Raw genomic sequence first — 48,420 nt, 5'->3', positions numbered from 1 at the left:
GCCGGCACGGCGGAATCGCCGGGCACTGAAGGCACCGCGAGCGTCAGCGACCCCAGCGCTCCCCCGATCACCGGGACGGCATCGCCGCCGGCGACGAGCGTCGCCGACCACAGCCGGGCGCCCGGCGGCCACCCGCCGAAGGCGTCGGCCACGCCGGCCGGAACCGCCTCCGCGGGCCCCCGCACCTCGGGGACGACCCCGCCGCACGAACCGACCGCCCGCGTCGGCCCCCGCGCGCCTCGGACGGACCCGCCCCGCGCGGCGCCCGATCTCCCCACCCCCGCAAGCCCCCGGCTCCCCGGTGCCGGCCCCGCGGGTGGGGCGCGCTCTGTCGGGCTGCCGTCCGGCGGCTCACCGCCGCCGCTCTCGGCGGGTGCGGCCGCGCCGGTCACCGACAACCCCTTCCGGGGGCTGTGCCGGATCCACCACGTCGAGGTGCTCGATCTGCTCGGGGTGTGGGAGCTCGCCGAGGCCGAGGCCGCGCGCGTCTGTGAGGAGATCCTTCCTGACAGCCTGGAGGCCGCCGCCGAGGCGCACTACGCGGCCGGGGAGATCCGGCGCCGGCAGGGGCGGCTCGACGCCGCCGCCGTCTCGTACGGACACGCGCATGAACTCGGCAGGATCCCGCAGCCGGGCCTCGCGCTGCTACGGCTGGCCCAGGGCAAGGCCGACGCCGCCGTGGCCGGGCTGAAGCTGGCCCTCGCCTGTCAGAGCGACCCGCGCCACGACCTCCTGGGCAGGGCGCGGCTGCTCGCCGCGCAGACGGAGGTGGCGCTGGCGGTCCGGGACGTGGACGGTGCCGCGGCGGCGGTCGCGGAGCTGGAGGCGCTGTCCCCCGGGGTGGCGCTCCTGGGCGCCATGGCCGACACCGCCCGCGGCGCGCTCGCGCTGGCCCGGCACGAACCGCCGCACCGTCCGCTGCGCCGGGCGCTGGCGAGCTGGCTGGAGCTGCGTGTGCCGTACGAGGCCGCGCAGGTACGGATGCTGCTCGCCGCCGCCGACCGGGCCGCGGGCGACGACGAGGCGGCCCGGCTGGAACTCGCCGCCGCACGGTCCACGTTCGAGCGGCTCGGCGCGCTGCCCGACGCCCGGCGGGCGGCGGCCCTGTTGGCCGGCAGCCGCCGGACGCTGCCCGGCGGCCTGACCGAGCGGGAGGCCGAGGTGCTGCGGCTGGTCGCGGCGGGCGGCTCCAACCGGGACATCGCACGGGGGCTGACGATCAGCGAGCACACGGTCGCCCGCCACCTCAACAACATCTTCGCCAAGCTGGACGTGACCTCCCGTACCGCCGCCACGGCGTACGCCTACGCCCACGGCCTGGCGTAGATCCCGCCCGGCGGGTCAGGCCGGACAGGAGCGGTGTCCGCTCCCCTCCGCGCGCTCGCCGGCCCCACTGGTCGGTGAGACTCCCCTGGGCAGTTCCACCCACGAGCGGCCCACCCCCGATGTGGGTGGTTCGGGCGATGCCCGTGCCGAGCCGCCCGGCCTACAACGGGTCTATGAACACCATCACCCCTGATCTCTCGCTCGACCTGCTGCGCGGTGCCGTCCGCGGTGACGTCGTCGCCCCCGGCGACCCGTCGTACGACGACGCCCGCCGCGTCTACAACGCCCTGCACGACCGCCGTCCGGCCGTCGTCGTACGGGCCGTCGACGCCGGCGACGTGATCGCCGGCCTCCTCTTCGCCCGTGACAACGGACTGCCGCTCGCGGTCCGCGGCGGCAGCCACTCCGTCGCCGGTCACAGCACCGTCGACGACGGTCTCGTCGTCGACCTGTCCCGGATGCGCGGAGTACGGGTGGATCCCGTGACCCGCACCGCCCGCGTCGAGGGCGGTTGCACCTGGGGCGACTTCGACCACGCCACGCACGCCTTCGGGCTCGCCACCACCGGCGGTGTCATCTCCACCACCGGCGTCGGCGGTCTCACCCTCGGCGGCGGCATGGGCCACCTCGCCCGCCGCTACGGCCTGACCTGCGACAACCTCCTGTCGGCCGATGTCGTCACCGCCGAGGGCACCCTGGTCACCTGCGACGCCGAGCGGCACCCCGACCTGTTCTGGGCGCTGCGCGGCGGCGGCGGCAACTACGGCGTCGTCACCTCGTTCGAGTTCCGGCTGCACCGGGTCTCGGACATCCTCGGCGGCATCGTGATCTTCCCGCAGAACGCCGAGGTGGCCCGCCGCTGGCGGGAGATGAACGCCGAGGCGCCGGAGGAGCTGAACACGCTCCTCGTGACGATGCTCGGGCCGCAGCTCCCGTTCCTCCCGGAGCGCTGGCAGGGCCGTCCGGTGTGCGGCGTCGCGGTCTGCTTCAGCGGCCCCGCGGGGGAGGACGAGAAGGTCCGCGCCCGCCTCGCCGCGCTCGGTCCGGTCCTCGGCCAGGCCGTCGACCGGATGCCGTACCCGGTGATCAACACGCTCTTCGACGAGGACCTGCCGCCGGGCCTCTACCACTACTGGAAGGGCAACTTCAGCCGTGAGCTGACCGACGGCGCCATCGACGTGCACATGACGTTCGGGGAGACGATGCCGTCGATGCAGTCCGACACCGCGATCTTCCCGATCGACGGGGCGTGCCACCGGGTCGGGGCCGAGGACACCGCGTTCGCCTACCGCGACGCGGCCTTCTCCGCCTCGTTCGGCGCCAGCTACACCGATCCCGCCGACACGGAGCGGAACATCGCCTGGACCCGGGCGTACGACACCGCGCTGCGTCCGCACACGCAGGAGGCCGGCTACGTCAACTTCATGGACTCCGACGACCAGAGCCGGGTGCGCGTCAACTACCGGCAGAACTACGACCGCTTGCGGGCGGTCAAGCGCCGCTACGACCCCGACAACGTCTTCCGCCTCAACCACAACATCGCGCCGTAGGGGGCGCGGCTCAGAGCAGCGTCCTCGCGGTGGTGAGCAGCCGGGCGGTGTCGTCGGCGCAGAGCGCCAGGGCGTTGCCGACGGTGTTCAGCACGTCCCGCTCGGCCGTGCTGTACGGACCGTCGGCGAGGGCGATCCTGGCTCCCTGGAGCAGGATCGACTCGCGCCCGGAGGCCGCCAGGTGCGGGGTGAGCGGCTCCAGGGCCTCGTGCAGCTCGATGGCGAGGGCGGCGCCACCGCCGCCCACGTCGGGGAGGAAGCGGCCGGTGTCGGCCGCCAGCGCCTCGACGAGGTCGGTCAGCTGGGTGGCGGTGCACTCGGCGAAGCCGGCCGCCCGGACCGCCGTGACCGCGGTGTCCACCGCCGTACGGGAGGAGGCGCCGCCCGCCGCGAGGACGGCGAGGGCGACGGTGTGCACGGCGTCCCGCAGCATCGCGGAGAAACGGCTCGTCGTCGGGTGGTCGAGCACGTCCGTACCGAAGTGGGTGTGGCACGCGGCGCATTCGATGACCGGCCCGGCGTACCCACGGGGCAGGACCGGCACTCCCAGGACGGCGAACCGCCGCCGGCCGGTCCGGCGCCGGTAGTTGCGGTCGCCGCCGCACTCCTCGCAGAAGAACTCACCGTCTCCGACGGTGTTCCAGGAAGTACGAATGCCGCAGACGCCCACTTTTCGACAACGTGACTCTCGGGCAGACCGCACGTCGCACCTCCCTTAACGACACGGCAACACTGCCGACGTGGGCGTGATGTTAGCCACATCTGTGATGTGGCGTCAGCACCTCGTCGACAGATCGCCACCGACATGGCCGAGACCCGCCACGAGCCCCGCCCGCCTCAGCGAGGCGGGCGGGGCCCGAAAGACGCGGTCAGCACGTCAGGAGGGGCGGGTGCGACGACGGTGCACCGAATGGGTGACCGGTTCGCCACCGACCGGAACCGATGCCCGTACGGAGCGTCAGCGTGCGGCCCGGTTGACGGCCGAGATGACGGCCTTCAGCGAGGCGCGCGTGGTGTTGGCGTCGATGCCGATGCCCCACAGGACCTTGCCGTCGATGGCGCACTCGATGTACGAGGCGGCCTGCGCGGAGGCGCCCTCGCTCATCGTGTGCTCCTGGTAGTCCAGCAGCCGGGCGTCGACGCCGATCGACTGCAGGGCGTCGAAGAAGGCCGAGATCGGGCCGTTGCCGGAACCGCGCAGCACGGTCTCGACGCCGTCCACGACCGCCTCGACGGTCAGGGTGTCGGTGCCGTCCGTGTCGGAGGTGGTCTGGCCGGAACGCAGCTGGATGCGTCCCCAGGCGTTGTCCGGGTTCGGCAGGTACTCGTCCTGGAAGACCGACCAGATCGCGGCCGGGGTGACCTCGCCGCCCTCGGTGTCCGTCATCTGCTGGATGATCTTCGAGAACTCGATCTGCATCCGGCGCGGCAGGTCCAGCTTGTGGTCGTTCTTCAGGACGTACGCGATACCGCCCTTGCCGGACTGGGAGTTGACCCGGATCACGGCCTCGTAGGAGCGGCCGACGTCCTTCGGGTCGATCGGCAGGTACGGCACGGCCCACTCGATCTCGTCGACGGTCTTGCCCGCGGCGGCCGCGTCGGCCTCCATGGCGTCGAAGCCCTTCTTGATGGCGTCCTGGTGGGAGCCGGAGAAGGCGGTGTAGACCAGGTCGCCCGCGTAGGGGTGGCGCGGGTGGACCTCCATCTGGTTGCAGTACTCGGAAGTGCGGCGGATCTCGTCGATCTGCGAGAAGTCGATCTGCGGGTCCACGCCCTGCGAGAACAGGTTCATGCCCAGGGTCACCAGGTCGACGTTGCCGGTGCGCTCGCCCTGGCCGAACAGGCAGCCCTCGATGCGGTCGGCGCCGGCCATGATCGCCAGCTCGGCCGCCGCCACCGCCGTACCGCGGTCGTTGTGCGGGTGCACGGACAGGCAGATGTACTCGCGGCGGGTCAGGTTCCGGGACATCCACTCGAACCGGTCCGCGTGCGTGGACGGCGTCGAACGCTCCACGGTGGCGGGCAGGTTGAGGATGATCTCGCGGCCCTCCTCGGGCTGCCAGACGTCACAGACCGCCTCGCAGACCTCCAGGGCGAAGTCCAGCTCGGTGTCGGTGAAGATCTCCGGGCTGTACTGGTAGCCGAAGATCGTCTCGTCGCCCAGCAGCTTGTCGGCGTACTCCATCACCAGCCGCGTGCCGTCGACGGCGATCTGCTTGATCTGCTCCTTCGAGCCGCGGAAGACGACCCGGCGGAAGGTGGGCGCGGTGGCGTTGTACAGGTGGACGGTGGCGCGCTTGGCGCCGACCAGGGACTCCACGGTCCGCTCGATCAGATCCTCACGGGCCTGGGTCAGTACGGAGATCGTGACGTCGTCCGGGATCGCGCCCTCTTCGATGATGGAGCGCACGAAGGCGAAGTCGGTCTCGCCGGAGGACGGGAAGCCGACCTCGATCTCCTTGTAGCCCATCCGCACCAGCAGGTCGAACATCTCGCGCTTGCGGGCCGGGGACATCGGGTCGATCAGGGCCTGGTTGCCGTCGCGCAGGTCCGTGGACAGCCAGCGCGGAGCCTTGGTGATGCGCTGCTCGGGCCAGGTCCGGTCGGGGATGTGCACGGCCTCGTACCGGCCGTACTTGTGGATCGGCATCCCGGACGGCTTCTGCATCTGGGTGGCGTTGGTGATGGGCGTGGGGCGGCCAACGGGCTGGGACATTGCGCAGGGCTCCTCGGGTCCAGCGGGAGGGACGGCCGACTGTCGAACGCAACACCAGGTCCCGCGGGGAGGGGGTCGGCCTACGACTACAGGCCCTCGCCGCGGCAGCTAAGGAGAAGCAGCCCGAAACGCATGATGTGCCGCAGCCTAGCTCAGGGACGACGGAGGCGGACGTCCCGTTTCAGTATGCGGGACGGTCGGGACGTCAAGCCCAAAGAGTGACCATCATCCCATTTCGCCAATCACTGCCTCATCCCGTGACAGCACGGTCACGGAGTGCCACATTCTCAGTCATGACCTCCCCCACGCACCACCGTGCCTCCCGCCCCGTCTTCTGCCCGATCGTGCCGCCGCATCTGCTGGAGCACCTGGCCCGGTCCGGGAACCCGGCGATCGCGGCCGTGGCCCGCCGGACCCTGGTCGCGGACGCCGCGGCCCGGACGGCCCGCGCGCTCCCGTCCACCGCCTCCACCTCCGCCACGGCACCCGCCGATCCCGCCCGCCCGCGGCGCACCGTGTACGACGCGCGGCGCCGGACCGAGCTGCCGGGCGTCAAGGTCCGCGACGAGGGCGACGAGGCGACCGGCGACGCCACCGTCAACCGCGCCTACGCCGGGCTCGGCGCCACCTTCGACCTCTTCCTGAACGCCTACGGCCGCGACTCGATCGACGGCGCCGGCCTGCCGCTCCTGGCGACGGTCCACTACGACGAGAACTACGGAAACGCCTTCTGGAACGGCGATCAGATGGTGTTCGGTGACGGCGACGACGAGATCTTCCTCGACTTCACCCTCCCCGTGGACGTCATCGGCCACGAGCTGACCCACGGCTTCACGCAGCACACCGCCGGCCTGGAGTACTTCAGCCAGTCCGGCGCCCTGAACGAGTCCGTCTCGGACGTCTTCGGCTCGCTGGTGAAGCAGTACGCGCTAGGCCAGAGCGCCGCGGACGCCGACTGGCTGATCGGCGAGGGCCTGTTCCACCCGAACGTCCAGGGGACCGCGCTGCGCTCGATGAAGGCTCCGGGCACGGCGTACGACGACGACGTCCTGGGCAAGGACCCGCAGCCGGGCCACATGGACGACTACGTCCGCACCAGCCGGGACAACGGCGGCGTGCACATCAACTCCGGCATCCCCAACCACGCCTTCTATCTGGCGGCGACCGAGCTGGGCGGCAATGCCTGGGAGCGGCCGGGGCAGATCTGGTACGACGTGATGACCGGCGGGACGCTCACCCCCGAGACCCGGTTCGACGAGTTCGCGAAGGCCACGGTGGCGGCGGCGAAGGCGCGGTACGGCGACGGGGCGGAGATCCAGGCCGTGATGAAGGCCTGGTCGACCGTGGGCGTGCCGACGGACTGATAGACAGAACCCATGCGTATTCGAGTGCGCCGCACCGGCGGCTTCGCGGGCATCGAACGGTCGGCCGAGGTGGACACCTCGGACCAGGAGGACGCCGTGGAATGGCACACCCTGGCCGACGCGATCCTCAGAGACGGCGAGGACGACGGGCCGGAGGTGCCGGACGGCTTCTCGTACGAGATCACGATCGACGGCGAGACGGTCCACTGCGCGGACCCCCGGCTGACGCGGGTACAGCGGGCCCTGATCAGGAAGGTCCTCAAGGAGGGCGCCTAGGCCGTGTCCGTACGGGACCACCCCCGGCGCCCTCCCGAAAGGCTAGAAGCCCAGCTTGCGCAGCTGCTTGGGGTCCCGCTGCCAGTCCTTCGCGACCTTCACGTGCAGGTCGAGGAAGACCGGGGTCCCGAGCAGCGCCTCGATGTGCTTGCGGGACTTCATCCCGACCTCCTTCAGGCGGCTGCCCTTCGGGCCGATGATGATCCCCTTCTGGCTGGGGCGCTCGATGTAGACGTTCGCGTGGATGTCGAGCAGCGGCCGGTCCGCCGGGCGGCCCTCGCGCGGGATCATCTCCTCGACCACCACGGCGATCGAGTGCGGCAGCTCGTCGCGTACGCCTTCGAGGGCGGCCTCGCGGATCAGCTCCGCGACCATGACCTGCTCCGGCTCGTCCGTGAGGTCGCCCTCCGGGTAGAGCGGCGGGGACTCCGGCAGGAGCGGGATCAGCAGGTCGGCGACGAGCTGAACCTGCCGGCCGCCGACGGCCGAGACGGGGACGATCTCCTGCCACTCGAAGCCCAGCTCCTTGCCGAGCTGGTCGATGGCGATGAGCTGCTCGGCGAGGGTCTTGGAGTCGACCAGGTCCGTCTTGGTGACGATCGCGACCTTCGGGGTCTTCTTGATCCCGGCGAGCTCCTTGGCGATGAAGCGGTCGCCGGGGCCGAGCTTCTGGTCGGCGGGCAGACAGAAGCCGATCACATCGACCTCGGCCCACGTCGTGCGCACCACGTCGTTGAGCCGCTCGCCGAGGAGCGTGCGCGGCTTGTGGAGGCCCGGCGTGTCCACCAGGATCAGCTGCGCGTCCGGGCGGTGCACGATGCCTCGGACGGTGTGCCGGGTGGTCTGGGGCCGGTTGGAGGTGATCGCCACCTTCTGGCCGACCAGAGCGTTCGTGAGAGTGGACTTGCCCGCGTTGGGGCGGCCGACGAAGCAGGCGAAGCCGGCCCGGTGGACGGCTTCGGAATCTTGATTACGAGCGCTCATGAGGGCCATTCTCCCCGATGCGGGACCTCGTCACGTACTCAGTGCCCGGCGGCGCCGTACCGCCGCCCGATCAGCGCCGCCACTCCCCCGGTGATCAGGGCTCGCGGCGGCGCGGCGGGGACAGCGCGCGAAGGGGGCCCGGCACATGGCCGGGCCCCCTTTCGCGTTCCCGGGACGGGTTCAGCCCGCCGTGACCGCCGCGCGGAGCTGCCCGTCGGGGCCGGCGAGCAGGACCGGGGTCTCGGGCCCGCCGAGGTCCCGTACCGCGGCGCGGTCCGCGTCCGAGGCGGCCTCGGCGGTGGAGACGACGGCCGCCGCCTCCAGCGACCGGGCGCCGCTGGCGACGGCCATGGCGACCGCGGTCTGCAACGCGCTCAGCCGGAGCGACTCCAGGGCCACGGTCCCGGCGACGTACGTCCGCCCGGTCTCGTCCCGTACCGCCGCGCCCTCGGGCACACCGTTGCGGGCGCGGGCGCTGCGCGCCAGCGTGATGATCTTGAGGTCCTCGGCGCCGAGGTCGCCGTGCTCGCGGTTGAGTGTCATGCCCCGAGCATAGGTCGGGGCACGGGATCAGCTCTGCGCGCCCTTGACGAACCTGTCGGCGGCGAGCTTGGCGAGGGCGTCGAAGTCCTTGTGGCCGGAGGCGTTCGCCGGCACGTGAACGATCTTGGCGACGCCGGTGCCCTGCCGCACGACCATCATGTTCGACTCGACGGTCATGGCCATCTGCGCCAGCTTCATCTTCAGCCGGAAGGCGTGCGACTCCTCGCCTGCCTTCGGTCCGGCGAGCTTCTCCAGCGTGACGTCCATCTTCATGCCCTGGAGTTCGGCGGCGAACCCCTTGCAGGTGTCCAGCGAGGTGCCCAGCGACTTGACGAAGTCCGTGGCGCCGGCGGCCGGGTAGGTGAAGACGTACGTGCTGAGCACGCTCTCGGCGTTGCCGCGCTCGAAGTGGGCGGACGGGCCCATCGTCGCTCCGCTGATCTCCTTGGCGACGAAGCCGGCGAGCGGCTGACACTCGGGCTTGTCGGCCTTCGGCTCCGGAGTGTCCGGCCCGGTGGAGTTCTTCCAGCCGGAGGGCAGGTCCTTCAACTCCAGCGTCGCGGCCTTCATCTGGGCCGCCGTCAGGGGCGCGGCCGCCGCCGTGGTCGGCTCGGCGGCGGGCTTGTCGGCGGCCGGCTTGTCGGCGGCCTTCTTGTCGCCGCCGTCCGTGGAGCCGCCGCACGCGGCGGTCAGGGAGAGGGCGGAGACGGTGAGTACGGCGGCCAGGCCGTGACGTATGCGGGTGCGCATGGCGAAGTGCCCCTTGCGAAGTGAGGGTTGAGGTGTGCCGGGCCGCTGCTGCGGGTCCGGACGGCGAGGAGGATATACGGCGCCGGTGACAACCCCGGGCCGACACTGTCCGAAAAGATCAGCCTCCCGTCTGTCCGCCGCCCGAACCGGACTCGGGACGACGCCGTCCGACGGCCGCCCACGGCCGACCGGCCCGGCGTGCCGGGCGCCGGTCGCCGTCGCGGCCCGGACCGCCGCCGCCGGCTCAGCCGGCCACCGGGAACATCGCTCCGCGGCGCCCCTCGGGGGAGACCAGCCACTCAAGCTTCGCCGCCGTGTCCGCCTCCGCCAGCGGCGTGTGCAGCACGATCACCAGGTCCGGCCGGGCCGGGACCCTGAGCTGGGTCGACTCGAGCGCCAGCGGGCCGGCCACCGGGTGCTCCACGATCTTGCGGAGCTGGCCGCCGGGCCGGATGTCCCGCCGCTCCCACAGCGCGGCGAACTCCGCGCTGACCGTCTTCGCCTCCTCGACCACCGCGCGGAAGCCCTCGTCGTCCGGGCACTCCGAGCAGGCGGCCCGGAACTGGGCGACGACCTGGGGCGCGAGCTCCTCCCAGTCCCCGGCCCGGGAGCGGTAGAGCGGGTCGGTGAAGAAGGAGACGAGGCAGTTCTGGGGGGCTTCGGGCCGCATGCCCAGCACGAGCGACGCCGACTCGTTGTACATGATCGTGTTCCAGTACGCGTCCATGATGTGCGCGGGGAACGGCATCCAGGCGTCGATCAGCCGGCGCAGCCCGGCGCACATGTCCCGCGCCTCGGGGTCGACTTCGGGCGCCGGCGGGTTGAGGCCGGCGAGCACATACAGGTGGCGCCGCTCGGCCGGGCTCAGCCGCAGCACCCGCGCCACCGAGTCGAGCACCTGCGGGGAGACCGTGATGTCCCGGCCCTGCTCCAGCCACTGGTACCAGGAGACCCCCACGCCGGCCAGGACCGCGACCTCCTCGCGGCGCAGTCCCGGGGTGCGGCGGCGCGCCCCGCCGTCGGGGAGGCCCGCCTCGGCGGGGGTGACCCGGGCCCGACGGCTCATCAGGAACTCGCGCAGTTCGGCCAGTCGATGCGCCTTGGCATCGGTGTTCTCGACCGCAGTGGCCACGTGCGCCCCTCCCCCGGGGATTGTCTGGTGGTACGACCAACAGGATAAGTACCCGCTCCCCAGCCTTGTTCCCGCGCGCCGAGGGTGGGGCCATGGCAACCCTGACCTCTCCTCCGACCACCCCCGCCGCTCCCCCGGCGCTCACCGGCCGCTCCCGGCTGGTCCTCTTCGTGCTGTGCGCGGCCCAGTTCATGGTGGCGCTCGACTTCTCCGTCCTGAACGTGGCGCTGCCGGTGCTCGGCGCGGATCTCGGCCTCGGGCACTCGGCGCTCCAGTGGGCGGTCACCGCCTTCGCCCTGCCCTCGGGCGGCTTCCTGCTCCTGTTCGGGCGGATCGGCGACCTCTACGGGCGCAAGAAGCTCTTCCTCGCCGGTCTGGCGCTCTTCGGCGCTGCCTCCGTGCTCGCGACCTTCGCCTGGGACCCGGCGTCCTTCCTCGCTGCGCGGGCCCTGCAGGGCGTCGGCGCGGCGGCGATCGTGCCGACCGGGATGTCCCTGCTGACCACCACCTTCCCCGAGGGGCCGCAGCGCGACCGGGCGCTCGGCATCTCCGGAACCCTGCTCTCCCTGGGCTTCACCATCGGAATGGTGCTCGGCGGTGTCATGACGGACACGCTCGGCTGGCGCTCCACCATGGGCCTGCTGGCGCTGTTCAGCCTGATCGTCCTGCCGCTGGCGCCGGGCCTGCTGCCGGAGTCCAGGACCCCGGACCGGCCCCGGCTGGACGTGCCGGGCGCGGTGACCGTCACCGGCGGGCTGCTCGCGGTGATCTACGCCCTGTCGACGGCGGCCGAGCGCGGCTTCGGCGGCGCGGACGTGCTGGTGTCCCTGGTGGCGGGCGTGGTGCTGCTCGTGGTCTTCGCGATCGTGGAGTCGCGGCACCGGGCCCCGCTGGTCTCGCTGCCGATGCTGCGGCGGCGTACGGTCGCCCTCGGCAACCTGGGCGGGCTCGTGACGTTCTCGATGATGTCCACGGTCGTCTTCGTGCTGACCCTGTACCTCCAGGAGACCCTCGGCCTGTCGGCGTTCGGCACCGGTCTCGTCTTCGGTGTGCAGGGCGTCGTGTCCGTCTTCGCGGGGTCGCTCGCCCCCCGGCTGATCGGCCGGTTCGGCGCCCGCCGCACGCTGGTGTACGCGCTCGCGGGGCAGGGCCTGTTCGTCGCCGCGCTGCTCGGCATCGGCGAGGACTCGGGCGCGCTCCTCGCGGGGGTCGCCGTCTCACTGGCGTCCATGTGCCACCTGGGCGCGATCATCTCGTACGGCCTGACCGTCACCTCCGGCGTCCCGGACACGGAACAGGGCCTGGCCACCGGTCTGGTGACGACGACCCAGCAGGTCGGCCTGACGGTCGGCATCCCGCTGCTCGGGGTTCTCGCGACCACCGGTGGGGATCTGTACGGCGGCGTGCGCACCGTCCTCGCCGTCGACGCGGCGATCGTGCTGGCGACGGCCCTGCTCCTCGCCGTCGGCCTGCGCGAACGCGGTAGGAGCACCCCCTAGGGGCGGTCGAGCCGCAGGCGCACGGCGCGGGGGAGGCCGGCGACCACCAGGTCGTACGAGTCCTCGATGAGCTCCCGGACCATCCGGTCCGGGAGCCCGGCGACCGTCACCGTGTTCCAGTGGCGCTTGTTCATGTGGTAGCCGGGGGCGACGGCCGGGTGCTCCTCCCGGAGCCGTTCCGCCTCCTCCGGTTCGCATTTGAGATTGATCCGCAGCGGCTCCGCGTCCAGCGCCGAGAGCGCGAACATCTTCCCGGCGACCTTGAAGACGGAGGTCTCCGGGGTGAACGGGAACTCCTCCGTCGCGTCGTTGAAGTCCAGGCAGAAGGCGCGCAGCTCGTCGGGGGTCATTCCGGCTTCTCCTCCGGTCGCGCGATCGGTTCCACGAGGACGGTGACGATCTTGTTCCGGCGGCCCGCCGTGGACTCGGCCGTCAGCCGCAGCTCGCGCCCGTCCGGCAGCTCCACGACCGCCTTGGCACCCGCGATCGGCACCCGGCCCAGCGCCTTGGCGAGCAGTCCGCCGACGGTCTCCACGTCCTCGTCGTCGTACTCGTCCGCGCCGAGGCCGTACAGCTCTCCGAGGTCGCCGATGTCCAGGCGGGCCGTGACGCGGTAGCGGTCCTCGCCCAGCTCCTGGACCGGCGGCAGCTCGCGGTCGTACTCGTCGGTGATCTCGCCGACGATCTCCTCCAGGATGTCCTCGATGGTGACGATCCCGGCCGTGCCGCCGTACTCGTCGATGACGACGGCGACGTGGTTGCGCTCCTGCTGCATCTCCCGCAGCAGGTCGCCGGCGTTCTTGGTGTCCGGTACGAACGCGGCCGCCCGCATCGCCGTCGAGACCAGGTCGGCCTCGGCGTCCCGGTTGATGTGCGTCTTGCGGACCAGGTCCTTCAGATACACGATGCCGACGATGTCGTCCTCGTTCTCACCCGTGACCGGGATGCGCGAGAAGCCGGAGCGCAGCGCCAGGGTGAGGGCCTGGCGGACGGTCTTGAACCGCTCGATGCAGACCAGGTCGGTCCGGGGCACCATCACCTCCCGTACGAGCGTGTCGCCGAGCTCGAAGACGGAGTGCACCATCCGGCGCTCGTCGTCCTCGATCAGCGATTCCTGCTCGGCGAGGTCGACCATCGCGCGCAGCTCGGCCTCGGAGGCGAAGGGGCCCTTGCGGAAGCCCTTGCCGGGGGTGAGCGCGTTGCCGATGAGGATCAGCAGCTGCGGGATCGGGCCCATGACCCGGGCCAGCGGCAGCAGGACGTACGCGGCGGCGGTCGCCGTGTTCAGCGGGTGCTGCCGGCCGATGGTGCGCGGCGAGACGCCGACGGCGACGTAACTGACGAGCACCATCACCGCGATGGCGATGAGGAGCGCCTCCCAGGTCTCCGGGAACTCCTCCAGACAGGCGTAGGTGACGAGGACCCCGGCCGCCATCTCGCAGGAGACGCGCACGAGCAGCGCCACATTGAGGTAGCGGGTCGGGTCGGAGGCGACCTGGACCAGCCTCTCGGCGCCGCGCCGCCCCGACCGCAGGGCCTCGGCGGCGCGGAAGCTGGAGACGCGGGCGATGCCGGCCTCGGCGCAGGCTGCGAGCCAGGCGACGACGACCAGCGCGACCGCGCCGAAGATCAGCGATGCGTTCATCGGCTGCTTCGGGGGTTCAGGAGACGGTCGGCGCCGGGGAGGGGCCGGTCAGGCCCTTCTCCGCGCGCCAGCCGTCGACGATGGCCGCCTGGAGGCCGAACATCTCGGCCTTCTCGTCCGGCTCCTCGTGGTCGTAGCCGAGGAGGTGCAGCACGCCGTGGACGGTCAGCAGCTGGAGTTCCTCGTCCATGGAGTGCTGCGTGGGCGCGTCCTCACCCTGCTTCTTGGCGACCTCGGGGCAGAGCACGATGTCGCCGAGGAGCCCCTGCGGGGGCTCCTCGGTGTCCTTCGCCGGCGGGCGCAGCTCGTCCATCGGGAAGGACATGACGTCCGTCGGGCCGGGCAGGTCCATCCACTGGATGTGCAGCTGCTCCATGGCCTCTTCGTCCACGACGATCACCGAGAGCTCGGAGAGCGGGTGGATGCGCATCCGCGCGAGGGCGTAGCGGGCGATGTCGAGGATCGCCTGCTCGTCGACCTCGGTTCCGGACTCGTTGTTGACGTCGATCGACATGGTGCGGCTGGTCTACTTCCCGTTGCGGCTGTCGTACTTCTCGTACGCGTCGACGATACGGCCGACGAGCTTGTGCCGTACGACATCGTGGGAGGTGAGCCGGGAGAAGTGGACGTCGTCCAGGCCCTCCAGGATCTCCTGGACCTGGCGCAGACCGCTCTTCGTGCCGCCGGGGAGGTCGACCTGGGTGATGTCGCCGGTGATGACGATCTTCGAGTCGAAGCCGAGCCTCGTCAGGAACATCTTCATCTGCTCGGGGCTGGTGTTCTGCGCCTCGTCGAGGATGATGAACGCGTCGTTGAGCGTCCGTCCTCGCATGTACGCCAGCGGCGCGACCTCGATCGTGCCCGAGGCCATCAGCTTCGGGATCGAGTCGGGGTCGAGCATGTCGTGCAGCGCGTCGTACAGCGGCCGCAGATACGGGTCGATCTTCTCGTACAGGGTGCCCGGCAGGAAGCCGAGCCGCTCACCCGCCTCGACGGCCGGCCGGGTCAGGATGATCCGGGTGACCTGCTTGGACTGCAGGGCCTGGACCGCCTTGGCCATGGCCAGATACGTCTTGCCGGTACCGGCGGGGCCGATGCCGAAGACGACCGTGTGCTTGTCGATCGCGTCGACATAGCGCTTCTGGTTGAGGGTCTTGGGGCGGATCGTGCGCCCCCGGCTGGAGAGGATGTTCTGGGTGAGCACCTCGGCCGGGGTCTCCTGGCCTGCCTCCGCCTTGCCGTTCTCGCTCGCCCTGAGCATGGCGATCGAGCGTTCCACTGCGTCCTCCGTCATCGGCTGCCCGGTGCGGAGCACCAGCATCATCTCGTCGAACAGGCGCTGGATCAGTGCGACTTCCGTCGCCTCGCCCACCGCGCTGACCTGGTTGCCCCGGACATGGATGTCGGTCGTGGGGAACGCCTTCTCGATCACGCGCAGCAACGCGTCACCGGAGCCGAGGACGGTCACCATCGGGTGCTTGGCGGGGACGGTGAAGTGGGCGCGGGTCTCGCCCGGTGCGCCATTGGGGGCTGTGGGTGTCTGAGTCATGGGCCGGCACTGTGGCCTGCACATACCTCCCGTTGCAGGGTTCTCGCCGCTCGACAACCTCTGGGATACAAGCCTACGACCTGGCGGTGACAAGGCCGAAGCCTTTTACGAGCGAGGTGCTCCGAAGCCGATCGTGGGGACGGCCCGGCGCAGCGGCCAGGGGCGGGCCTCGGCCGGGAGCAGCCGCTCCAGGAAGGCGTAGCGGCCGCGCAGGGCCTCCGGGTCCTGGCAGACGTGGCCCTGGACATGCTGCCACCAGGCGGCGACCTCGCCCCAGCCGGGGGCGGAGAGCGAGCCGCCGAACTCCTGCACCGACAGCGCGGCCGTCAGCCCGGCGAAGGCCAGCCGGTCGGCGAGCGGCCAGTCGGCGAGCGTTCCGGTGACGAAGCCGGCCACGAAGACGTCGCCCGCGCCGGTGGGGTCGAGGGCCGAGACCTGGATGGCCGGGACCTCGGCGGTCTCGCCGGTGGCCCCGTCGACGGCGTACGCCCCCTCGGCACCCAGCGTGACCACGGCGTAACGGACCTTGTCGGCCAGGGCGCGGGCGGCGGCGCGCGGGCAGTCGGTCCGGGTGTACCGCATCGCCTCCTGGGCGTTGGGCAGGAACGCCTCGCAGTGCTCGAGGTCGGCCAGCCCGGCCAGGTCCCAGCGGCCGGTCTCGTCCCAGCCGACGTCGGCGAAGACCTTCGCCCCGCCCCGGGCGGCCTGCGCGACCCACTCCTCGCGGCGCCCCGGTACGAGGGAGGCGACGGCGGCGCGCGCGTGCGGCGGGTAGGCGGGCAGGGCGCCGTCCAGGGGCGGGGCCTCGTGGCCGTGGGAGACCATCGTGCGCTCGCCCTCGTAGGCCATGGAGACGGTGACCGGGGAGTGCCAGCCGGGCACGGTCCGGGAGAGCGAGAGATCGATGCCCTCGCCCTGTTCGAGGGCGTCCCAGCAGTACTCGCCGTAGTGGTCGTCGCCGAAGGCGGCGGCGAGCGAGGTGCGCAGCCCGAGGCGGGCGAGCGCGGTGGCCATGTTGGCGACACCGCCGGGACTGGAACCCATGCCCCGGGCCCAGGACTCGGTGCCGCGCACCGGGGCGCTGTCGAGCCCGGTGAAGATGATGTCGAGGAAGACCGTGCCGGTGAGGAAGACGTCGCACTGGGGGTCGGTCGGCTCCCGGAGGCGCACCAACGGGTCGACCCCGGCGTCGCGTTGCTGGTCTCCCCTTGCTGTGGTCACGGCAGGCTCCCCGGTCGTGGTGCGGATCAGCTCAGTGTGCCTGATGGGGGTGGCGTGACGGGGGTGGCACAGCCGGAAGGCGAGCGCCGGTACCCGACGGATCCGACCCCAAACCAAAAGTGTCCTAGATCACATGCGCGGGGAGGGGTAACGGCTTCTCCGAGGGCTTGATGGCTTGATTACATGTAACCGCGATCCCGAGCAACACCGGGCGCTCCACCCCCTCTTCTCTTCCTTTTCCTGGAACGCCCATGTCGTCGCGCCCGCGCGCCCTGGGGCCTCTCGTCGCCCTGTTCACGGCCGGTTATGTCGCCCCGTACCTGCTGCCGACCGTCGTCGGCCGGCTCTCCGCCGGACTCGGTCTCACCCCCGCCCAGGCGGGCCTGGTGGGCTCGGTCCTGCTCCTCGCCTCCGCTTCCGCCGGTTTCACGCTCGCCGCGCGCGTGGAGCGGCTCGGCCCGCGCCGGGTCGCGCGGATCGGCCTGCTGGCCATGTGCGTCGGCTACGGCACGGCGGCGCTCACCGCGGCCGTCCCGCTGGTCGTCGGCGGCGCGGTCGTCGGCGGATTCGGCTCCGGTACCGCGACGGCGGTGGCCGCGACCGGCATCGCCGCGCAGCGGGATCCGCACCGGGCCTCGACGCTCGGTCTCCTGTCGGTCTCGGCGGCCGCGGGCGCGTTGTATCTGACGCTGCCGCACCTCGGTGGTGGTCACGCGCTGCCGTTCGCCGCCATCGCCCTGACGGCGGCGCTGGTGTGGCCGCTGACGGCCGGCCTGCCGGACGGGCGGGGCGTTCCCCGGGCCGACTCGACGATCCGCCCGGGCCGGCTCGGCCGGGTCCGCCGGGTCGCCGCCGCCTCGGCGGCGCGGACGCCTGCCACCGGCTCCTCCTCGCTGCCGGACGGCCCGGCTCCCGGGTCGTCCCCGCTGCTGCCCCACCGGCGCTCGGGCATCGTGCTCGCCGCGGCGATCCTCCTCTGGTCGATGGCCCAGAACGCACTGTGGGGCGTGAGCGGCCGGATCGGCCTGACCCAGGCCGGGCTGACCGAGGTCACCGTCGGCGCCGTCTTCGCCGCGGCGCTCGGCGCCGGTCTCCTCGGGGTCACCGCGGCGGGCGCGCTCGGCGCACGCCTCGGCCGGGCTGTGCCGATCGGGGCCGGAACCGCGATCATCGCCTGCTGTGTGCTGCTGAGTTCGGCGGCCGGGAGCCTGCCCGCCTTCGCGACCGGCGAGATCCTCTGGAACCTCTTCTACCCGGTGGTCCTGTCGTACCTGCTGGGCCTGGCCGCCTCCCTGGACCCGCGCGGCCGCTGGGCGGTCCTGGTCGGCTCGGCGTCCTCCCTCGGGGTGGCCTGCGGTCCGGTCGTCGGCAGCGTCCTGTCGGAGGCCGCCGGGTACCCGGGCATGGGCCTCGTCCTGTGCGCCGTGCTCCTGGTGCTCGCGGTCCCGATGACCGCGGTCGCCCTGCACACCTCCGGCCGCCCCCTGGTTCCGGGCTCCGTCCGCCGCCGCGGCGGCGCCCCGGCGGCGGTGGTCGCGGGCACGACGACCGCCTCCACGGGTCTGCTCCCCCAGATGGGCGCCCCGGAACAGGAGGTCACCGAGCTGCCGGTGTCCGCCAACCCCCGCGTCGTACAGCGCTCCTTCCGCCTCGCCCGCCCGAACGACCGCGGTTAGGGCCTGTCCCCTGGATCTGACCCGGCACTTTGTCTGACGAAATGGGATAGGGGACATTCGGGTGGTGAGCGGGACGTACCGCAACCGCCGTCGGGTGGCGCGCACTCTTCCTGTGCAGTCGCACGACAACTGAGGAGGCACCCATGACCGCGCTCCAGACGTTCACCACGGTCCCGACCGCGCTGTCGGACCTCGACCCCTACCGCTTCCCCGCCGTGTTCGACCACGACCTTCCCGAGGAGCCCCGAACGGCCCAGGGAGTCATGGACATGGACGCCGGCGACTACATGCTGCCCGCGCCCGCGCCGGCCAGCCGCCTGCCGCTGCCGCTGGCGCCGGAGGACCGCCGCCGCCTGGATCTGCACGCCGCGCTCACCACGGCGGGCATCGCGCCCCTGCCGGGCGACCTCGACGCCATCGAGGCGCTGTGCAGGCTGGACGACACCACCCACACCGCGCTCCAGCGGTGGATCACCCACACCGTCTGAGCCGGTTCCGGGCGATCCACCGTGGCCGCGGGCCGACCGCTCAGAAGTCGTCGGCGCCGTTGCGCGGCTCCGGACGGACCGGCGGCCCGGAACCCCGCTCTCCGCGCCCCCGGCCTGGTGATCATCGGCCCGGACCGCGTCCGACCCGCGGCGCCCCTACTCCGCGTCGAAGTCGTACGCCTCGACCTCGGCGAGGTACCGCGCCCTGCGGGCCTCGTCGTCGTCGAGGAACGACGCCTCGAAGGAGTTGCGCGCCAGGGTCCGCAGCCGGTCGCGGCTCAGCCCGAGCGCGCCGCGCACCGCCGCGAACGTGTCGCCGACGTAGCCGCCGAAGTAGGCGGGGTCGTCGGAGTTGACCGTCACCATCAGGCCCGCGTCCATCATCGAGGCCAGCGGGTGGTCCTCCAGGACGTCGATCGCCCTCAGCCGTACGTTCGACAGCGGGCACAGCGTGAGCGGTACCCGCTCGCGGGCGAGCCGCTCCACCAGCTCCGAGTCCTCCATCGCGCGCAGGCCGTGGTCGATCCGCTCCACGCCGAGGACGTCCAGGGCCTCGCGGATGTAGGCCGGCGGGCCCTCCTCGCCCGCGTGGGCGACCTTGCGCAGGCCGAGCGCCTCGGCCGCCGCGTACACCTCGCGGAACTTCGACGGCGGGTGCCCCACCTCCGCCGAGTCCAGGCCGACGCCCGTGATCCGGTGCAGATGCGGCTTCGCCGCCTCCAGGGTCGCCATCGCCGACTCGGCGGACTCGTCGCGCAGGAAGCACATGATCAGCCGGGTCGAGACGCCGTACCGCTCCTCGGCCCCGTCCAGCGCGCGGGCCAGGCCTTCGATCACGGTGCCGATGGCCACGCCGCGTGCCGTGTGCGCCTGCGGGTCGAAGAAGATCTCCGCGTGCCGGACGCCCTGCTCGGCGGCCCGCGCCAGATACGCGTCGGTGAGCTCGGTGAAGTCCTCCGCCGTCCGCAGGACGGACATCAGGCCGTAGTACAGGTCGAGGAACGACTGCAGGTCGCTGAAGAGGTACGCCTTGCGCAGCTCCTCGGTGTCCGCGAACGGCAGGGTGACGCCGTTGCGCGCCGCGAGCGCGAAGGCCAGCTCGGGCTCGAGGGTGCCCTCGATGTGGAGGTGCAGTTCGGCCTTGGGAAGAGGCTGGGGCATGGCTCTATCTTTTCGGTAGGGGGACCCGCATGAGGTCCTGGGCAATGCTCAGCTCGCCCTCGAACCCTGCCGCCCGTGCCTGGCGCTCGAACTCCGCCGGGTCGCTGTAGCGCTGCGAGAAGTGGGTCAGCACGAGATGCCGCACGCCCGCCTCGCGCGCGACCGAGGCCGCCTGTCCGGCCGTCAGGTGGCCGTGGTCCGTGGCGAGCCGTACGTCCTCGTCGAGGAAGGTCGACTCGATGACGAGCATGTCGGCGCCGTCGGCGAGCGCGTACACGCCGTCGCAGAGCCGGGTGTCCATGACGAACGCGAAACGCTGCCCTCGCCGGATCTCGCTGACGTCGTCGAGCGTGACCCCGTCGAGGACGCCCTCGCGCTGGAGCCGGCCGACGTCCGGGCCCTTGATCCCGTGCGCGGCGAGCTTCGCCGGGAGTATGCGGCGCCCGTCGGGCTCGGTCAGCCGGTAGCCGTACGACTCGACGGGGTGCGAGAGCCGGTACGCGTCGAGGGTGTACGCGTCGGTGACGGCGAGGGGGCCGTCGGCGGCGACCGGGTTCTCGGTCAGCCGTACGGTCTCGCGGTAGGCCGTCGCGTACCGCAGCCGCTCGAAGAAGCGCTGCCCGCTCGCCGGGTAGTGCGCGGTGACCGCGTGCGGGACCTGGTCGAGGTTGATCCGCTGGATCACCCCGGCCAGGCCGAGCGAGTGGTCGCCGTGGAAGTGCGTGACACAGATCCGGTCGAGGTCGTGGGCCGCGACGCCGGCCCGCAGCATCTGGCGCTGGGTGCCCTCGCCGGGGTCGAAGAGGATGCCCTGGCCGTCCCAGCGCAGCAGATAGCCGTTGTGGTTGCGGTGCCGGGTGGGCACCTGGCTGGCGGTGCCGAGGACGACCAGTTCACGTACGGACACGACCGGTTGGTTCCTCTTATCCGGGGGGCCAGTTGAGGCCGCGGCCGCCCAGCACGTGCGCGTGGGCGTGGAAAACGGTCTGGCCCGCGCCGGCGCCGGTGTTGAAGATGATCCGGAAGCCGCTGCCGTCGACCTTCTCCTGCGCGGCGATCTCGCCGGCCTCGCGCAGCATGTCGGCGGCCACGGTCGGCGCGGCGGCGGCGAGGGAGGCGGCGTCCGGGTAATGGAGGCGCGGGATGACGAGGACGTGCGTGGGCGCCTGCGGGTTGATGTCCCGGAAGGCGAGGGTCGTCTCCGTCTCCCGGACGATCGTCGCCGGGACCTCCCCCTCCGCGATCTTGCAGAACAGGCAATCGCTCTGCGGCTCTCCGGCCATGGCCCGGGCCTCCTCGCCTTCGATGATCAGTACACGGGCATCGTATCGGCCGCGCCGGAGCCGGGGGCCGCGGTGTCGGGGCGCGGCGGCCGCGCTCCGGCGGCGGGCCGCCGCGCCGGGCTCCTGCGGGCGGGCGGAGTCAGGACCAGCGGCCCGTACGGCCGAGCAGCAGCGCGGTCGCCGCCGTGCCGGCCGTGGAGGTGCGCAGGACGCTGTGGCCCAGCCGGTACGGCTTCGCGCCCGCCTCCTCGAAGAGCGCCAACTCCTCCCGGGACACGCCCCCTTCCGGCCCGACGACCAGCACGATCTCGCCGTCGGCGGGGAGTCGCGCGTCGGCGAGCGCGCCGCTGGGGTGGGCCCGGTCCTCGTGCAGGACGGCCGCGAAGTCGGCGCCCGCGAGGAGCGCCGCCACCTGCTTGGTGGTCATCGCGTCGGCGACCTCGGGAAAGCGCGTACGGCGCGACTGCTTGCCTGCCTCGCGCGCGGTGGCCCGCCATTTGGCGAGGGCCTTCAGGCCCCGGTCGCCCTTCCACTGGGTGATGCAGCGGGACGCGGCCCACGGCACGATCGCGTCGACACCGGTCTCGGTCATGATCTCGACGGCGAGTTCGCCCCGGTCACCCTTGGGCAGCGCCTGGACGACGGTGATGCGGGGCGTGGGCTCCGGCTCCTCGTACGTCCCCGAGACCTCGACGGTCAGCTGGTCCTTGCCCTCGGCGGCGAGGACGACGCAGTCGGCCCAGGCGCCGCGCCCGTCCGTGAGGACGAGCTCCTCCCCCGCGCGCAGGCGCTTCACGGAGACGGCGTGGCGGCCCTCGGAGCCGTCCAGGAGGAAGCTCCCGGTGCCGGGGACGGCGTCGACGACGAAGACGGGTGCGGTCATGTCACGTTCCTCTGGGCGAGCGCGGAGAGCGCGGTGTCGAGTTCGGCGGCCAGCACCTCGACGAGCTGTCCCGCCGGGAGTTCGCGGGCGAGCCGGTGGCCCTGGCCGGCCCACAGGGCCATGCCCTGCGCGTCGCCCGCGGTGGCGGCGGCCTTGCGCAGCGGGGCCGTGAGGTGGTGGACCTCGGGGTATGCGGCGGGGGCGTACGGGCCGTGCTCGCGCATGAAGCGGTTTACCAGGCCGCGCGCCGGGCGGCCGGAGAATGCCCGGGTGAGTTCGGTGCGGGCGAAGAGCGGCTGGGTCATGGCCCGCTTGTGCAGCGGATGCGCGCCCGATTCCGGGGTCACGAGGAAGGCGGTGCCGAGCTGGGCGGCGTCCGCCCCGGCGGCGAGCACGGCGGCGATCTGCGCCCCGCGCATGAGCCCGCCGGTCGCGACGATCGGCAGCTGTACCGCTTCCCGGACCTGGGTGACCAGCGTCAGCAGCCCGGTCCCGTCGCCAGCCTCCGGGTCGTCGCGGTGGGTCCCCTGGTGCCCGCCCGCCTCCACGCCCTGGGCGCAGACCGCGTCGGCCCCGGCCCGCTGGGCGGCCTGGGCCTCCTCGGCGGAGGTGACGGTGACGACGGTGAACGTACCGGCGCGGGCGAAGGCTTGGAGGGTGTCGCGGCCGGGGCAGCCGAAGGTGAAGGAGACGACGGGGACCGGGTCCTCCAGCAGGATGGCCACCTTGGCGTCGAACGCGTCGTCGCGTCCGCTGTCGGCGTCGCCGAGGGCGGTGTCGTACCAGGTGGCCTCGCCGGCGAGCTGGTGACCGTACATCTCGACGGCGGCGGGGTCGGCGGGCTGCCCGCTCTGCGGCATGAAGAGGTTGACGCCGAAGGGCTGCCCGGTCAGCCCGCGGACCTGTTTGATCTCCTGGTACATGCCGCCGGCCGTCTTGTAGCCGCCGGCCAGGAAACCGAGACCTCCGGCCTCGCACACGGCTCCGACCAGCTGCGGACAGGAGGCGCCACCCGCCATGGGGGCCTGCACGATCGGGTACCGGGAGAGATCGTTCAGTGCGGTGGACATGCAGGCATCGTGTCATGAGCGGGTACCGCACCCGAAACCCCGGAGGGCGCCCTCCGCGGTCGGCGGAGGGCGCCCTCGTACGGGCTCGGCGGGGCGCCGACTACCGCCCGTTGAACGCGTCCTTGAGACGGGAGAACAGGCCCTGCTGTCCCGGCTGGAACTGGCCGGTCGGCCGTTCCTCGCCGCGCAGCTTCGCCAGCTCCCGCAGCAGGCGCTCCTGCTCCGGGTCCAGCTTCGACGGCGTCGTGACCTCGACGTGCACGATCAGGTCGCCGCGCCCGCCACCGCGCAGATGCGTGATGCCGCGCCCGTGCAGCGGGATCGACTGGCCCGACTGCGTGCCCGGGCGGATGTCGACCTCCTCGACGCCGTCGAGCGTCTGCAACGGCACCTTGGTGCCGAGCGCGCCCGCCGTCATCGGGATCGTGACCGTGCAGTGCAGGTCGTCGCCGCGCCGCTGGAAGGTCTCGTGCGGGACCTCGTGGATCTCGACGTACAGGTCACCGGCGGGGCCGCCGCCGGGGCCGACCTCGCCCTCGCCGGCGAGCTGGATGCGCGTGCCGTTGTCGACGCCGGCCGGGATCTTCACGGTCAGCGTGCGACGCGAGCGGACCCGGCCGTCGCCCGCGCACTCCGGGCACGGGGTCGGGACGACGGTGCCGAAGCCCTGGCACTGGGGGCAGGGGCGGGAGGTCATGACCTGGCCCAGGAAGGACCGGGTGACCTGCGAGACCTCACCGCGGCCGCGGCACATGTCACAGGTCTGCGCGGAGGTACCGGGCGCGGCGCCCTCGCCCGAGCAGGTCGTGCAGACGACCGCGGTGTCGACCTGGATGTCCTTCGTCGTACCGAAGGCGGCCTCGTTGAGGTCGATCTCCAGCCGGATCATCGCGTCCTGGCCGCGTCGCGTCCGCGAGCGCGGCCCGCGCTGCGACGCCGTACCGAAGAACGCGTCCATGATGTCCGAGAAGTTCCCGAAGCCGCCCTGGCCGAAGCCGCCGGCGCCGCCGGCACCGCCGGAGGCCGAGAGCGGGTCGCCGCCGAGGTCGTAGACCTGCTTCTTCTGCGGGTCCGACAACACCTCATAGGCGGCGTTGATCTCCTTGAACCGCTCCTGCGTCTTCGGATCGGGATTCACATCCGGGTGCAGCTCGCGGGCGAGCCGCCGGAATGCCTTCTTGATCTCGTCCTGGGACGCGTCGCGGCGCACGCCGAGTACGGCGTAGTAGTCCGTGGCCACTTACGACTCCGCCAGGATCTGTCCGACGTAACGTGCCACTGCGCGTACCGCTCCCATCGTTCCGGGGTAGTCCATGCGGGTCGGTCCGACCACGCCGAGTTTGGCGACTGCCTCGTCGCCCGAACCGTAGCCGACCGCGACGACGGACGTGGAGGTGAGTCCCTCGTGGGCGTTCTCGTGCCCGATCCGTACGGTCATGCCCGAGTCCTTGGCCTCGCCGAGCAGCTTGAGGAGCACGACCTGCTCCTCGAGCGCTTCCAGCACCGGCCTGATCGTGAGGGGGAAGTCGTGCCCGAAGCGGGTGAGATTGGCGGTGCCGCCGATCATCAGCCGTTCCTCGTGCTCTTCCACCAGGGTTTCCAGCAGGGTCGCGAGAACCGTCGAGACCGTGCCGCGGTCCTCCGTCTCCTCGAAGGACTCCGGGAGATCCTGCACCAGCTGGGGCACGTCCGCGAAACGGCGGCCGACGACCCGGCTGTTGAGCCGGGCCCGCAGATCCGCCAGCGAGGTCTCGCCGAACGGCGCCGGGCAGTCGATCATCCGCTGCTCGACCCGGCCGGTGTCCGTGATCAGGACGAGCATCAGCCGGGCGGGGGCCAGCGAGAGCAGTTCCACGTGCCGGACCGTCGAGCGGGTCAGCGACGGGTACTGCACGACGGCGACCTGGCGGGTCAGCTGCGCGAGCAGCCGGACCGTACGCCCGACGACGTCGTCGAGGTCCACGGCGCCGTCGAGGAAGTTGTGGATGGCGCGCCGCTCGGGCGTCGACAGCGGCTTGACACCGGCCAGCCGGTCGACGAAGAGGCGGTAGCCCTTGTCGGTCGGGATGCGTCCGGCGCTGGTGTGCGGCTGGGCGATGTAGCCCTCGTCCTCCAGGACGGCCATGTCGTTGCGCACCGTGGCGGGCGAGACGCCGAGCTTGTGGCGCTCCGTGAGCGCCTTGGAGCCGACGGGCTCCTCCGTCCCGACGTAGTCCTGGACGATGGCGCGCAGCACCTCGAGTCTGCGTTCGCTGAGCATGGGCGCACACCTCCAGCTGGCGTTCCGGTTGCTCCGTGTTTGGCACTCGCCCTGTTCGAGTGCCAGGAATCCCCCGGCCAGTGTACGGCGGTGGTCGTCGTTCCTGGCAAGGAGGCGGCGACGGAGTCGCTTCTCACCTCCGCCGTAGCGGATAGCGTCGCCGCATGGATGTCGGTTGGGAAGAGTTCGGCTGGGAGCGGCTCGCGGACGGGGTCGGGCGGCGGCGACTGCCCGTCTGGGACGCCACGGTGGGCCTGGTGCTCGGCGAGAGGGCGGTGCTGCTGTACGACACGGGCTCCACGCTCCGCGAGGGCGCCGAGCTGCGGACGCAGGTGGAGGCGATGACCGGCCGCAAGGTGACGCACATCGCACTGAGCCACCCGCACTTCGACCATGTGCTGGGCACCGCGGCGTTCTCAGGGGCGGAGGTGTACGGGGCGGTGGGCGTCGACGAGCTGCTGCGCCGGGAGCGGCACGCGCTGCGGACGGACGCGGTACGGCACGGGGTCGACGAGGCGGCCGCCACGGAGGCGACCGACGTGCTGGTGGCGCCGCGCCACACGGTGTCCGGCGAGTGGACGCTGGAGCTGGGCGGCCGGCAGGTGCTCCTTGCCAATGTGGGCCCCGGCCACACGGGCCACGACCTGGTGCTTCTCGTGACCGGCGCCCGGGAGATCGTGTTCTGCGGCGACCTGGTCGAGGAGTCCGGGGAGCCGCAGGCCGGGCCGGACGCGATCGGCTCGCGCTGGCCGGCGGCGCTCGACCGGCTGGTGGAGCTGGGCGGGGAGGACGCGGTGTACGTGCCGGGGCACGGGGCGGTCGTCGACGCCGCGTTCGTACGGACACAACGGGAAGAGCTGGCACGGCGCTTCGGAGTGTCATAACGTCGCGCGAATGCGCAGCTACAACCCGGACCTGACGCCCCCTTGGAAGAAGCCGGCCCCGGTGCCCGAGGTTCCGGCGGACGTCGACCTCGTGGTGGAGGAGGTGTCGACGGGCTTCTGCGGGGCGGTGATCCGCTGTGAGGCGGGCACCGTGACCCTGGAGGACCGCTTCGGCAAGCACCGGGTCTTCCCGATGGAGCCGCGCGGCTTCCTCCTGGAGGGCCGTGTGGTGACCCTGGTGCGTCCCGCGGCGGCGTCGCCCTCCCGCCCCGCCCGTACGGCCTCGGGCTCGATCGCGGTCCCGGGCGCGCGGGCCCGGGTCGCCCGCGCGGGCCGCATCTACGTGGAAGGCCGCCACGACGCCGAGCTGGTGGAGCGGGTGTGGGGCGACGACCTGCGCATCGAGGGCGTCGTGGTGGAGTACCTGGAGGGCATCGACGACCTGCCGTCCATCGTCGCCGACTTCGGCCCGGCGCCGGACGCGCGGCTCGGGGTGCTGGTCGACCACCTCGTGGAGGGGTCGAAGGAGTCCCGTATCGCGTCCCGGGTCTCCTCCCCGGACGTCCTGATCGTCGGCCACCCCTACATCGACGTCTGGGAGGCGGTGAAGCCGTCCTCCGTCGGCATCCCGGCCTGGCCGGCCGTCCCGCGGGGCCAGGACTGGAAGACGGGCGTCTGCCGCGCGCTCGGCTGGCCGGAGAACACGGGCGCGGCCTGGCAGCACATCCTGTCGAAGGTGCGCTCCTACAAGGACCTCGAGCCGTCGCTCCTGGGCCGCGTGGAAGAACTGATCGACTTCGTCACGGCGCCGTAGTCCCACAAGGGTCCGAGACAGGCCGCAGGGCCTGTCTCGGACCTGATCCGCCGGACAGGCCTGGGGAGAGTCCGCACAGTATCGCCGTCCGCCCGAAGGGCGGGCCAGGCGAGACTCTGCGGGCAACGAACTAGTCGACCAGGTCCCTCACCACGGCGTCCGCCAGCAAGCGACCCCGGAGCGTCAGGACCGCGCGCCCCGACGCGTACGCGGTCGGGTCGAGGAGGCCCTCGTCGCGGGCGCGCAGCGACGCTGCCAGGCCGTCCGGCCGCAGGAGGTCCAGCGGGCACCCCTCACGGAGCCGGAGCTCGAGGAGCACCCGCTCCACGCGCCGGTCCTCCGCCGACAGGATCTCCCGCCCGGCGCCCGGCGACCTTCCCGACGCCAGCGCCGCCGCGTACGCCCCCGGATGCTTCACGTTCCACCAGCGCACACCGCCCACGTGGCTGTGCGCCCCCGGCCCCGCGCCCCACCAGTCGGCGCCGCGCCAGTACAGCTCGTTGTGCAGGCAGCGCCCGGCCTCAGTGGCGGCCCAGTTCGACACCTCGTACCACTCGAAACCGGCCTCCGCGAACACCGAGTCCGCGATCAGATACCGGTCCGCGTGCACGTCGTCGTCGGTCATCGGCACCTCGCCCCGCCGGATCCGCCGCGCCAGCTGCGTCCCCTCCTCCACGATCAGCGCGTACGCGCTGACATGGTCGGGGCCGGCGCCGATCGCCGCGTCGAGCGAGGCCCGCCAGTCGTCGTCGGACTCCCCCGGCGTGCCGTAGATCAGGTCCAGGTTGACGTGTTCGAAGCCCGCCGCCCGCGCCTCCGCCACGCACGCCTCGGGGCGCCCCGGCGTGTGCGTACGGTCCAGGACCTTCAGGACGTGCTGCCGCGCACTCTGCATCCCGAACGAGATCCGGTTGAACCCGCCCGCCCGCAGCTCCGCCAGGTACGCCGGGTCCACCGACTCCGGGTTCGCCTCGGTCGTCACCTCGGCGTCGTCCGCGAGCCCGAACTCGTCCCGGATCGCTCCCAGCATCCGTACGAGATCCCCGGCGGCGAGCAGGGTCGGCGTCCCGCCGCCCACGAACACGGTCCGCACCGGCCGCGGGTCGTCGCCCAGCACCTTCCGGGCGAGCCGGATCTCCTCGACGACCTGCTCGGCGTAGTTGTCGCGGGAGGCGAGCACGCCCCCGCTGCCGCGCAGCTCGCTCGCGGTGTACGTGTTGAAGTCGCAGTAGCCGCAGCGCGTCGCGCAGTACGGCACGTGCAGATAGAACCCGAGGGGCCGCTCGGCCGCCCCTTCCAGGGCGTGCGCGGGCAGCGCCCCGGTCTCGGGCATGGGCTCACCATCGGGCAGTACGGAAGGCATGAGCCCATTGTCCCGTACCGCCCGAGGTGAGCCGCCTGCGGCGACCAGAGGCCAGGATCAGGCCGCGGTCACGCCTCGCGCGCGCCCGCGTACATCTCGTCGATCAGGTGCTTGTACGTCCGCTCGACCACCGGCCGCTTGAGCTTCAAGGACGGGGTCAGCTCGCCGTGCTCGATGTCGAGGTCGCGCGGCAGGAGACGGAACTTCTTGATCGTCTGCCAGCGCTGGAGGCCCTCGTTGAGGCGGTCGACGTATCCCTGGATCAGCTTCTCGGCCTGCGGGGACGCGACGACCTCGGCGTAGGTCCTGCCTTCGAGGCCGTTGTCGGCCGCCCAGCCGAGGATGGTGGGCTCGTCGAGCGCGATCAGGGCCGTGCAGTAGTTCCGGTCGGCGCCGTGGACGAGGATGTTGGAGACGAACGGACAGACGGCCTTGAACTGCCCCTCGACCTCGGCGGGGGCGATGTACTTGCCGCCCGAGGTCTTGATCAGGTCCTTCTTGCGGTCGGTGATGCGGAGGTAGCCGTCGGCGGAGAGCTCGCCGATGTCGCCCGTGTGGAACCAGCCGTCGGACTCCAGGACCTCGGCCGTCTTCTCGGGCAGGCCGTGGTAGCCCTCCATGACGCCGGGGCCGCGCAGCAGGATCTCGCCGTCGTCGGCGATGCGGACCTCGCAGCCGGGGAGCGGCTTGCCGACGGTGCCGGTGCGGTAGGCCTCGCCCGGGTTGACGAAGGAGGCCGCGCTGGTCTCCGTCAGGCCGTACCCCTCCAGGATGTGGATGCCGGCGCCGGCGAAGAAGTAGCCGATCTCGGGCGAGAGGGCGGCGGAGCCGGAGACGGCGGCGCGCAGCCGGCCGCCGAAGGCCTCGCGGAGCTTGGAGTAGACGAGCGCGTCGGCGACCTTGTGCTTGGCGTTGAGGCCGAAGGGGGCCGAGGCGGTGCCGGTGCGCCGGAAGTTGTCCTGGGTGACCTTGGCGTACTCACGGGCGACGCCCGCCGCCCACTGGAAGATCTTGTACTTGGCGCCGCCGCCGGCCCGGGCCTTGGCGGCGACTCCGTTGTAGACCTTCTCGAAGATGCGGGGCACGGCGGCCATGTAGGTCGGCTGGACCACCGGCAGATTCTCGATGATCTTGTCGACGCGGCCGTCGACGGCGGTGACGTGGCCGACCTCGATCTGGCCGGAGGTCAGCACCTTGCCGAAGACGTGGGCCAGCGGCAGCCACAGGTACTGGACGTCGTCCTTGGTGACCAGGCCGGTCGCGGCGATGGCCTTGGCCATGTACGACCAGTTGTCGTGCGGGAGGCGGACGCCCTTGGGGCGGCCGGTGGTACCCGAGGTGTAGATGAGGGTGGCGAGCTGGCGGGAGCTGATGGCCGCGACGCGCTCCTTGACCGCCTCGGGCTTCTTCTCCAGGTACGCCTTGCCGCGCGCCTCCAGGTCGGCGAGGGTCAGCACCCACTCGTCGGTCTCCACGCCCGTGGGGTCGATGACGACGACGTGGTGGAGGCCGGGCAGGTCGGCGCGGCGCTCGCGGGCCTTGGCCAGCTGGGCCGCGTCCTCCGCGATGAGGACCTTCGACTCGGAGTCGGAGAGGATGAACGCCGACTCCTCGGCGTTGGTCGACGGGTAGACGGTGGTGGTCGCGGCGCCCGCGCACATCACGCCGAGGTCGGCGAGGATCCATTCCACCCGGGTGGAGGAGGCCAGGGCGACCCGCTCCTCGGGCTGGACTCCGAGGTCGATCAGGCCGGCGGCGATGGCGTAGACCCGTTCGGCCGCCTGCCCCCAGCTGAGCGACTTCCAGTCGTCGGGCCCCTGGCCGGAGGCGGCCGGGACCGGGTAGCGATAGGCCTCCGCGTCGGGAGTCCGCGCCACGCGCTCAAGGAAGAGGGCTGCCACGGAGGGCGGCCGGTTCTCGATCAGGGTCTGTGTGTCGCTCACGACGTCCTCCGGGCGGCGGCGGTGCCTGCTGGTGGTGCGATCTGGCGTGCGTTTCTAACTGGCGAGTAACCTTCGAGCCGGGATCAGAGTAGATGGCCGAAGTCCGCCGCGTAAGGCCCTGTGGGCCGCCGCTTGATACCCGGTTGATAACAGAACGAACGCCGAACGGGCCCGCGCACAGTCCGTGCGTGGGCCCGTTCGGTGTATCTGTCAGCTATGCGTCCGCCGAGTGGCCGATCACTTCTTGCTCTTGCCGCCGGCGGAGTCGTCGCTCGACAGGACGGCGATGAAGGCCTCCTGCGGGACCTCCACGGAGCCGACCATCTTCATCCGCTTCTTGCCTTCCTTCTGCTTCTCCAGCAGCTTCCGCTTACGGGAGATGTCACCGCCGTAGCACTTGGCGAGGACGTCCTTGCGGATGGCGCGGATGGTCTCACGGGCGATGACACGCGAGCCGATGGCGGCCTGGATCGGGACCTCGAACGCCTGCCGCGGGATCAGCTCACGCAGCTTGGCGACGAGCCGTACGCCGTACGCGTACGCCGCGTCCTTGTGGGTGACGGCGGAGAACGCGTCGACCTTGTCGCCGTGCAGCAGGATGTCGACCTTGACCAGGCTGGAGGCCTGCTCGCCGGTGGGCTCGTAGTCGAGGGAGGCGTAACCGCGCGTCTTGGACTTCAGCTGGTCGAAGAAGTCGAAGACGATCTCGGCGAGGGGGAGGGTGTAGCGGATCTCCACCCGGTCCTCGGAGAGGTAGTCCATACCGAGGAGGGTGCCGCGGCGGGTCTGGCACAGCTCCATGATCGCGCCGATGAACTCGCTGGGGGCGAGGATCGTGGCGCGTACGACGGGCTCGTACACGTCGCTGATCTTGCCCTCGGGGAACTCGCTCGGGTTGGTGACCGTGTGCTCGCTGCCGTCCTCCATGACCACGCGGTAGACCACGTTGGGGGCGGTGGCGATCAGGTCGAGGCCGAACTCGCGCTCCAGGCGCTCCCGGATCACGTCCAGGTGGAGCAGGCCGAGGAAGCCGACGCGGAAACCGAAGCCGAGGGCGGCGGAGGTCTCCGGCTCGTAGACCAGCGCGGCGTCGTTGAGCTGCAGCTTGTCGAGGGCCTCGCGGAGGTCCGGGTACTCCGATCCGTCCAGCGGGTAGAGGCCCGAGAACACCATCGGCTTGGGGTCCTTGTACCCGCCGAGCGCCTCGGTGGCGCCCTTGCTCAGCGAGGTGATCGTGTCACCGACCTTGGACTGACGGACGTCCTTCACGCCGGTGATGATGTAGCCGACCTCGCCGACGCCGATGCCGTCGGCGGGAGTCATCTCCGGGGACGAGACGCCGATCTCGAGCAGTTCGTGGGTGGCGCCGGTCGACATCATCTTGATGCGCTCGCGCTTGTTGAGCTGGCCGTCGACGACTCGTACGTACGTCACGACACCGCGGTAGGAGTCGTAGACCGAGTCGAAGATCATCGCGCGGGCGGGCGCGTCGGCCACACCGACGGGAGCCGGCACGTTCTCCACGACCCGGTCGAGCAGCGCCTCGACGCCGAGGCCCGTCTTGGCGGAGACCTTGAGCACGTCCTCGGGCTGGCAGCCGATGAGGTTGGCGAGCTCCTCGGAGAACTTCTCCGGCTGGGCGGCCGGCAGGTCGATCTTGTTCAGTACGGGAACGATGGTGAGGTCGTTCTCCATCGCCAGATAGAGGTTCGCCAGGGTCTGCGCCTCGATGCCCTGGGCCGCGTCCACGAGCAGGATCGTGCCCTCACAGGCGGCGAGGGAGCGCGACACCTCGTACGTGAAGTCGACGTGCCCGGGGGTGTCGATCATGTTCAGGATGTGGGTCTTGCCCTGGCCCGTGCCCTCGGTGGGCGCCCAGGGCAGCCGGACCGCCTGGGACTTGATCGTGATGCCGCGCTCGCGCTCGATGTCCATCCGGTCGAGGTACTGGGCGCGCATCTGCCGTTGGTCGACGACACCGGTCAGCTGGAGCATCCGGTCGGCAAGGGTCGACTTGCCGTGGTCGATGTGCGCGATGATGCAGAAATTGCGGATCAGCGCCGGGTCGGTACGGCTCGGCTCGGGCACGTGGGTAGGAGTCGCGGGCACGCAGGGTCTCGTCTCGGGGCGATGTCGGATCGATACGTAGGCTCCATGGTCCCACGACCGCGGCGCTGTGCTCGGTTTGGGCGGCACTGAGAGCGCCTGATACCGTGGACAGCTGTGTCTCGTGTGCCCTCTCAGCTACGGGACACGCCCTCAGAAACATCATCGAACCTGAAAAGGCTCTTTTCGTGGCGAACATCAAGTCCCAGATCAAGCGGAACAAGACGAACGAGAAGGCGCGCCTGCGCAACAAGGCCGTCAAGTCCTCGCTCAAGACCGCGATCCGCAAGGCCCGCGAGGCCGTCGCCGCGGGTGACGTCGAGAAGGCCGTCGTGGCTTCTCGCGCCGCCTCCCGCGCGCTCGACAAGGCTGTCTCGAAGGGTGTCATCCACAAGAACGCCGCCGCCAACAAGAAGTCGGCGCTGGCCACCAAGGTTGCCGCTCTGCAGGGCTGAGCTCTGATGTGACGCCGGACGGGACCAAGCGGGCCCTCTCTTCCGCTCCCACCCGGCACCCCGGACTCGCGCGCGACACGCGTTCGCCACGCGTGCGCGAGCCCACCAGTCTCACGCCGAAGGCCCCGCCACTCTCCTTCCCCAGGAGAACGGCGGGGCCTTCGCCGTACGACGCACCTGGCGGCACCACGGCGCGAAGGCGCCGCGAGGGCACCGCGGAGGCCGTGGGGCATCGCCCCACCCGCCCGTAGAGGCGCTTGGGAAGCAACCACCCCCAGCGCCGGGGCGGCGCGAAGGTGCCGCGAGGGCACCGCGAAAGCCATGGGGCATCGCCCCACCCGCCCGTAGAGGCGCTTGGGAAGCAACAGCCCCCAGCGCCGCGCGCGCCCCCGCCCTACCGCCGCAGCCGCGCCGCCCTCGCCACGGCGACCACCGCCTTCTCCAAGGCGTACTCCGGGTCGTCCCCGCCGCCCTTCACGCCCGCGTCCGCCTCCGCCACCGCCCGCAGCGCCAGCGACACCCCGTCCGGTGTCCAGCCCCGCATCTGCTGCCGGACCCGGTCGATCTTCCACGGCGGCATCCCCAGCTCCCGCGCCAGGTCCGCCGGCCGGCCGCCCCGCGCCGCCGACAGCTTGCCGATCGCCCGGACGCCCTGGGCCAGCGCGCTGGTGATCAGGACCGCCGGGACGCCGGTCGAGAGCGACCAGCGCAGGGCCTCCAGCGCCTCCGCGGCCCGTCCCTCCACCGCGCGGTCCGCGACGTTGAACGAGGACGCCTCCGCGCGGCCGGTGTAGTACCGCCCGACGATCGCCTCGTCGATCGTGCCCTCCACGTCCGCGGTCAGCTGGGACACCGCCGAGGCGAGCTCCCGCAGATCACTGCCGACCGAGTCGACCAGCGCCTGGCACGCCTCGGGCGTGGCCGACCGCCCCAGCGAACGGAACTCCTGGCGTACGAACGTCAGACGCTCCGCCGGCTTCGTCGTCTTCGGGCACGCCACCTCCCGCGCGCCCGCCTTGCGCGCCGCGTCGAGCAGACCCTTGCCCTTGGCGCCGCCCGCGTGGAGCAGGACGAGCGAGATCTCCTCGATGGGCGCGTCGACGTACGCCTTGATGTCCTTGATCGTGTCCGCGGACAGGTCCTGGGCATTGCGCACGACGAGGACCTTGCGCTCGGCGAAGAGCGACGGACTGGTCAGCTCCGCCAGCGTGCCGGGCTGGAGCTGCTCGGGGGTGAGGTCGCGCACGTCCGTGTCGGCGTCGGCGGCGCGGGCGGCCGCCACCACCTCCTGGACCACGCGGTCGAGAAGCAGGTCCTCCTGGCCCACGGCGAGCGTGACGGGGGCGAGCAGGTCGTCGGTCGAAGTCTTTCTGGTGGCCATCGCGTCCCAGCATCCCACGGGCCACCGACACTCCCTCCCGTACCGGAGAATGACCTGGTGAGCGAACGACACGTACTCGTACTGCCGGACCGCGACGCCGCCGAGGAGGTCGCCGAGGAGCTGCCCGCCCGCTTCGGTGTCGCCGAGGAGCCGCAGCTCGTCAGGGACGCCCTGGCGGGCGAGGACGACGCGGAGGACGCCCAGTGGCTGGTCGTCGTGGAGGACCCGGAAGGCCGGCTGGACTCCGCGGCGCTCGACGCGCTCGCCGCCGAGTACGAGGGCTGGCTGGAGGCCACGTAGGAGCGGCCGATCGCGGGTGGCCTACGCCTCGGCGGTGGCAGGGGATCTACGGGGCCGGTACGGGTTCCTCGGCGGTGGCAGGGGATCTACGGGGCCGGTACGGGTTCCTCGGCGGGCGCGGGTGACCTACGGGGCCGGTACGGGTTCCCTGGCGGGCGCGGGTGACCTACGGGGCCGGTACCGGTTCCTCGGCGGGCGCGGGCAGTTCGCGGGTGCGGGGCAGCGGCGAGGGCAGCAGCCACAGGACGGCGAACACCGCTCCGGCGGTCGCGATCCACAGGGTCGGGCGCAGCCCGATCGCGGTGCCGAGGGCGCCTCCGGCCAGTGCGCCGAGAGGGCGGAAGCCGTGGTTGAGGGTGCGGAACGCGCCCATCACACGGGCCCGGACGGCATCGGGTATCAGCGCCATCTGGAAGGAGCCCGCGGCGATGTCCACGACCATCACGCCGACGCAGGAGAGGAACTCGGCGCCGAACAGCAGGACGACGACCAGGGCGGTCGGGCCTTCGGCGAGTGGGATCAGCAGCAGGGGCAGGGTGAAGCCGAGGAATCCGGCGACGATGGAGGGACCGATTCCGAACCGGCGCACGACCCGACCCGCGCACACGGCGCCGATCAGCCCCCCGACGGCTCCGGCGCCGAGGACCGCGCCGAGAACACCCGCGCTCAGGCCGAGTTCAGTCGTGGCGTACAGCACGAACAGGGTGTGGAACATGTAGTTGAAGAACTGGATCGTCCCGGAGGCCGTGAACAGCGCCCGCATGGACGGGTTCCGCACGACCCAGCGGAGCCCCTCGGTGAAGTGACCCTTGCCGACCGGGGAGGGCGGGGGTTCGACGGGGCTGATCCGGGCCAGGAAACCTGCCGAGAGCAGATAGGTGAGGGCGTCGGCGAGCAGCGCGAAGGGCGCGGTGAGGACCTGCACCAGCACGCCGCCGATGCCGGGACCTGCCAGCCACGACATCGAACGGCTGCCGTTGGCCAGTGAGTTGGCCTGGACGTAGCGCTCGGTCGGGACCATCGCCACGAACAGCGTGGCGTTGCACGCCTCGAAGAGCACGGTCAGCGCGCCGACGCCGAAGGCGACCGCGTAGAGCTGCCCGAGGGTGAGGGCGTCGAGCAGATACGCGACCGGGAGGGTCACCAGCAGCGCCGCCCGGCCGAGGTCGGCGGCGATCATGGCTCGGCGCCGTCGGGCCTGCCGGTCGGCCCAGGCGCCGAGGGGCAGGTTGAGCAGCAACGCGGGCAGCAGTTCGGCGGTCTTGAGCCACCCCATCTCGGCGGCGTCGGCCCCGAGGACGAGGACGGCGGCGAGCGGGATCGCGATGAGGGAGATCTGGTCCCCGACGAGGGAGACGGTCTGTCCGGTCCAGTAGCGCCGGAAGGGCCGCTCGCGCAGGAGCGCGGGTATGCGTTCCGCGGCGCTCATCTCTCATTCCTCTCGTCGTCGAAGCTCTCCTCGGGGATCTCGCGGTCCAGGTACGCGATCCGCAGCACGCTGACGGGCCTGGCCCCCTCCGGCCGCAGGGAGGGGTCGGACTGACGGTCCTCGTAGGGCCGCAGGAGTTCTTCGACCCGCTCACCGAAGGCGGTCAGCTCGGCGGGGGTGAGGTAGAGCAGCGAGTCGCCGAACTGCTCGGCCTCCCGCCATTCCCGCGGCAACCGCTGCCGGTCCTTCATGGCCCGCAGGACCCGCTCGAAGTACCGCTCGGCGACAGCGGCGCTCAGCGCGTCCGCCGCCTCCGCGACCGACGCGTCCTCGCTGTCCCCGGGCCAGTCCGTGTACCGGGCCGTCGCCCGCCAGGGCTTCTCCCGCCCCCGTCCGCCCGGCGCCTCCTCCACCAGTCCGTACTTGGCGAGTATCCGCAGGTGGTAGGAGCAGCTGGCCACCGATTCGCCGGTGAGCTCGGCGGCCCGGGTGGCGGTGAACGGTCCGCTGCTCCGTAGCAGCCCGACCAGGGCCATCCGTGTCGGATGGGCATAGGCCCGCAGGGCGCGGGGGTCCGTGAGGTGGATGCTGCGGGGCTGGGGGTTCTCCTCCATGATGTAAAGCTATCTTTAGAAAGCTTCCTTTACAAGGATGCCACCAGGCGCGCCTCACAGGCCGTCTCCTCTCGGCAGGGCCCGAAGGCTCGGACCCGCCCCCGTCACCGCGATCGCCCCGTCCCGGTCCGTCCTGAGCACCTCCGCTCCCCCGGCCCGCAGTGCTTCGACGGTCCGGGCCGACGGGTGCCCGTACGGGTTGTCACGACCGGTCGACACCAGCGCCAGCCTCGGCCGCACGGCCCGTATCAGCCCGGGATCCTGGTGGGCGGAGCCGTGGTGGGCGACCTTGAGCACGTCCACCGGCCGCAGGGACGGGTAGGCCCGCGCCAGGCCCTGCTGGGCGGGAGGTTCCAGGTCCCCGAGCAGCAGCAGGGTCATCCCTCCCGCCGTCCGCACGAGCAGGGTGACGCTGGCGTCGTTCGGCCCCGACTCCGCCGCCGCCACCGCCCCGGGCGCCGCCCGTGGCCACAGCACCTGCCACTCCAGCGGTCCCAGGCGCCGTCGCTCCCCGGGCCACGCCCGGACGATCGGGATCCCGGCTTTCGCCGCTTGCCGCCGTACGAACGCCGCCTGGCCGGGAGGCTCTTCGAGCCCCGTCGTCTGGATCGCCCCGACGGCCCGCCCCCGCAGCACTCCCGCGAGACCGGCGACATGATCCGCGTGGAAATGCGTGAGCACCACCAGGGGGATCCGGCGGACCCCGAGCTCGCGCAGGCAGCGGTCCACCAACGCCGGATCGGGCCCGGCGTCCACCACGACGGCCGCGTCCCCTCCGGCCGCCAGCACGGTCGCGTCCCCCTGTCCGACCTGGCACATGGCGAACGCCCAGCCCGGCGGGGGCCATCCGGTGACCAGCCGGGTCAACGGCGCGGGCCGCACCACCGCGACCAGCAGCAGGACGGCGCACCCGGCACCGATCCCCCGCCGACAGGGCAGCTTCCGCGCGCCGAGCACCACCAGGCCGAAGAGGACGGCGAGGAACAGCCCGCCCCACCAGCCACCCGGCCACACCGCCTCCGCCCCCGGCAGCGCCGCCCCGGCACGGGCGACTTCGGCGACCCACTCGGCGGGCCAGGCCGCGACCTTCGCGACGAGCTCGGCGGCCGGGAGCGAGACGGGTGCCAGGGCGAGCACGGCGAACCCGAGCACCGTCGCCGGAGCGACCGCCGGCTCGGCGAGAAGATTGCAGGGGATCGCGACCAGGCTCACCCGGGCCGCGAAGACCGCCACCACCGGCGCGCACACCGCCTGGGCCGCCAGGGCGGCGGCCAACGCCTCCGCCAGCCGGCCCGGAACCCGGCGTCGCCGCAGCGCCTCGCTCCAGCGCGGCGCGATCGTGAGCAGCGCCCCGGTCGCGAGCACGGAGAGCAGGAACCCATGACTCCGCGCCAGCCACGGGTCGTACAGCACCAGCAGCAGCACCGCCGCGGCGAGGGCGGGCAACAGCGATCTGCGCCGTCCGGTGCCGATGGCGAGCAGGGCGACCAGGCCGCAGGCCGCCGCACGCAGCACGCTCGGATCGGGCCGGCAGACGATGACGAAGGCGAGGGTGAGACCGCCTCCGGTCAGCGCGGTGGACCGCAGCGGAATGCCGAGGCGGGGCGCGAGCCCCCCGCGCTCCGCACGAAGCGCGGTGCCCGGCCTGCCGACCAGGAGCAGCAGGACGATCGTGAGGTTGGAACCTGAGACCGCGAGAAGGTGCGTGAGATCCGTCGCCTGGAAAGCGTCGCTCAACTCGGGATCGATCCGGGAGGTGTCCCCGACGACCAGCCCGGGCAGCAGTGCCCGGGCGTCCGGCCCGAGGTCCTCGGTCGCGCGCCGCAGTCCGGCTCTGAGTTCTCCCGCCGTGCGCTGCAGGGCATTTGGCGGACCGGTGATCCGTGGTGGCAGCTCCCGGTCGACGCGGAGCACCGCCGCGAACGGGTCGCCCGGACGGGTCGTCGGCGCGAACCGTCCGTCGACCCGCAGCCGGGTGGAGGGCAGCAGACCCAGCCACCGCCCCTGGGACTCGCCCGTCGGCACGATCACGAGCACCGGCGTCCTGGTCCGGTGCACCGAACCGTCGGCCGCCTCGACGCGAGTGACCTCCCCGTGCAGGACGACGGAGACCGGGGCCGCACGGTCGCCCCGGATGTGAGGCCGGGTGAGCCGTGGATCGGAGGTGACCGTCACCTCGGTGCTCGCCCGGGCGTACTTCCCGGCGAGACCCGGTACCGGCCCGCGGCCCAGGTCAGCCGCGTGCAGCCCGCCCGACGCGGCACCGGCCCCGGCACAGAGCAGCGCCGCCGCCCCCGCCGTGGCCCGGAGCCGCCACGCCCTCCCGTGCCCTGCCGCCCCCACCGGGAGCGACAGCAGCAGGCCCGCCCCGCCGACGCACGCCAGCACCCCCGCGAGCGTCCACCACCCGGGGACGCCCACGGCGATCGCTGCCGCACCCCAGGCCGCCAACGCCGGTGGTACCAGCCGGAGATCGACCGGTCCCTCGTCGCTCGGATTCATGGCCGGACCAGCGGTTCGAGGTCCGCGAACCTGCGTTCGCCGATGCCGTTGACCTCGCGCAGCTCGGCGACCGACCGGAACCCGCCGTGCTCGGTGCGATGGTCCACGATGTGCTGGGCGAGGACCGGTCCGACGCCGGGCAGGGTGTCGAGCTGCTCCACGGTCGCCGCGTTGAGGCTGAGGGGCATCGCGCGCCCACCGGCCGCCGTACCCCCACCGAGGCCCGAGCCGCTGCCGGGGGCGCCGTCGACCGCGGCCGGCATCGGCAGCCCGACCACCACCTGTTCGCCGTCCATGAGGATCCTGGCCCGGTTGAGTCCCGTGACGTCCGTACCCGGCCGGACTCCGCCCGCGGCGCGCAGGGCGTCCGCCACCCGCGATCCCGACGGCAGCGTCAGCACCCCGGGCCGTCGTACCTTGCCGCTCACGTCGACCACCACCGCCGACGGCGGCGTTCCCGTGGCCGGGGCAGGCGGTGCCGGGGACAGCGGGGAGGCCCCGCTCTCCGGCAGCGGCGCGGCGCGCACGACCTCCGGTGCCCGCACGGCCTCCGGCCGCCCCGTCCAGAAGTAGCGGCCGGCGAAGCCCGCCGCCACCACCAGGATCACGGCCAGCGCGGCCAGCGTCCTCGGTTCGAGGCCACACCTGGACTGCACCCACATCGGCAGCCGTTCCCTGAGCGCGAGCCCCAGCCGCTCCCGCCGCCGGGCCCCGGGCCTCTCTTCCCGTACCCGCTCCACGGGTGGTTCGGGCCCGGCGGCGGAGGTGCCGGAAGAGGCGGACGTGCCGGTGGAGACGGGCGCGCCAAAGGCAACAGACGTACCGGAAGTGGCAGACGAGTCGGAAGTGACGCCGGTGCCGACGGGCGGGAAGAGGGCGTCGCCCCGGTGCCTGACGGTCGCGCGGGTCGCCGCGACCGCGTGTCGCCCCCGGGACCGCTGCCGGGCGCGGCCGTCCGATCCCGGGGCGCGACCGGGGCCGCTGGTCGCCCTCGGTGTCCTGACCGGGGGCGCGGTCGTCTCGGAGTGGGATGAGTGAGGTGCCTGACGTGAGGCGAAGCGTGTGCGAAGAGCCATGCACGAGACGGTAGGCACATCGCCGGGAACCCGCTGAGACGCCTCAATTCCGGTGTATTACCGCCCGGTTGTGGAAAAACGCGTCACTCACACGAGGGACGGGACTGTCAGCGGGGTGAGACGACGACCGCGAGCAGCCCCGGGCCCGTGTGCGCCCCGATCACCGCTCCCACCTCACTGACCTGCAACGCCTCCACACCCGTCAGCCGCTCGCGCAGGCGCTCGGCCAGCACGGCGGCCCGCTCGGGCGCGGAGAGGTGGTGCACGGCGACATCCACCGGACCGGAGCCCGCCCGCTCCACGGCGATCTCCTCCAGCCGGGCGATGGCCTTCGACGCCGTGCGCACCTTCTCGCGGAGTTCGATCCGGCCGCCCTCGAGCTCGAGGAGCGGCTTCACGGCGAGCGCCGAGCCCAGCAGCGCCTGCGCGGCCCCGATGCGCCCGCCCCTGCGGAGGTACTCCAGCGTGTCGACGTAGAAGAAGGCGGACGTGCCCGCGGCCCGCTTCTCGGCCGCGGCGACCGCCTCGTCGAGCGATCCGCCCGCCTCCGCGACCTCGGCCGCCGCCAGCGCGCAGAACCCGAGCGCCATCCCCATCATCCGGGTGTCCACCACTCGTACAGGCACGGGTGCGTCCTTCGCCGCCAGCACGGCGGCGTCGTACGTGCCGGAGACCTCGGCGGAGAGGTGGAGCGAGACGATGCTCCGCGCGCCGGCCTCGGCCGCGGCGCGATAGGCCGCCGCGAAGACCTCGGGGCTGGGACGCGAGGTGGTCACCGGCCGCCGTTTCTGGAGCGCCTGCGCCAGGGACCGCGCCGAGATCTCGGTGCCCTCCTCAAGGGCGCGGTCGCCGATGACGACGGTCAGCGGTACCGCTGTGATGCCGTGCCGCTCCATCGTCTGCGGTGGCAGGTAGGCCGTGGAATCGGTGACGATCGCGACATGCCGGGACATGAGCGGGAGGTTACCCGCCAAGACCGTCCCGCGGCAGCCCGGCCCCCGGACGGAATCGGCCCACGTCACCGCGCCGGACGGGCCTCCGATCCTGGCGCCCGGTCAACCCAGGTGAGCGGCGCGTCAGTTGGTGGTCTCAGGCCGGGCGGACTTCTCCCAGGGATAGGCCGTCTGCCGAGGATCGCGCGGCGTGATCGCGGGCGGAGGCTGCTGACGCTCGTCGCCCTTGGGGGCGGTGGCCCCGGAAGAGCCGGAAGCGCCCGGGGCCTTCCCCGGCTCCGCCTCGGCTTCCGCCGGCCACACCTGCCCCCGGTCGGCACCCGGCTCGGCGGCGCCCGCCTCGGGCCACGAGAAGTCGGCCGTGTCACGTCCCGGGGTGTCCGTCACCGACCAGTGGCGCAGCGCGCCCGCCTCCATGTCGATCTGCGCACTCAACGAGGACAGGTCGTCCTCGGCGAATTTGCGCGCCCGGTCCCGGGCGGCCCAGCGCAGCGAGTCCGCCGACCGTGTGATCTGTTCCGTACGCTTCCGCAGCTCGGCGAGCTGACCGGCCACCCTCGTCCGGTCCGGCTCCCGCTCCAGACGCTTGAGCTCCTCGTCCAGCTCCTGCCCATGGGCGCTCAGCCGGTGGAAGAGGTCCAGGGTCTCCCTCAGCGACGCGTCCTCGGCGGCCCCTGCCCGCAGGGCCTCCTGGGTGGCCCGCATCGAGGTGCGCAGCGACAGTCTCAGCTGGGCCAGTTCGCCGGCGACCCCGATCTGGCCGTAGCTCTTGGCGCGCAGCGTCGTGTCCTCGACCGTGCGCCGGGCCTGCGTGATCGTGCGGTCGACACCGCGCTTGGCGGCCTTGACGACCTTCACGGTGGCGTACACCCCCAGCGCCACGAAGGCGAAGAAGAGCAGCGCCATGATCACAATCGCGGCTTCCATGTGCGCCCCTCCGGCGTCGGTCGAGTTCCCCGGCTCGCGAGTCGCCCCGCGTCGAGTTTCCTCAGCTGTCGTTCTCCACGGTAAACGGAACGGGCAGGCCGAGGGTTCCATCGGGACCCCCAACCTGCCCGTAGGGGAAAGCCCCCATGCCTCGTCGTCAGCCGGCCACGATGTTGACCAGCTTCGGCGCGCGCACGATCACCTTGCGGATCTGCGCGCCGCCCAGCGCCGCGACCACGTTCGCGTCACCCAGGGCCAGCGCCTCCAGCTCGGCGTCGGTGATCGACGGCGAGACCTCCAGACGCGCCTTGACCTTGCCCTTGATCTGCACGACGCAGGTCACCGTCTCGTCGACGACGTACGCCGGGTCGGCGACGGGGAAGTCCTGGTGGACGACCGAGTCGGTGTGGCCCAGCTTGCGCCACAGCTCCTCGGCGATGTGCGGGGCCAGCGGGGCGACGAGCAGCACCAGCTGCTCGGCGACCGGCCGCGACACCGCTCCGCCCGCCTTGGTCAGGTGGTTGTTCAGCTCGGTGACCTTGGCGATGGCGGTGTTGAAGCGCATGGCCGCCATGTCCTGCGAGACGCCGTCGATCGCCTTGTGCAGGGCGCGCAGCGTGTCCTCGTCGGGCGCGGTGTCGACGACCGTGGCCTCACCGGTCGACTCGTCGACGATGTTGCGCCACAGCCGCTGCAGCAGCCGGTACTGGCCGACCACCGCGCGCGTGTCCCAGGGGCGGGAGACGTCCAGCGGGCCCATCGCCATCTCGTACAGGCGCAGGGTGTCGGCGCCGTACTCGGCGCAGATCTCGTCCGGGGTGACCGCGTTCTTCAGGGACTTGCCCATCTTGCCCAGAACGCGGCTGACCTTCTCGCCCTGGTACCAGAAGCCGCCGTCGCGCTCCTCGACCTCGGCCGCCGGCACCGCGATCCCGCGCGCGTCACGGTAGACGAAGGCCTGGATCATGCCCTGGTTGTACAGCTTGTGGAACGGCTCGGCGGAGGAGACGTGGCCCAGGTCGAACAGCACCTTGGACCAGAACCGCGCGTACAGCAGGTGCAGCACGGCGTGCTCGGCGCCGCCGACGTACAGGTCGACGCCACCGGTCGGCATGCCCTCGCGCGGGCCCATCCAGTACTGCTCGATGGCCGGGTCGACCAGCTTCCGGTCGTTGTGCGGATCCAGGTAGCGCAGCTCGTACCAGCAGGAACCGGCCCAGTTGGGCATGGTGTTGGTCTCGCGGCGGTACTTCTTCGGCCCGTCGCCCAGGTCCAGGGTGACGTTGACCCAGTCCTCGTTGCGCGACAGCGGCGTCTCCGGCTGGGTGTCGGCGTCGTCCGGCTCGAAGGTGCGCGGCGAGTAGTCGTCGACCTCCGGCAGCTCCAGCGGCAGCATCGACTCGGGCAGCGGGTGTGCGATGCCGTCCTCGTCGTACACGATGGGGAAGGGCTCGCCCCAGTAGCGCTGGCGGCTGAACAGCCAGTCGCGCAGCCGGAAGTTGACGGTGCCTTCGCCGATGCCCCGGTCGGCCAGCCAGGCGGTGATCCTCGCCTTGGCCTCGACGACGCCCAGGCCGTCCAGCGAGACGTCGTCGTTCGAGGAGTTGATCAGCTTCGCCTCGTACGAGGAGAAGGCGTCGTCCCAGGCGGACGGGTCGGTGCCGCGGTCGTCGCTCGGCTCGACCACGCAGCGCATCGGCAGCTCGAAGGCGCGCGCGAAGGCGAAGTCCCGGGAGTCGTGCGCCGGGACGGCCATGATCGCGCCGGTGCCGTAGCCCATCAGGACGTAGTCGGCGATGAAGACGGGGACCTGCTCGCCGCTGACCGGGTTGGTGGCGTACGCGCCGGTGAAGACACCGGTCTTGTCCTTGGCCTCGGCCTGCCGCTCGACGTCGGACTTGGAGGCGGCCTGCTTGCGGTAGGCGTCGACGGCCTCGGCGGGGGTGGCGTGGCCGCCGGTCCACACGTCGTGGGTGCCCTCGGGCCAGGCGGCCGGGACGATCTTCTCGACCAGGTCGTGCTCGGGGGCCAGGACCATGTACGTGGCACCGAACAGGGTGTCCTGGCGGGTGGTGAAGACGGTGATGGCGCCGGAGTCGCCGACCTGGAAGTCGACGCGGGCGCCCTCGGAGCGGCCGATCCAGTTCCGCTGCTGCAGCTTGATGGCCTCGGGCCAGTCCAGCGCGTCCAGGTCGTCCAGCAGGCGGTCCGCGTAGGCGGTGATGCGCATGTTCCACTGGCGCAGCTTGGCCTTGAAGACGGGGAAGTTGCCGCGCTCGGAGCGTCCGTCGGCGGTGACCTCCTCGTTGGCCAGGACCGTGCCCAGGCCGGGGCACCAGTTGACGGGCGCGTCGGAGGCGTACGCCAGGCGGTAGTCACCCAGGACGTCGGCGCGCTCGGCGGCGGTCAGCTCGCTCCACGCGCGCGTGCCGGGGACCTCACGCGTGCCGTTCTCGAACTGCTCGACCAGTTCGGCGATCGGGCGGGCCTTCTTGGCCTCGTCGTCGTACCAGGAGTTGAAGATCTGCAGGAAGATCCACTGGGTCCACTTGTAGTACTCCGGGTCGATCGTGGCGAACGACCGGCGCTTGTCGTGACCCAGGCCCAGCCGGCGCAGCTGGACCTTCATGTTCTCCATGTTGGCCTCGGTGGACACGCGCGGGTGCGTGCCCGTCTGTACGGCGTACTGCTCGGCCGGGAGGCCGAAGGCGTCGAAGCCCAGGGTGTGCAGCACGTTGTGGCCGGTCATGCGCTGGTGGCGGGCGAAGACATCGGTGGCGATGTAGCCCAGCGGGTGACCGACGTGCAGGCCCGCGCCCGAGGGGTACGGGAACATGTCCATGATGAACTTCTTGGGCCGGGCGGCGATCTCGGGGTCGCCCGCCAGATCACCGGTGGGGTTCGGCGCCTCGTACGTGCCTTCGGCGTCCCAGAAGTCCTGCCAGCGTGCCTCGATGTCGGCGGCCATGGCCGCCGTATAACGATGCGGGGCCGCCGTCTCGGCAGCCGAATTCATCTCGCTCATGATCCTTGAAGCTCCATCGATCGTCTCTGCCCACTGCCACGAAATGCCACGAAATGAAAAATCCCCTCGCACAGGAGGGGACGCCGCGCCGATTCCGACCGGATCTTTCATCCGTCGGGACTGATCAGCGCGGCTCGCTAAGCAGAAGGCGTACGGCACGCATGGCGTCAGGGTACCGCAGGGCCCGAGCGGCCCGCACCGACGTTCCGTCCGCTGGGCCGCAGGGCGCCCGAGGCGCCCGGGTTACTCCGCGTATCGCCCCTATCCAGGGCAACCCCAGAGTCAGTTACACGTCGCGCCCCGCGTAAACGAGCAAACCACCTACCGGCCGGTATGCAGCGACTTAGCATGCGGCAACGGGACCGCTTATCCGCACCATTCCGGAGTCGCCCCCATGAACCCTCATCGCAAGATCCGTTCTTCTCCCGCCCTGCGAACCGGTATGAGCCGGCCGGTTCGGGGCGGGCTTTCGGTCGCGGGACTGGTGATCATTCCGCTGCTCGCGATAGGCGGCAGTGACGGTTTCCGGGCCGCGCTCGACTTCACCACCGGTGTGCTGTCACTGGTGGCCCTGACCGCCTCGGTCGTGTGGGGACTCGTCGCCACCGACCGGCTGCTGCTCTCCGCCCGTCACCGGCTGCTCGCCCAGGGCGTCCACCGCGCCACCGCCGTCGCCTCCCTCGGCTTTCTGCTGCTGCACGGCACGGTGAAGGTCTCCCTCGGCCATGTCGAGCCGATCGGCGCGCTGATCCCCTTCGGCCTCGGCATCACCGGCGCGGCCGGCCTCATCGGCTTCGGCTCGCTCGCCGGTCTGCTGATGGTGATCACCGCCGCGACCGGCGCCCTGCGCAGCACCCTGGCCTGCCGGAGCCGGTTCGCCGCTCACTGGCGCCCGCTGCACATGCTGGCCTACCCGGCGTGGTGCTTCGCCCTGGTCCACGGCCTGTACGCGGGCCGGCCGGCCGCCGGCTGGGTCGTGGTCGTGTACTGCCTGGCGCTCGCGGCGGTCGCCGCGGCCGTCTCGCTGCGGCAGCTGCCCGCCCCGGTACAGCGCGACCTCGCCGACCGGACGGCCGAGCTCCTCAGCTCACTGGAGGGTCGCGGCCGCCGTGGGCGCCGCGGCCGGCCGGCCGCCGAGCGGCCCGCCGGACCCCAGCGGCGGAGCGAGGAGGAACCGCCCCCCGACGAGCCCCCCACCCTGTCCGCCGAATGGCTGGACCGCCCGGTCGCCCGGCCCCCGCTGAACGCGCCGCCGCCTCCCCCCGTACCCCAGTTGTACGAGTCGGCGCCACCGCCCCCGCGCGCCGGCGCCGGCTTCTCCGCCGCCTACCGCGCCGTCTCCCGCAGCCCCTTTCCCGCTCCGAACCCACCCGCCCCCGTCGATCCCGGCGCCCCGCTCGCCGAGCGCGTCCCCATGACCGAGGAGCTTCCCGTCGTCCCCGACCCCTCTCCCCGTCCGTCTTCCTCCCGACCCGGCTTCTGGCCCACGCCCTCGCCGCCGATGCCGATACCGACCCACGCGAGCCCGCCGCCCGCGGGTGAGCCCTGGACCGCGCCCGGAGGGGACCGCCCGTGAACCGGCCTCTCCCCGACGTTCCCGAGGTCCGCGTCGTCGGTCTGCCGCAGCTCACCCAGGGCTTCGACCTGGTCGAACGGCTCGGCCTCGCCATGCACCTGAAGGTGCACGGACCGCTGGAGCCGATGAATGGCGAGCGGCTCGCCCAGCTCTCGGACGAGATATCCCTGCACGGGCGCGGTGGCGCCGGTTTTCCCTTCGGCCGCAAGCTCAGGGCGGTCGCGCAGGCGGCGATCCGCCGCGGCGTGCGCCCCGTCGTGGTGATCAACGGCAGTGAGGGCGAGCCGGCCTGCCGCAAGGACACGGTGCTCCTCAACCGCGCGCCGCACCTGATCCTGGACGGCGCCCTGCTGGCCGCCGAGGCCCTCGGCGCCCGGACCCTGATCGTCGCCGTCACCCGTAACTCCACGGAGATCTCCGTCCGGGCCGCCCTGGCCGAACGCGGTCTCTCCGACCGGCGCGGACAGGCACTCCGCGCGCGTGTCGTCCGTACTCCCGAGCGGATGGTCTCCGGGGAGGCGTCGGCGGTGGTCCGCGCGGCGGGCGGTGGTCCCGCTCTGCCCCTCGGCCGCCGTGAACGCGCGGCGGAGTCGGGGGTGGGCGGCGCGCCGACCCTGCTCTCCAACGCCGAGACGTTCGCGCAGCTGGCCGTCGCCGCCCGGATCGGTCCGCGCCGGTTCGGCCACACCGGCCTGGACTCCGAGCCCGGCACGGTCCTCCTGACGATCTCGGGAGCGGTCGCGCGCCCCATGGTGGTCGAGGTCCCGACGGGTGTCCCGCTCAGGTACGTGCTCCAGCTGGCGGGCGCCCCGCCGCTGCCGCAGGGCGTCCTCACCGGCGGCTACCACGGCAACTGGATCGACTCGACCGCCGTCCACAACGCCGTCGTCTCGCGCGCGTCCCTGGCGGCCGTCGGCGGCGCCCTGGGCGCCGGGGCGATCCTGCCCATCGGTCCCGAGACGTGTCCGCTCGGCGAGTCACTGCGGGTGGCGAACTGGCTGGCGGCGGAGACGGCCGGCCAGTGCGGACCCTGCAGGCTGGGTCTGCCCGCGGCGGCCGGCGGTCTGTCGGACGTGCTGAACGGCGGCGGCCCGGCCGCGCTGGAGGCGCTGCGGGAGGTGACGCAGGCGGTGAAGGGCCGTGGCGCGTGCAAGCACCCCGACGGCTCGGCCCGCTTCTTCGCCTCGACGCTGTCGGCGTTCACGGACGATCTGGCCGCCCATGTCCTCGACGGCGGCTGCGGCCGCCCCACGACGGGGGTGCTGCCCCTGCCCGGCCCCGGCTACCAGGACCTGGAGGAGTCGATCCCGAGCGGCGAGAAGCTGGCCGTGGACTGGACCCTGTGCCAGGGGCACGGACTGTGCGCCGACATCGTGCCGGAGCTGATCAGGCTGGGCCCGGACGGTTATCCGGCGCTGGCCGACGCTTCCGTACCGGTGCATCTGCGGGGACGCGCACAGCGGGCCGTACGCCGCTGTCCGGCGCTGGCGCTCCGGGTGGAGGCGCCGCCCGCGGAACGGCCCGTCCTGCCGCCGGTCACGGGCCGCAAGGCGCTGGGAACCGGCCTGGGTTGACGCCGGCACACGAAGAAGCGGGTCATCCGATCCGGATGACCCGCTTCTCTTCTGTGGAGCTAAGGAGAATTGAAAACCGGAGCACAAGCCATACAAGCACACGCGCAAACAACAGAGCGATA

General features: G+C 72.1%; 42 protein-coding genes. 13 read left to right on the top strand and 29 right to left on the bottom strand.

All coding sequences use genetic code 11. From position 1 onward, the window contains the following. The coding region (locus ABZY12_RS09050) for a LuxR C-terminal-related transcriptional regulator (protein ID WP_356888630.1) at window positions 1-1,326 on the top strand (1,326 nt) is incomplete at its 5' end. A gap of 173 nt (window positions 1,327-1,499) precedes the next feature. Then, window positions 1,500-2,876 (top strand): FAD-binding oxidoreductase, encoded by a 1,377-nt coding sequence (locus tag ABZY12_RS09045; protein WP_356888629.1) that lies wholly within the window; start codon window positions 1,500-1,502, stop codon window positions 2,874-2,876. Between the two features lie 10 nt (window positions 2,877-2,886). Here ABZY12_RS09045 and ABZY12_RS09040 read toward each other — a convergent pair whose 3' ends face one another. Together ABZY12_RS09040 and leuA are read right to left on the bottom strand one after the other, a co-directional pair. Then, a complete protein-coding gene (locus ABZY12_RS09040; RefSeq protein WP_356888628.1) occupies window positions 2,887-3,579 on the bottom strand; it encodes a TerB family tellurite resistance protein in 693 nt (230 codons plus the stop codon). 255 nt (window positions 3,580-3,834) lie between these two features. Then, a complete protein-coding gene (gene leuA, locus ABZY12_RS09035; protein ID WP_356888627.1) occupies window positions 3,835-5,592 on the bottom strand; it encodes a 2-isopropylmalate synthase in 1,758 nt (585 codons plus the stop codon). 293 nt (window positions 5,593-5,885) lie between these two features. On the opposite strand from leuA, the gene ABZY12_RS09030 reads away from it, so the two are divergent. Next, window positions 5,886-6,956 carry a M4 family metallopeptidase gene (locus tag ABZY12_RS09030; protein ID WP_356888626.1) on the top strand — a complete coding sequence of 357 codons (1,071 nt, stop codon included), beginning with the start codon at window positions 5,886-5,888 and terminating at the stop codon, window positions 6,954-6,956. Between the two features lie 12 nt (window positions 6,957-6,968). Further along, window positions 6,969-7,232, top strand: coding sequence for a protealysin inhibitor emfourin (locus ABZY12_RS09025; RefSeq protein WP_356888625.1), 264 nt, complete (start codon window positions 6,969-6,971; stop codon window positions 7,230-7,232). Between the two features lie 42 nt (window positions 7,233-7,274). On the opposite strand, the gene era is transcribed toward ABZY12_RS09025, so the two are convergent. The 4 genes from era to ABZY12_RS09005 all read right to left on the bottom strand — a co-directional run bounded on the left by era (window position 7,275) and on the right by ABZY12_RS09005 (window position 10,641). After that, window positions 7,275-8,216: a GTPase Era gene (gene era, locus ABZY12_RS09020; RefSeq protein WP_356888624.1), complete on the bottom strand. Its 942-nt coding sequence runs from the start codon at window positions 8,214-8,216 to the stop codon at window positions 7,275-7,277. 180 nt (window positions 8,217-8,396) lie between these two features. Continuing rightward, complete coding sequence (locus ABZY12_RS09015) at window positions 8,397-8,759, bottom strand: cytidine deaminase (RefSeq protein ID WP_356888623.1); 363 nt, start codon at window positions 8,757-8,759, stop codon at window positions 8,397-8,399. A 27-nt stretch (window positions 8,760-8,786) separates the two neighbouring features. Continuing rightward, window positions 8,787-9,509, bottom strand: a complete 723-nt coding sequence (locus ABZY12_RS09010) for a hypothetical protein (protein ID WP_356888622.1) — start codon at window positions 9,507-9,509, stop codon at window positions 8,787-8,789. 244 nt (window positions 9,510-9,753) lie between these two features. Further along, window positions 9,754-10,641 (bottom strand): helix-turn-helix transcriptional regulator, encoded by an 888-nt coding sequence (locus tag ABZY12_RS09005; protein ID WP_356888621.1) that lies wholly within the window; start codon window positions 10,639-10,641, stop codon window positions 9,754-9,756. Between the two features lie 92 nt (window positions 10,642-10,733). Between ABZY12_RS09005 and ABZY12_RS09000 the strand changes: the two genes are divergently transcribed. Continuing rightward, entirely contained in the window at window positions 10,734-12,140 is a 1,407-nt protein-coding gene (locus ABZY12_RS09000; protein ID WP_356888620.1) for an MFS transporter, read from the top strand. Here ABZY12_RS09000 and ABZY12_RS08995 read toward each other — a convergent pair. The 5 genes from ABZY12_RS08995 to ABZY12_RS08975 all read right to left on the bottom strand — a co-directional run bounded on the left by ABZY12_RS08995 (window position 12,137) and on the right by ABZY12_RS08975 (window position 16,555). Beyond that, a complete protein-coding gene (locus ABZY12_RS08995; RefSeq protein ID WP_356888619.1) occupies window positions 12,137-12,490 on the bottom strand; it encodes an MmcQ/YjbR family DNA-binding protein in 354 nt (117 codons plus the stop codon). The two genes, ABZY12_RS09000 and ABZY12_RS08995, sit on opposite strands and share 4 nt — an antisense overlap. Beyond that, a complete protein-coding gene (locus tag ABZY12_RS08990) occupies window positions 12,487-13,785 on the bottom strand; it encodes a hemolysin family protein (protein ID WP_356888618.1) in 1,299 nt (432 codons plus the stop codon). Before ABZY12_RS08990 ends, ABZY12_RS08995 begins: the two co-directional genes overlap by 4 nt. 16 nt (window positions 13,786-13,801) lie before the next feature. Continuing rightward, window positions 13,802-14,299, bottom strand: coding sequence for an rRNA maturation RNase YbeY (gene ybeY, locus ABZY12_RS08985; RefSeq protein WP_356888617.1), 498 nt, complete (start codon window positions 14,297-14,299; stop codon window positions 13,802-13,804). 12 nt (window positions 14,300-14,311) lie between these two features. Further along, window positions 14,312-15,334 (bottom strand): PhoH family protein, encoded by a 1,023-nt coding sequence (locus ABZY12_RS08980; RefSeq protein ID WP_356888616.1) that lies wholly within the window; start codon window positions 15,332-15,334, stop codon window positions 14,312-14,314. A 105-nt stretch (window positions 15,335-15,439) separates the two neighbouring features. After that, the gene (locus ABZY12_RS08975; protein WP_356888615.1) at window positions 15,440-16,555 is read right to left on the bottom strand and encodes a PfkB family carbohydrate kinase; all 1,116 of its coding nucleotides are present in this window, start codon (window positions 16,553-16,555) and stop codon (window positions 15,440-15,442) included. A 251-nt stretch (window positions 16,556-16,806) separates the two neighbouring features. On the opposite strand from ABZY12_RS08975, the gene ABZY12_RS08970 reads away from it, so the two are divergent. Together ABZY12_RS08970 and ABZY12_RS08965 are read left to right on the top strand one after the other, a co-directional pair. Continuing rightward, window positions 16,807-18,231, top strand: coding sequence for an MFS transporter (locus ABZY12_RS08970; RefSeq protein WP_356888614.1), 1,425 nt, complete (start codon window positions 16,807-16,809; stop codon window positions 18,229-18,231). Window positions 18,232-18,374: 143 nt separating this feature from the next. After that, window positions 18,375-18,719, top strand: coding sequence for a hypothetical protein (locus ABZY12_RS08965; RefSeq protein WP_356888613.1), 345 nt, complete (start codon window positions 18,375-18,377; stop codon window positions 18,717-18,719). A 156-nt stretch (window positions 18,720-18,875) separates the two neighbouring features. On the opposite strand, the gene ABZY12_RS08960 is transcribed toward ABZY12_RS08965, so the two are convergent. From ABZY12_RS08960 to hrcA, 7 genes are all read right to left on the bottom strand, one after another. Continuing rightward, window positions 18,876-19,880 (bottom strand): adenosine deaminase, encoded by a 1,005-nt coding sequence (locus ABZY12_RS08960; RefSeq protein WP_356888612.1) that lies wholly within the window; start codon window positions 19,878-19,880, stop codon window positions 18,876-18,878. Window positions 19,881-19,884: 4 nt separating this feature from the next. Then, window positions 19,885-20,787, bottom strand: a complete 903-nt coding sequence (locus ABZY12_RS08955) for a ribonuclease Z (RefSeq protein ID WP_356888611.1) — start codon at window positions 20,785-20,787, stop codon at window positions 19,885-19,887. Window positions 20,788-20,803: 16 nt separating this feature from the next. Continuing rightward, window positions 20,804-21,163, bottom strand: a complete 360-nt coding sequence (locus ABZY12_RS08950; RefSeq protein ID WP_356888610.1) for a histidine triad nucleotide-binding protein — start codon at window positions 21,161-21,163, stop codon at window positions 20,804-20,806. 139 nt (window positions 21,164-21,302) lie between these two features. Beyond that, window positions 21,303-22,046, bottom strand: a complete 744-nt coding sequence (locus ABZY12_RS08945) for a 16S rRNA (uracil(1498)-N(3))-methyltransferase (RefSeq protein WP_356888609.1) — start codon at window positions 22,044-22,046, stop codon at window positions 21,303-21,305. Further along, on the bottom strand, window positions 22,043-23,116 hold the full coding sequence (locus ABZY12_RS08940; protein WP_356888608.1) for a nitronate monooxygenase: 1,074 nt from the start codon (window positions 23,114-23,116) through the stop codon (window positions 22,043-22,045). Before ABZY12_RS08940 ends, ABZY12_RS08945 begins: the two co-directional genes overlap by 4 nt. A gap of 100 nt (window positions 23,117-23,216) precedes the next feature. After that, window positions 23,217-24,356 carry a molecular chaperone DnaJ gene (dnaJ, locus tag ABZY12_RS08935; protein ID WP_356888607.1) on the bottom strand — a complete coding sequence of 380 codons (1,140 nt, stop codon included), beginning with the start codon at window positions 24,354-24,356 and terminating at the stop codon, window positions 23,217-23,219. Further along, window positions 24,357-25,376: a heat-inducible transcriptional repressor HrcA gene (gene hrcA / locus ABZY12_RS08930; RefSeq protein ID WP_137989367.1), complete on the bottom strand. Its 1,020-nt coding sequence runs from the start codon at window positions 25,374-25,376 to the stop codon at window positions 24,357-24,359. Between the two features lie 164 nt (window positions 25,377-25,540). Here hrcA and ABZY12_RS08925 point away from each other — a divergent pair, with 164 nt between their 5' ends. After that, complete coding sequence (locus ABZY12_RS08925) at window positions 25,541-26,260, top strand: MBL fold metallo-hydrolase (RefSeq protein WP_356888606.1); 720 nt, start codon at window positions 25,541-25,543, stop codon at window positions 26,258-26,260. Between the two features lie 10 nt (window positions 26,261-26,270). Further along, entirely contained in the window at window positions 26,271-27,074 is an 804-nt protein-coding gene (locus ABZY12_RS08920; protein ID WP_356888605.1) for a DUF3097 domain-containing protein, read from the top strand. Window positions 27,075-27,204: 130 nt separating this feature from the next. Here ABZY12_RS08920 and hemW read toward each other — a convergent pair whose 3' ends face one another. The 3 genes from hemW to lepA all read right to left on the bottom strand — a co-directional run bounded on the left by hemW (window position 27,205) and on the right by lepA (window position 32,489). Then, complete coding sequence (gene hemW, locus ABZY12_RS08915) at window positions 27,205-28,437, bottom strand: radical SAM family heme chaperone HemW (protein WP_356888604.1); 1,233 nt, start codon at window positions 28,435-28,437, stop codon at window positions 27,205-27,207. A gap of 68 nt (window positions 28,438-28,505) precedes the next feature. Next, window positions 28,506-30,380: an AMP-dependent synthetase/ligase gene (locus ABZY12_RS08910; protein ID WP_356888603.1), complete on the bottom strand. Its 1,875-nt coding sequence runs from the start codon at window positions 30,378-30,380 to the stop codon at window positions 28,506-28,508. A 237-nt stretch (window positions 30,381-30,617) separates the two neighbouring features. Continuing rightward, window positions 30,618-32,489 (bottom strand): translation elongation factor 4, encoded by a 1,872-nt coding sequence (lepA, locus tag ABZY12_RS08905; protein ID WP_356888602.1) that lies wholly within the window; start codon window positions 32,487-32,489, stop codon window positions 30,618-30,620. A gap of 185 nt (window positions 32,490-32,674) precedes the next feature. Here lepA and rpsT point away from each other — a divergent pair, with 185 nt between their 5' ends. After that, on the top strand, window positions 32,675-32,941 hold the full coding sequence (gene rpsT, locus ABZY12_RS08900) for a 30S ribosomal protein S20 (protein ID WP_137989361.1): 267 nt from the start codon (window positions 32,675-32,677) through the stop codon (window positions 32,939-32,941). A 394-nt stretch (window positions 32,942-33,335) separates the two neighbouring features. Here rpsT and holA read toward each other — a convergent pair whose 3' ends face one another. Continuing rightward, window positions 33,336-34,322, bottom strand: coding sequence for a DNA polymerase III subunit delta (gene holA, locus ABZY12_RS08895; protein ID WP_356888601.1), 987 nt, complete (start codon window positions 34,320-34,322; stop codon window positions 33,336-33,338). A gap of 54 nt (window positions 34,323-34,376) precedes the next feature. Here holA and ABZY12_RS08890 point away from each other — a divergent pair, with 54 nt between their 5' ends. Continuing rightward, the gene (locus tag ABZY12_RS08890; protein ID WP_356888820.1) at window positions 34,377-34,622 is read left to right on the top strand and encodes a hypothetical protein; all 246 of its coding nucleotides are present in this window, start codon (window positions 34,377-34,379) and stop codon (window positions 34,620-34,622) included. Window positions 34,623-34,788: 166 nt separating this feature from the next. On the opposite strand, the gene ABZY12_RS08885 is transcribed toward ABZY12_RS08890, so the two are convergent. The 7 genes from ABZY12_RS08885 to leuS form a co-directional block, all read right to left on the bottom strand. Next, a complete protein-coding gene (locus ABZY12_RS08885; protein WP_356888600.1) occupies window positions 34,789-36,051 on the bottom strand; it encodes an MFS transporter in 1,263 nt (420 codons plus the stop codon). Then, window positions 36,048-36,665: a helix-turn-helix domain-containing protein gene (locus ABZY12_RS08880; protein WP_356888599.1), complete on the bottom strand. Its 618-nt coding sequence runs from the start codon at window positions 36,663-36,665 to the stop codon at window positions 36,048-36,050. The genes ABZY12_RS08885 and ABZY12_RS08880 overlap by 4 nt, the downstream gene beginning before the upstream one ends. Before the next feature lie 54 nt (window positions 36,666-36,719). Then, the gene (locus tag ABZY12_RS08875) at window positions 36,720-39,167 is read right to left on the bottom strand and encodes a ComEC/Rec2 family competence protein (protein WP_356888598.1); all 2,448 of its coding nucleotides are present in this window, start codon (window positions 39,165-39,167) and stop codon (window positions 36,720-36,722) included. After that, window positions 39,164-40,243, bottom strand: coding sequence for a ComEA family DNA-binding protein (locus ABZY12_RS08870; protein WP_356888597.1), 1,080 nt, complete (start codon window positions 40,241-40,243; stop codon window positions 39,164-39,166). Before ABZY12_RS08870 ends, ABZY12_RS08875 begins: the two co-directional genes overlap by 4 nt. 107 nt (window positions 40,244-40,350) lie before the next feature. Further along, a complete protein-coding gene (locus tag ABZY12_RS08865) occupies window positions 40,351-41,196 on the bottom strand; it encodes a DegV family protein (RefSeq protein WP_356888596.1) in 846 nt (281 codons plus the stop codon). Between the two features lie 123 nt (window positions 41,197-41,319). Continuing rightward, window positions 41,320-42,123, bottom strand: coding sequence for a hypothetical protein (locus ABZY12_RS08860; protein ID WP_356888595.1), 804 nt, complete (start codon window positions 42,121-42,123; stop codon window positions 41,320-41,322). A 157-nt stretch (window positions 42,124-42,280) separates the two neighbouring features. After that, window positions 42,281-45,148 carry a leucine--tRNA ligase gene (gene leuS / locus ABZY12_RS08855; protein ID WP_356888594.1) on the bottom strand — a complete coding sequence of 956 codons (2,868 nt, stop codon included), beginning with the start codon at window positions 45,146-45,148 and terminating at the stop codon, window positions 42,281-42,283. A 394-nt stretch (window positions 45,149-45,542) separates the two neighbouring features. Between leuS and ABZY12_RS08850 the strand changes: the two genes are divergently transcribed. Both ABZY12_RS08850 and ABZY12_RS08845 read left to right on the top strand, forming a co-directional pair. After that, window positions 45,543-46,724: a hypothetical protein gene (locus ABZY12_RS08850; protein ID WP_356888593.1), complete on the top strand. Its 1,182-nt coding sequence runs from the start codon at window positions 45,543-45,545 to the stop codon at window positions 46,722-46,724. Next, window positions 46,721-48,298, top strand: coding sequence for an NADH-ubiquinone oxidoreductase-F iron-sulfur binding region domain-containing protein (locus ABZY12_RS08845; RefSeq protein ID WP_356888592.1), 1,578 nt, complete (start codon window positions 46,721-46,723; stop codon window positions 48,296-48,298). Before ABZY12_RS08850 ends, ABZY12_RS08845 begins: the two co-directional genes overlap by 4 nt. The last annotated feature ends 122 nt before the right edge of the window (window positions 48,299-48,420 follow it).

The organism is Streptomyces sp. NPDC006551, from assembly GCF_040611675.1.
Classification (GTDB): Bacteria; Actinomycetota; Actinomycetes; order Streptomycetales; family Streptomycetaceae; genus Streptomyces.
This window is presented reverse-complemented; position numbering and strand designations above follow the sequence as displayed.

Bases quoted from the DNA above. Each gene is read 5' to 3' on its own strand.
- ABZY12_RS09045 (WP_356888629.1), top strand. From the start codon at position 1,500: ATGAACACCATCACCCCTGATCTCTCGCTCGACCTGCTGCGCGGTGCC.
- hemW (WP_356888604.1), bottom strand. From the start codon at position 28,437: ATGCCTTCCGTACTGCCCGATGGTGAGCCCATGCCCGAGACCGGGGCG.
- ABZY12_RS09025 (WP_356888625.1), top strand. From the start codon at position 6,969: ATGCGTATTCGAGTGCGCCGCACCGGCGGCTTCGCGGGCATCGAACGG.
- ABZY12_RS08945 (WP_356888609.1), bottom strand. From the start codon at position 22,046: ATGACCGCACCCGTCTTCGTCGTCGACGCCGTCCCCGGCACCGGGAGC.
- ABZY12_RS08870 (WP_356888597.1), bottom strand. From the start codon at position 40,243: ATGGCTCTTCGCACACGCTTCGCCTCACGTCAGGCACCTCACTCATCC.
- ABZY12_RS08885 (WP_356888600.1), bottom strand. From the start codon at position 36,051: ATGAGCGCCGCGGAACGCATACCCGCGCTCCTGCGCGAGCGGCCCTTC.
- ABZY12_RS08950 (WP_356888610.1), bottom strand. From the start codon at position 21,163: ATGGCCGGAGAGCCGCAGAGCGATTGCCTGTTCTGCAAGATCGCGGAG.
- hrcA (WP_137989367.1), bottom strand. From the start codon at position 25,376: ATGCTCAGCGAACGCAGACTCGAGGTGCTGCGCGCCATCGTCCAGGAC.
- holA (WP_356888601.1), bottom strand. From the start codon at position 34,322: ATGGCCACCAGAAAGACTTCGACCGACGACCTGCTCGCCCCCGTCACG.
- ABZY12_RS08880 (WP_356888599.1), bottom strand. From the start codon at position 36,665: ATGGAGGAGAACCCCCAGCCCCGCAGCATCCACCTCACGGACCCCCGC.
- ABZY12_RS09010 (WP_356888622.1), bottom strand. From the start codon at position 9,509: ATGCGCACCCGCATACGTCACGGCCTGGCCGCCGTACTCACCGTCTCC.
- ABZY12_RS08960 (WP_356888612.1), bottom strand. From the start codon at position 19,880: ATGCCCCAGCCTCTTCCCAAGGCCGAACTGCACCTCCACATCGAGGGC.
- ABZY12_RS08980 (WP_356888616.1), bottom strand. From the start codon at position 15,334: ATGACTCAGACACCCACAGCCCCCAATGGCGCACCGGGCGAGACCCGC.
- ybeY (WP_356888617.1), bottom strand. From the start codon at position 14,299: ATGTCGATCGACGTCAACAACGAGTCCGGAACCGAGGTCGACGAGCAG.
- ABZY12_RS08995 (WP_356888619.1), bottom strand. From the start codon at position 12,490: ATGACCCCCGACGAGCTGCGCGCCTTCTGCCTGGACTTCAACGACGCG.
- ABZY12_RS08940 (WP_356888608.1), bottom strand. From the start codon at position 23,116: ATGTCCACCGCACTGAACGATCTCTCCCGGTACCCGATCGTGCAGGCC.
- ABZY12_RS08920 (WP_356888605.1), top strand. From the start codon at position 26,271: ATGCGCAGCTACAACCCGGACCTGACGCCCCCTTGGAAGAAGCCGGCC.
- ABZY12_RS08850 (WP_356888593.1), top strand. From the start codon at position 45,543: ATGAACCCTCATCGCAAGATCCGTTCTTCTCCCGCCCTGCGAACCGGT.
- era (WP_356888624.1), bottom strand. From the start codon at position 8,216: ATGAGCGCTCGTAATCAAGATTCCGAAGCCGTCCACCGGGCCGGCTTC.
- ABZY12_RS08925 (WP_356888606.1), top strand. From the start codon at position 25,541: ATGGATGTCGGTTGGGAAGAGTTCGGCTGGGAGCGGCTCGCGGACGGG.
- ABZY12_RS09015 (WP_356888623.1), bottom strand. From the start codon at position 8,759: ATGACACTCAACCGCGAGCACGGCGACCTCGGCGCCGAGGACCTCAAG.
- leuS (WP_356888594.1), bottom strand. From the start codon at position 45,148: ATGAGCGAGATGAATTCGGCTGCCGAGACGGCGGCCCCGCATCGTTAT.
- ABZY12_RS09030 (WP_356888626.1), top strand. From the start codon at position 5,886: ATGACCTCCCCCACGCACCACCGTGCCTCCCGCCCCGTCTTCTGCCCG.
- ABZY12_RS08865 (WP_356888596.1), bottom strand. From the start codon at position 41,196: ATGTCCCGGCATGTCGCGATCGTCACCGATTCCACGGCCTACCTGCCA.
- ABZY12_RS09000 (WP_356888620.1), top strand. From the start codon at position 10,734: ATGGCAACCCTGACCTCTCCTCCGACCACCCCCGCCGCTCCCCCGGCG.
- ABZY12_RS08990 (WP_356888618.1), bottom strand. From the start codon at position 13,785: ATGAACGCATCGCTGATCTTCGGCGCGGTCGCGCTGGTCGTCGTCGCC.
- ABZY12_RS08970 (WP_356888614.1), top strand. From the start codon at position 16,807: ATGTCGTCGCGCCCGCGCGCCCTGGGGCCTCTCGTCGCCCTGTTCACG.
- ABZY12_RS08860 (WP_356888595.1), bottom strand. From the start codon at position 42,123: ATGGAAGCCGCGATTGTGATCATGGCGCTGCTCTTCTTCGCCTTCGTG.
- leuA (WP_356888627.1), bottom strand. From the start codon at position 5,592: ATGTCCCAGCCCGTTGGCCGCCCCACGCCCATCACCAACGCCACCCAG.
- ABZY12_RS08965 (WP_356888613.1), top strand. From the start codon at position 18,375: ATGACCGCGCTCCAGACGTTCACCACGGTCCCGACCGCGCTGTCGGAC.
- ABZY12_RS08875 (WP_356888598.1), bottom strand. From the start codon at position 39,167: ATGAATCCGAGCGACGAGGGACCGGTCGATCTCCGGCTGGTACCACCG.